This is a genomic window from Pantoea sp. X-Soil-TKNS-1279, from assembly GCF_059730565.1.
In genome coordinates this window covers 921,170-978,840 of the sequence record NZ_AP035948.1, presented here as the reverse complement: position 1 = coordinate 978,840, position 57,671 = coordinate 921,170, and the positions used below count along the sequence as shown (strand labels likewise).

At 53.8% G+C, this 57,671-nt stretch carries 53 protein-coding genes, 4 tRNA genes and 3 rRNA genes (2 of these 60 running past the window's edge); 18 read left to right on the top strand and 42 right to left on the bottom strand.

What is annotated here, in order from left to right:
- The 4 genes from AC6I8N_RS04415 to hpxU all read right to left on the bottom strand — a co-directional run.
- A protein-coding gene (locus AC6I8N_RS04415; RefSeq protein WP_021186145.1) for an amino acid ABC transporter permease crosses the window boundary here: on the bottom strand, positions 1-553 show its 5' portion. 104 nt of this gene lie to the left of the window's left edge; the window shows 553 of its 657 coding nt (coding positions 1-553); it begins with the start codon at positions 551-553; its stop codon lies beyond the left edge, outside the window.
- Positions 550-1,218 (bottom strand): amino acid ABC transporter permease, encoded by a 669-nt coding sequence (locus AC6I8N_RS04410; protein ID WP_021186144.1) that lies wholly within the window; start codon positions 1,216-1,218, stop codon positions 550-552. The genes AC6I8N_RS04415 and AC6I8N_RS04410 overlap by 4 nt, the downstream gene beginning before the upstream one ends.
- Positions 1,219-1,230: 12 nt before the next feature.
- Positions 1,231-2,016 carry a transporter substrate-binding domain-containing protein gene (locus tag AC6I8N_RS04405; RefSeq protein ID WP_021186143.1) on the bottom strand — a complete coding sequence of 262 codons (786 nt, stop codon included), beginning with the start codon at positions 2,014-2,016 and terminating at the stop codon, positions 1,231-1,233.
- 192 nt (positions 2,017-2,208) lie between these two features.
- Positions 2,209-3,048: a MurR/RpiR family transcriptional regulator HpxU gene (gene hpxU, locus AC6I8N_RS04400; RefSeq protein ID WP_021186142.1), complete on the bottom strand. Its 840-nt coding sequence runs from the start codon at positions 3,046-3,048 to the stop codon at positions 2,209-2,211.
- A gap of 120 nt (positions 3,049-3,168) precedes the next feature.
- Between hpxU and AC6I8N_RS04395 the strand changes: the two genes are divergently transcribed.
- From AC6I8N_RS04395 to hpxZ, 4 genes are read left to right on the top strand one after another with little or no spacing between them, the layout of a single operon-like run.
- Positions 3,169-4,755: a gamma-glutamyltransferase family protein gene (locus AC6I8N_RS04395; protein WP_497830120.1), complete on the top strand. Its 1,587-nt coding sequence runs from the start codon at positions 3,169-3,171 to the stop codon at positions 4,753-4,755.
- Positions 4,756-4,764: 9 nt separating this feature from the next.
- Entirely contained in the window at positions 4,765-4,950 is a 186-nt protein-coding gene (gene hpxX / locus AC6I8N_RS04390) for an oxalurate catabolism protein HpxX (RefSeq protein WP_021186140.1), read from the top strand.
- Positions 4,947-6,344 carry an AtzE family amidohydrolase gene (locus AC6I8N_RS04385; protein ID WP_497830119.1) on the top strand — a complete coding sequence of 466 codons (1,398 nt, stop codon included), beginning with the start codon at positions 4,947-4,949 and terminating at the stop codon, positions 6,342-6,344. The genes hpxX and AC6I8N_RS04385 overlap by 4 nt, the downstream gene beginning before the upstream one ends.
- 2 nt (positions 6,345-6,346) lie before the next feature.
- Positions 6,347-6,730, top strand: a complete 384-nt coding sequence (gene hpxZ / locus AC6I8N_RS04380) for an oxalurate catabolism protein HpxZ (RefSeq protein ID WP_497830118.1) — start codon at positions 6,347-6,349, stop codon at positions 6,728-6,730.
- Between the two features lie 123 nt (positions 6,731-6,853).
- On the opposite strand, the gene puuE is transcribed toward hpxZ, so the two are convergent.
- The 3 genes from puuE to AC6I8N_RS04365 are packed head-to-tail and all read right to left on the bottom strand — an operon-like array spanning position 6,854 to position 9,288.
- The gene (gene puuE, locus AC6I8N_RS04375; RefSeq protein WP_208724880.1) at positions 6,854-7,807 is read right to left on the bottom strand and encodes an allantoinase PuuE; all 954 of its coding nucleotides are present in this window, start codon (positions 7,805-7,807) and stop codon (positions 6,854-6,856) included.
- A gap of 33 nt (positions 7,808-7,840) precedes the next feature.
- Positions 7,841-8,572 carry an aspartate/glutamate racemase family protein gene (hpxA, locus tag AC6I8N_RS04370; protein ID WP_208724878.1) on the bottom strand — a complete coding sequence of 244 codons (732 nt, stop codon included), beginning with the start codon at positions 8,570-8,572 and terminating at the stop codon, positions 7,841-7,843.
- Complete coding sequence (locus AC6I8N_RS04365) at positions 8,572-9,288, bottom strand: GntR family transcriptional regulator (protein WP_208724876.1); 717 nt, start codon at positions 9,286-9,288, stop codon at positions 8,572-8,574. Before AC6I8N_RS04365 ends, hpxA begins: the two co-directional genes overlap by 1 nt.
- A gap of 145 nt (positions 9,289-9,433) precedes the next feature.
- Here AC6I8N_RS04365 and AC6I8N_RS04360 point away from each other — a divergent pair, with 145 nt between their 5' ends.
- The gene (locus AC6I8N_RS04360) at positions 9,434-10,927 is read left to right on the top strand and encodes an NCS1 family nucleobase:cation symporter-1 (RefSeq protein WP_497830117.1); all 1,494 of its coding nucleotides are present in this window, start codon (positions 9,434-9,436) and stop codon (positions 10,925-10,927) included.
- A gap of 90 nt (positions 10,928-11,017) precedes the next feature.
- Here AC6I8N_RS04360 and AC6I8N_RS04355 read toward each other — a convergent pair.
- Both AC6I8N_RS04355 and dnaQ read right to left on the bottom strand, forming a co-directional pair.
- Positions 11,018-11,094 (bottom strand) — tRNA-Asp (locus tag AC6I8N_RS04355).
- Between the two features lie 134 nt (positions 11,095-11,228).
- Complete coding sequence (gene dnaQ, locus AC6I8N_RS04350; RefSeq protein WP_021186133.1) at positions 11,229-11,960, bottom strand: DNA polymerase III subunit epsilon; 732 nt, start codon at positions 11,958-11,960, stop codon at positions 11,229-11,231.
- Between the two features lie 53 nt (positions 11,961-12,013).
- Here dnaQ and rnhA point away from each other — a divergent pair, with 53 nt between their 5' ends.
- Positions 12,014-12,481 carry a ribonuclease HI gene (rnhA, locus tag AC6I8N_RS04345; RefSeq protein ID WP_208724872.1) on the top strand — a complete coding sequence of 156 codons (468 nt, stop codon included), beginning with the start codon at positions 12,014-12,016 and terminating at the stop codon, positions 12,479-12,481.
- On the opposite strand, the gene AC6I8N_RS04340 is transcribed toward rnhA, so the two are convergent.
- A complete protein-coding gene (locus AC6I8N_RS04340; RefSeq protein ID WP_021186131.1) occupies positions 12,466-13,200 on the bottom strand; it encodes a class I SAM-dependent methyltransferase in 735 nt (244 codons plus the stop codon). The two genes, rnhA and AC6I8N_RS04340, sit on opposite strands and share 16 nt — an antisense overlap.
- A gap of 40 nt (positions 13,201-13,240) precedes the next feature.
- Here AC6I8N_RS04340 and gloB point away from each other — a divergent pair, with 40 nt between their 5' ends.
- Positions 13,241-13,996 (top strand): hydroxyacylglutathione hydrolase, encoded by a 756-nt coding sequence (gene gloB, locus AC6I8N_RS04335; protein ID WP_497830116.1) that lies wholly within the window; start codon positions 13,241-13,243, stop codon positions 13,994-13,996.
- A gap of 71 nt (positions 13,997-14,067) precedes the next feature.
- On the top strand, positions 14,068-15,450 hold the full coding sequence (mltD, locus tag AC6I8N_RS04330; RefSeq protein WP_208724869.1) for a murein transglycosylase D: 1,383 nt from the start codon (positions 14,068-14,070) through the stop codon (positions 15,448-15,450).
- Between the two features lie 74 nt (positions 15,451-15,524).
- On the opposite strand, the gene AC6I8N_RS04325 is transcribed toward mltD, so the two are convergent.
- Together AC6I8N_RS04325 and AC6I8N_RS04320 are read right to left on the bottom strand one after the other, a co-directional pair.
- Positions 15,525-16,328 carry an endonuclease/exonuclease/phosphatase family protein gene (locus tag AC6I8N_RS04325; protein WP_208724867.1) on the bottom strand — a complete coding sequence of 268 codons (804 nt, stop codon included), beginning with the start codon at positions 16,326-16,328 and terminating at the stop codon, positions 15,525-15,527.
- A gap of 146 nt (positions 16,329-16,474) precedes the next feature.
- On the bottom strand, positions 16,475-17,653 hold the full coding sequence (locus AC6I8N_RS04320) for an MFS transporter (protein WP_497830115.1): 1,179 nt from the start codon (positions 17,651-17,653) through the stop codon (positions 16,475-16,477).
- A 99-nt stretch (positions 17,654-17,752) separates the two neighbouring features.
- Here AC6I8N_RS04320 and yafC point away from each other — a divergent pair, with 99 nt between their 5' ends.
- Positions 17,753-18,661 (top strand): DNA-binding transcriptional regulator YafC, encoded by a 909-nt coding sequence (gene yafC / locus AC6I8N_RS04315; RefSeq protein WP_497830114.1) that lies wholly within the window; start codon positions 17,753-17,755, stop codon positions 18,659-18,661.
- A gap of 9 nt (positions 18,662-18,670) precedes the next feature.
- On the opposite strand, the gene dkgB is transcribed toward yafC, so the two are convergent.
- The 8 genes from dkgB to gmhB form a co-directional block, all read right to left on the bottom strand.
- Positions 18,671-19,474, bottom strand: coding sequence for a 2,5-didehydrogluconate reductase DkgB (dkgB, locus tag AC6I8N_RS04310; RefSeq protein WP_497830113.1), 804 nt, complete (start codon positions 19,472-19,474; stop codon positions 18,671-18,673).
- Positions 19,475-19,644: 170 nt separating this feature from the next.
- Positions 19,645-19,721 (bottom strand) — tRNA-Asp (locus AC6I8N_RS04305).
- A gap of 74 nt (positions 19,722-19,795) precedes the next feature.
- Positions 19,796-19,911, bottom strand: a 5S ribosomal RNA gene (rrf, locus tag AC6I8N_RS04300).
- 104 nt (positions 19,912-20,015) lie between these two features.
- Positions 20,016-22,917: ribosomal RNA gene (locus tag AC6I8N_RS04295) — 23S ribosomal RNA — on the bottom strand.
- Between the two features lie 204 nt (positions 22,918-23,121).
- Positions 23,122-23,197, bottom strand: a tRNA-Ala gene (locus AC6I8N_RS04290).
- A 108-nt stretch (positions 23,198-23,305) separates the two neighbouring features.
- A tRNA-Ile gene (locus AC6I8N_RS04285) sits at positions 23,306-23,382 on the bottom strand.
- 74 nt (positions 23,383-23,456) lie between these two features.
- Positions 23,457-24,998: ribosomal RNA gene (locus AC6I8N_RS04280) — 16S ribosomal RNA — on the bottom strand.
- Together the 16S, 23S and 5S rRNA genes with 3 tRNA genes alongside form the textbook arrangement of a ribosomal RNA operon.
- Before the next feature lie 380 nt (positions 24,999-25,378).
- Positions 25,379-25,939 carry a D-glycero-beta-D-manno-heptose 1,7-bisphosphate 7-phosphatase gene (gmhB, locus tag AC6I8N_RS04275; protein WP_208724861.1) on the bottom strand — a complete coding sequence of 187 codons (561 nt, stop codon included), beginning with the start codon at positions 25,937-25,939 and terminating at the stop codon, positions 25,379-25,381.
- A 188-nt stretch (positions 25,940-26,127) separates the two neighbouring features.
- Between gmhB and metN the strand changes: the two genes are divergently transcribed.
- The 6 genes from metN to proS all read left to right on the top strand — a co-directional run bounded on the left by metN (position 26,128) and on the right by proS (position 31,701).
- On the top strand, positions 26,128-27,159 hold the full coding sequence (gene metN, locus AC6I8N_RS04270; protein WP_021184645.1) for a methionine ABC transporter ATP-binding protein MetN: 1,032 nt from the start codon (positions 26,128-26,130) through the stop codon (positions 27,157-27,159).
- Positions 27,152-27,805, top strand: a complete 654-nt coding sequence (locus AC6I8N_RS04265; protein ID WP_013507970.1) for a methionine ABC transporter permease MetI — start codon at positions 27,152-27,154, stop codon at positions 27,803-27,805. Before metN ends, AC6I8N_RS04265 begins: the two co-directional genes overlap by 8 nt.
- Before the next feature lie 36 nt (positions 27,806-27,841).
- Positions 27,842-28,657, top strand: coding sequence for a MetQ/NlpA family lipoprotein (locus AC6I8N_RS04260; RefSeq protein WP_013507969.1), 816 nt, complete (start codon positions 27,842-27,844; stop codon positions 28,655-28,657).
- A 128-nt stretch (positions 28,658-28,785) separates the two neighbouring features.
- Positions 28,786-29,187 carry an envelope stress sensor lipoprotein RcsF gene (rcsF, locus tag AC6I8N_RS04255; protein ID WP_021184647.1) on the top strand — a complete coding sequence of 134 codons (402 nt, stop codon included), beginning with the start codon at positions 28,786-28,788 and terminating at the stop codon, positions 29,185-29,187.
- The gene (gene tsaA, locus AC6I8N_RS04250) at positions 29,184-29,891 is read left to right on the top strand and encodes a tRNA (N6-threonylcarbamoyladenosine(37)-N6)-methyltransferase TrmO (protein WP_497830112.1); all 708 of its coding nucleotides are present in this window, start codon (positions 29,184-29,186) and stop codon (positions 29,889-29,891) included. The genes rcsF and tsaA overlap by 4 nt, the downstream gene beginning before the upstream one ends.
- Positions 29,892-29,982: 91 nt before the next feature.
- Positions 29,983-31,701, top strand: a complete 1,719-nt coding sequence (proS, locus tag AC6I8N_RS04245) for a proline--tRNA ligase (RefSeq protein WP_497830111.1) — start codon at positions 29,983-29,985, stop codon at positions 31,699-31,701.
- A gap of 34 nt (positions 31,702-31,735) precedes the next feature.
- On the opposite strand, the gene arfB is transcribed toward proS, so the two are convergent.
- Positions 31,736-32,146, bottom strand: a complete 411-nt coding sequence (gene arfB, locus AC6I8N_RS04240) for an alternative ribosome rescue aminoacyl-tRNA hydrolase ArfB (protein WP_208724854.1) — start codon at positions 32,144-32,146, stop codon at positions 31,736-31,738.
- Positions 32,147-32,362: 216 nt separating this feature from the next.
- Between arfB and AC6I8N_RS04235 the strand changes: the two genes are divergently transcribed.
- Both AC6I8N_RS04235 and rof read left to right on the top strand, forming a co-directional pair.
- Positions 32,363-32,563, top strand: a complete 201-nt coding sequence (locus tag AC6I8N_RS04235; RefSeq protein WP_013507964.1) for a YaeP family protein — start codon at positions 32,363-32,365, stop codon at positions 32,561-32,563.
- A complete protein-coding gene (gene rof, locus AC6I8N_RS04230) occupies positions 32,550-32,813 on the top strand; it encodes a Rho-binding antiterminator (protein WP_013507963.1) in 264 nt (87 codons plus the stop codon). The genes AC6I8N_RS04235 and rof overlap by 14 nt, the downstream gene beginning before the upstream one ends.
- A 40-nt stretch (positions 32,814-32,853) precedes the next feature.
- Here the strand turns inward: rof and AC6I8N_RS04225 are convergent, their stop codons facing one another.
- From AC6I8N_RS04225 to rpsB, 21 genes are all read right to left on the bottom strand, one after another.
- Positions 32,854-33,162 carry a c-type cytochrome gene (locus tag AC6I8N_RS04225; protein WP_036626609.1) on the bottom strand — a complete coding sequence of 103 codons (309 nt, stop codon included), beginning with the start codon at positions 33,160-33,162 and terminating at the stop codon, positions 32,854-32,856.
- 14 nt (positions 33,163-33,176) lie between these two features.
- The gene (gene tilS, locus AC6I8N_RS04220) at positions 33,177-34,478 is read right to left on the bottom strand and encodes a tRNA lysidine(34) synthetase TilS (RefSeq protein WP_497830110.1); all 1,302 of its coding nucleotides are present in this window, start codon (positions 34,476-34,478) and stop codon (positions 33,177-33,179) included.
- Between the two features lie 53 nt (positions 34,479-34,531).
- Entirely contained in the window at positions 34,532-34,921 is a 390-nt protein-coding gene (locus AC6I8N_RS04215; RefSeq protein WP_021184654.1) for a VOC family protein, read from the bottom strand.
- 75 nt (positions 34,922-34,996) lie between these two features.
- Positions 34,997-37,147 carry a lysine decarboxylase LdcC gene (locus tag AC6I8N_RS04210; RefSeq protein ID WP_497830109.1) on the bottom strand — a complete coding sequence of 717 codons (2,151 nt, stop codon included), beginning with the start codon at positions 37,145-37,147 and terminating at the stop codon, positions 34,997-34,999.
- A 134-nt stretch (positions 37,148-37,281) separates the two neighbouring features.
- Positions 37,282-38,241, bottom strand: a complete 960-nt coding sequence (gene accA, locus AC6I8N_RS04205; RefSeq protein WP_497830108.1) for an acetyl-CoA carboxylase carboxyl transferase subunit alpha — start codon at positions 38,239-38,241, stop codon at positions 37,282-37,284.
- A gap of 12 nt (positions 38,242-38,253) precedes the next feature.
- Positions 38,254-41,736, bottom strand: coding sequence for a DNA polymerase III subunit alpha (gene dnaE, locus AC6I8N_RS04200; protein WP_497830107.1), 3,483 nt, complete (start codon positions 41,734-41,736; stop codon positions 38,254-38,256).
- A gap of 31 nt (positions 41,737-41,767) precedes the next feature.
- The gene (rnhB, locus tag AC6I8N_RS04195; protein ID WP_021184658.1) at positions 41,768-42,394 is read right to left on the bottom strand and encodes a ribonuclease HII; all 627 of its coding nucleotides are present in this window, start codon (positions 42,392-42,394) and stop codon (positions 41,768-41,770) included.
- Positions 42,387-43,535, bottom strand: a complete 1,149-nt coding sequence (lpxB, locus tag AC6I8N_RS04190; protein WP_208724842.1) for a lipid-A-disaccharide synthase — start codon at positions 43,533-43,535, stop codon at positions 42,387-42,389. Before lpxB ends, rnhB begins: the two co-directional genes overlap by 8 nt.
- 3 nt (positions 43,536-43,538) lie before the next feature.
- Complete coding sequence (lpxA, locus tag AC6I8N_RS04185) at positions 43,539-44,327, bottom strand: acyl-ACP--UDP-N-acetylglucosamine O-acyltransferase (protein WP_021184660.1); 789 nt, start codon at positions 44,325-44,327, stop codon at positions 43,539-43,541.
- 3 nt (positions 44,328-44,330) lie between these two features.
- Positions 44,331-44,786, bottom strand: coding sequence for a 3-hydroxyacyl-ACP dehydratase FabZ (gene fabZ / locus AC6I8N_RS04180; protein ID WP_013507953.1), 456 nt, complete (start codon positions 44,784-44,786; stop codon positions 44,331-44,333).
- A 195-nt stretch (positions 44,787-44,981) separates the two neighbouring features.
- Positions 44,982-46,007, bottom strand: coding sequence for a UDP-3-O-(3-hydroxymyristoyl)glucosamine N-acyltransferase (gene lpxD, locus AC6I8N_RS04175; RefSeq protein WP_208724840.1), 1,026 nt, complete (start codon positions 46,005-46,007; stop codon positions 44,982-44,984).
- Between the two features lie 3 nt (positions 46,008-46,010).
- Positions 46,011-46,511: an OmpH family outer membrane protein gene (locus AC6I8N_RS04170; RefSeq protein ID WP_013507951.1), complete on the bottom strand. Its 501-nt coding sequence runs from the start codon at positions 46,509-46,511 to the stop codon at positions 46,011-46,013.
- 105 nt (positions 46,512-46,616) lie between these two features.
- Complete coding sequence (gene bamA / locus AC6I8N_RS04165; protein ID WP_036626612.1) at positions 46,617-49,028, bottom strand: outer membrane protein assembly factor BamA; 2,412 nt, start codon at positions 49,026-49,028, stop codon at positions 46,617-46,619.
- Positions 49,029-49,079: 51 nt separating this feature from the next.
- Positions 49,080-50,429: a sigma E protease regulator RseP gene (rseP, locus tag AC6I8N_RS04160; protein ID WP_021184663.1), complete on the bottom strand. Its 1,350-nt coding sequence runs from the start codon at positions 50,427-50,429 to the stop codon at positions 49,080-49,082.
- 12 nt (positions 50,430-50,441) lie between these two features.
- Complete coding sequence (gene cdsA / locus AC6I8N_RS04155) at positions 50,442-51,299, bottom strand: phosphatidate cytidylyltransferase (RefSeq protein WP_021184664.1); 858 nt, start codon at positions 51,297-51,299, stop codon at positions 50,442-50,444.
- Positions 51,300-51,317: 18 nt separating this feature from the next.
- The gene (gene ispU, locus AC6I8N_RS04150; RefSeq protein ID WP_497830106.1) at positions 51,318-52,070 is read right to left on the bottom strand and encodes a (2E,6E)-farnesyl-diphosphate-specific ditrans,polycis-undecaprenyl-diphosphate synthase; all 753 of its coding nucleotides are present in this window, start codon (positions 52,068-52,070) and stop codon (positions 51,318-51,320) included.
- Positions 52,071-52,236: 166 nt separating this feature from the next.
- A complete protein-coding gene (ispC, locus tag AC6I8N_RS04145) occupies positions 52,237-53,439 on the bottom strand; it encodes a 1-deoxy-D-xylulose-5-phosphate reductoisomerase (RefSeq protein WP_021184666.1) in 1,203 nt (400 codons plus the stop codon).
- 258 nt (positions 53,440-53,697) lie between these two features.
- Entirely contained in the window at positions 53,698-54,255 is a 558-nt protein-coding gene (gene frr, locus AC6I8N_RS04140; RefSeq protein WP_021184667.1) for a ribosome recycling factor, read from the bottom strand.
- A gap of 188 nt (positions 54,256-54,443) precedes the next feature.
- Positions 54,444-55,169, bottom strand: a complete 726-nt coding sequence (gene pyrH, locus AC6I8N_RS04135; protein ID WP_013507944.1) for a UMP kinase — start codon at positions 55,167-55,169, stop codon at positions 54,444-54,446.
- Positions 55,170-55,327: 158 nt separating this feature from the next.
- Positions 55,328-56,179, bottom strand: coding sequence for a translation elongation factor Ts (gene tsf / locus AC6I8N_RS04130; protein WP_021184668.1), 852 nt, complete (start codon positions 56,177-56,179; stop codon positions 55,328-55,330).
- 181 nt (positions 56,180-56,360) lie between these two features.
- On the bottom strand, positions 56,361-57,086 hold the full coding sequence (gene rpsB / locus AC6I8N_RS04125; protein ID WP_013507942.1) for a 30S ribosomal protein S2: 726 nt from the start codon (positions 57,084-57,086) through the stop codon (positions 56,361-56,363).
- Between the two features lie 316 nt (positions 57,087-57,402).
- Here rpsB and map point away from each other — a divergent pair, with 316 nt between their 5' ends.
- On the top strand, positions 57,403-57,671 hold the start of the coding sequence (gene map / locus AC6I8N_RS04120) for a type I methionyl aminopeptidase (RefSeq protein WP_021184669.1). The gene runs 526 nt beyond the window's last position; 269 of the gene's 795 nt are visible here — the first part of the coding sequence; it begins with the start codon at positions 57,403-57,405; its stop codon lies beyond the right edge, outside the window.

Here is a 57,671-nt window from a genome sequence, read left to right as displayed (position 1 = left end):
TAAACGGCTGATAAGTCACGTTGTTCAGAATGGTGCCGGCTTTAGTCAGTTCGACAAAACCAATGATTGAAGCCAGCGCGGTGCCCTTGATCACCTGCACGGCAAAACCGACCGTTGGGGCGATGGCAATGCGGATTGCCTGCGGGGCAACCACGCGATACAGCGTCTGGCCGAAGGTCAGACCCAGGCAGCGCGAGGCTTCCCACTGCCCTTTCGGCAAGGCACGGATGCTGCCGTACCAGATATCCACCAGAAAGGCGCTGGTGTAGAGCGTCAACGCCAGTGAGGCGGCGGTCCAGGGGGCAACGTCGATGCCAAACAGCGCGACACCGAAGAAAGCCAGAAACAACTGCATCAGCAGCGGCGTCCCCTGGAACAGTTCGGTATAACCACGAATCACCCGCATCAGCCACGGCTTACGCAGCAGGCGCAGAAACAGCAGCGGCAGGGTCACCAGCGTGCCACCAAAGAAGGCCACCAGCGACAGCAAAATCGTCCAGCGCGCCGCCAGCAGCAGGTTGCGCACGATATCCCAATCGGTAAACGTGGTCATGATGGCTGCGCTCCAAACCATTTACGCCCTACGGCCAGCAGTAGCTGACGCATGGCAATCGACAACGCCAGGTAGATCAGCGTCGTCACCAGATAGACTTCAAAACTCAAAAAGGTGCGTGACTGAATCAGGTTGGCGGCGAAGGTCAGTTCCTCATAGGAGACTTGCGATACCACCGAAGAACCCAGCATCACGATGATGCACTGACTGACCAGCGCCGGATAAATACGTTGCAACGACGGCGGCAGCACCACACGCAAAAACGTCTGGCTGCGGGTCAGGCCGAGTACACGGCCCGCTTCCCATTGCCCCTTTGGTGTCACCTGGATACCGGCACGAATTATCTCGGTGCTGTAGGCACCGAGGTTAATCAGCATCGCCAGCAGCGCAGCTTCGCCCGCCGTCAGTTTCAGACCAAGATTGGGTAAACCAAAGACGATAAAAAACAGCTGCACCACAAAGGGCGTGTTACGAATCAGCTCGACGTAAATGCCCCAGATGCGCCCCGCCAGGCTGGGTTTACCGCTGCGTAGCGCGGCACCGAGAATACCCAGCGCGACGCCACCCACCGTTGCCAGCACCGTCAGTTGGATGGTGACCCACAGCCCTGCCAGTAACTCCGGCCAGTGTGGCCACAGCGCAGCAAAGTTAAGTTGCCCAATCATTGGCCGTCCTTCTTATGCGCCGAGGTTGGCCGGCAGTGGCGCTTTCAGCCACTCTTCGGACAGTTTGTTCAGGGTGCCATCTTTAATGCCCTGCTCGATAAGCGCATTCACTTTATCTTTCAGCGCTGGCTCGTCTTTCTTCAGACCGATAAAGCACGGGGAGTCTTTCAGCATAAACTGCGCCACCGGGGCTTTGGCCGGGTTCTGACGGGCAATCGCTGCGACGACCAGGTTACCGGTGGCGATAAACTGCACCTGACCTGAAAGATAAGCAGACAGCGTGGTGTTGTTATCTTCGTAACGTTTCACCTCGGCATCTTTCGGAGCGATACCGGTCAGAACCATATCTTCTACCGCACCACGGGTTACACCGATGGATTTGCCGCTCAGCGCCGCCGCATCTTTGATTTCTTCGCCTTTCGGACCAAATACGCCGAGGAAGAACGGTGCGTAAGCACGGCTGAAGTCGATCACTTTTTCACGCTCGGCGTTTTTCCCCATGCTGGAGATCACCAGATCGACTTTGTCGGTTTGCAGGTAAGGCACACGGTTGGCACTGGAAACGGGCACCAGCTGCAACTTCAGTTTCATCTCTTTGGCGAGGTACTTCGCCATGTCGATGTCGTAGCCCTGCGGCTGTAAATCGGTGCCGACAGAACCGAACGGCGGGAAGTCCTGCGGCACGGCAATGCGGATCACGCCGCGTTTCTGGATGTCCTGCAACTGATCGGCCATTGCGCTACCAACCTGCGCCATCATCAGAGCAGCGCCCGCTACCGCCATTAAAACTTTTTTCATTATGCACCCCGGTGAGTTTATGTGAAACAAAAGATTCTTGATGAATCGTTCTGCAACTAATGTGCCAACCGAAACAAAAAGAACACTTCCACGTAAAATCAGGGTTTCTGCATTATCAGACGAAAAAAAACGGGCGCATTGCCCGTCTGTGATTCTGATCAAAAAAGGTGCAAAGCACCAAAAAGGTGCCCTTTAACGGTGTTCCAGCTCATCCAGATGCTGATAAAGGTCGGCAATCTGGTGAATTCGCTGACGCCCCTCTGACAACATTTCATGCAGCAACGCATTGGCCAGCAGGTTAATCAGACTCATGGCAGAAGCGTAGCTATCGAAGGCGGAGACGCTGTCGAGCGGCGCACACAACTGCCAACGCGCCAGGGTGAGGATGCCCTGCGCCTGGGGTTCGCACAGCGCCAGTACCGGAATGTTGCTCTGCTGCAACTGCTGCATCAACGGACGGATAATGCGTGGACGGCGACGAAATGCCATCACCACCACCACATCATCAGGGGTGATATCCACCAGCTCCTCACCCAGCGTCTGACCCGGTTGCGGCAGCACATGGACCTGAGGACGGGCCTGCATCAGCTGTTGGCGCAGGTGCAGCGCTACCGGATAGGCGTTACGCATACCAATGATAAACAAGCGTTTTGCCTGTGCCAGCGCCTGAATCACCTCACCAAATTGCTGCGGGTCGATGCCGTTGACCCACTGCGTCAGGTTCGCCATCTCCTGCTTATAATGGCGCGACAGCAGCGTGTTGCCCTGCACAGCATCACGGTTGTCGGTCAACGGCATGCCGCTCTGGCGCAGCGTGCGCAATTCATCGCGCATGTCTTTATATTTTTCGTAACCGAGGCGCTTAAACAGCCGGCTCACCGTGGCTTTTGATACCCCGCTCAGCCGCGCCAGCTCGGCGCTGTTGTAGCTGATCAGGTCATCAAAATGGTCAAAGACAAAATCGGCAATGCGCTGCTCCTGCGGCGACAGTTGCGGATAGTGACTGCGGAGGCGTTCATCTAGCTGTTTCATCATTCGTCCTGTAACTTTCGTTTCATCACAAGCTAGCATAAATCGATCCACAATGGTGTCCGACCAAAACTGGAACAGCTCTTGCTATAACTTTGCCATGTACCCAAAAATGAGTTCACTATGATACAGAGCAATATGGCCCCGTTAGGTATGGCCGTAACCCCGCATCATCTCGCCAGTGAAAGTGCCTTAGCCGTGCTGCGCGAAGGTGGCAACGCCATCGAAGCTATGGTGGCGGCTGCCGCCACTGTCGCCGTGGTTTACCCGCATATGAATGGTTTAGGTGGCGATGGCTTCTGGCTGATCGTGCCTCCCGGTGGTGATCCGATCGCCATTGACGCCAGCGGTGCTGCCGGTTCACTGGCGCACTTTGATTTCTACCACGGCGCAACAAAAATTCCACACCGTGGCCCCAAAGCGGCCCTGACCGTGGCCGGTACCGTCAGCGGCTGGCAGGAGGCGCTGGCTTTCTCTGCTGAGTTGGGCAGCCCGGCACTGCCGCTGGCACGTCTGCTGCGCGATGCCATCCGCTACGCGGCCGACGGTATTCCCGTCACCGCTTCACAGGCGGCAGCGACAGCAGCGAAACGTGATGAATTACAGGACCAGCCCGGTTTTGCCGCCAACTTTTTACCCGATGGCGAAGTACCTGCCGCAGGCAGCCGCTTTACCCAACCGGCGCTGGCGAACACGCTGAGTTTGTTATGCGAACAGGGGTTAGACAGTTTTTATCGCGGTGAGCTGGCGCACCATCTGGCGCGTGAGATGTCCGCGCTGGGTATGCCGATCACGCTGGAAGATTTGCAACGCCAGCAGGCACGCCGCTGCACGCCGTTGCATCTGGCCCACAGCGAAGGCGACATCTGGAACATGACCCCGCCGACCCAGGGGCTGGTATCGCTGGCGATTCTCGGCATCACCGATCGCCTCAACATGGCGGAAGCGGATGACGCGCAGACCGTGCACCGCATCGTTGAAGCCACCAAGAAAGCCTTTGGCCTGCGTGACCAACATATTACCGATCCGCGTCATATCGACATTGATGTGCAGAGCCTGCTGGATGCTGATCATCTGGCTGGCCTCGCCGCGCAGATTGATGATGCGACTGCCGCTCCCTGGGGCACCGGTAAAGGCCCCGGTGATACCGTGTGGATGGGGGTGATGGACAGCAGCGGGCTGGCAGTCTCCTTTATCCAGAGCATTTACCACGAATTCGGTAGTGGCGTGGTGCTGCCGGGTACCGGCATCACCTGGCAAAACCGCGGTGCGGCTTTCAGTTTACAGCCGGGCCACCTGTTGGCACTGGCACCAGGCAAACAGCCCTTCCATACCCTTAACCCGGCGGCGGCACGGCTGAAAGATGGCCGCACTATGGTTTACGGTTCAATGGGTGGCGATGGTCAGCCACAGACCCAGGCGGCGATCTTTACCCGTCATGTGATTCAGGGGCTGCCGTTGCAACAGGCGGTGAGCGCACCACGCTGGCTGCTGGGCCGCACCTGGGGACAATCCTCTGACTCCCTCAAGCTGGAAGCGCGTTTCGCGCCGGAAACGGTGCAGCAATTACGCGAGCTGGGTCATGAAGTGGAGGTGTTGCCCGATTTTAGTGAGGTGGTGGGTCACGCAGGTGCCATCATCCGTCATAACAACGGCATGTTTGAAGGCGCATTTGACCCTCGCAGCAACGGCAGCGCCGCAGGTTTCTAAGGAGAAAAGATGACGACACAACCGGACTGGGCCGCCTATATCGCCCAGATGGAACAGATTCTGGCGCTGGAGCTGGATGAGGCGCGCCGCGCCGAGCTTTTAACCCAATTCAACCGTATTGCCGCGATGGCCGAACCCTTGATGGCCTTTCCACTCGACGATCGCATGGAAGTGGCGGGAGTGTATAAGCTATGAAACTTTCCACCCTCTCGATAAGCGCGCTGCAACAGGCACTGAGCAACGGTGAGATTAGCGCACGCGCCATTGCCGAGCAGACATTGACCGCGATTGAACAACATAACCCGGCGCTGAATGCCTGGACCGAAGTCACCGGTCAGCGCATGTTGAAAGAAGCGGGTCAGCTGGATACGCAACGCCAGCGCGGTGAAACGCTCCCCCCGCTGGCGGGAATTCCCTATGCGGTGAAGAACCTGTTTGATGTCGCCGGGCACAGTACCCTGGCCGGTGCCAGCCTGTTCAGCGAACGTCCTGCGGCACGCGACGATGCCTGGGCAGTGAGCAAACTGCGCCAGTCAGGCGCGCTGCTCTCCGGCATGTTGAATATGGATGCTTACGCATACGGCTTCACCACCGAAAACACCCATTACGGACCCACGCACAACCCGCGCGATCTCAGCCGGGTGGCGGGCGGCTCCTCGGGCGGTTCCGCCGCTGCGGTCGCTGCCGGATTGGTGCATTTCTCCCTCGGGAGTGATACCAACGGTTCGATTCGCGTACCGGCCTCGCTGTGCGGCATTTATGGTCTGAAACCGACTTTTGGTCGCTTATCGCGTAGCGGCAGCCATCCGTTTGTTGCCAGCCTTGACCATATCGGTCCGTTTGCCCGCTCAATAGAAGACCTCAGCCTGGTGTACGACACCTTACAGGGTGCGGATGCCAGCGATGCGTTTCAGGCTGCCCAACCGGTGACGGCAGCCAGCCCAACCCTGACTCAAGGACTTGAAGGGCTGCGTTGTGGTGTGCTGGGCGGTTTCTTCTCCACCTGGTGTGATGATGACGCGCGAGCCGCGCTGGCTATTGCTGCCAAAGCGCTGACAGCCAGCGATGAAGTGACAATGGCGAATGCCGAGATTGCACGCTCTGCCGCCTTTATCCTGACCGCTGCCGAAGGGGGGAATCACTATTTGCCGAAACTGCGTGAGATGCCGGAACGTTTCGAACCGAACTCGCGTGAACGCCTGTTAGCGGGTGCGATGCTGCCCTCCGCCTGGTATGTGCAGGCACAGCGCTTCCGTCGCCATTTCCAGCAGCAGGTACTGCCGCTGTTTGAACATTTTGACGTGCTGATCGCCCCGGCGACGCCATGCAGCGCGACCACCATCGGTCAGGAAACCATTCGTATTAATGGGCAGGATCTGCCAACCCGTGCCAGCATGGGGATGCTGACCCAGCCGATCTCCTTCCTCGGCCTGCCGGTCTGTACCGTGCCGCTACCTACCGCCAGCGGCTTGCCGATTGGTTTGCAGTTGATCGCAGCACCGTTTAAAGAACACCTGGCATTGCGCGCCGCCTGGGCGCTGCAACAACAAGGGCTGACGCTGCCGCAAACTACCCTGATGGACGCATAACCATGACCCCAGAGAATATCGATCGTCCGGCGATTGTCGCCGAAGTCACCGCCGCGTTTTACCGCTACGAGCAGGCACTGGTCAGCAATGACGTAGCAGTGCTGGATGAACTGTTCTGGCACGACAACCGCACCGTCCGTCTCGGCGCCGGTGAAAATCTGTATGGCATTGAGGAGATCCGGGCGTTTCGTGCGGCTCGTCCCTCTGCCGGATTGGATCGCGACTTGCGCCATACGGTGATCACCACCTTTGGTGATGATTATGCGGTGTGCAGCACCGAGTTCACCCGTGCCGGGACGGAGAAGATTGGCCGTCAGCAGCAGACCTGGGTCCGACTGCCGTGCGGCTGGCGTATTGTTGCCGCGCAGGTGAGTTTGATGATCTAGCGATATCTTGCCCGGCTACGGGCAAGATATAAACCTTCAGGGGTAGCGGCGCGATTTATCGCGCGGATTTTTCCCGCATCGCGCACGGAATTGCGCGATAAATCGCGCCGCTACGGGGGGCTTTTATTCTGCGGGATGAGTCTCCATCCAGTGGTCGGCAATCTGCTGACGCGTACACACCCATACCTGGTCGTGTTGTTGGATATGGTCAAGGAAACGCTGCAAAGCACGGAATTTGCCAGGACGGCCCAACAGACGGCAATGCATGCCGATCGACATCATCTTCGGTGCAGTTTCCCCTTCTTCGTACAACACATCAAAGGTATCGCGCAGGTAGGTGTAGAACTGCTCGGCGGTGTTGAAACCCTGCGGTGAGGCAAAGCGCATATCGTTACATTCCAGCGTATAAGGAATGATCAGATGCGGTTTTACCGTGCCATCCTGGCAGGTCACCTGCGTCCAAAACGGCAAGTCATCGCCGTAGTAATCGCTGTCGTAGCTAAAGCCGCCCTGCTCTACCACCAGGCGGCGGGTGTTCGGACTGTCGCGCCCGGTGTACCAACCCGTCGGTGCTTTGCCAAACAGATCTTTCAGCACATCGACCGCCTGCTGCATATGCTGGCGCTCAGTCTTCGCATCCATCCCCTGATAGTGGATCCAGCGCCAGCCGTGGCTGACCACGTCATAGTCGGCGGCTTTGATCGCAGCAACGATTTCCGGATGGCGTGCCAGCGCCATCGCCACGCCAAAAATGGTCAGTGGCAAACCGCGCTTTTGAAATTCGTGGTGAATGCGCCAGAAACCCGCGCGGGAGCCGTACTCGTAGAGAGAGTCCATCGACATGTGACGATCGGCATAGCTGGCAGCGCCGATGATGTCGGACAGAAACTGCTCAGAACCGGCGTCGCCGTGCAACACGTTATTTTCGGCACCCTCTTCGTAATTGAGGACAAATTGCACCGCCACGCGAGCTTTCCCCGGCCACTGGGCATGCGGTGGCTGACCAGCGTAACCAATCAGGTCACGCGGATAGTTTTTGTTGAAGCTGTACTCTTTCTTTTCAGATACATCACTCATTCTGTAAGTTCCTGTGTAAACCTCAACCAGTGCTTAGTTTAGGTGCTGGAAGGCACCCGTGAGCGGTTTTTCTAGCGGGTAATCGAGATCGCCATGTTTGCTGGTGCCAAAGCCCAGCGCCACCAGCGACTCCACCATTTTGACCGCCGCACCGACACCGTCGATCACCGGTAAACCGAGTTCGCGGGTCAGATCCTGGGCCAGCGTCGCCATGCCGCCACATCCCAACACAATCGCCCCGCTACCATCTTCCCGTTTCGCCTGGAGACAACGCTGACGCACCTTTTCCTGCGCCACACCGCTACCATCTTCCAGTGCCAGCACCGGTAAATCGATGGCATGCAGGGCGGCACAATGATGGGTAAAACCATATTGCTGCAACAGATGGCGCGCAATGACCAGGGTCCGTGGCAGCGTGGTCACGATGGAAAAACGCGTCGCCAGCAGCGTCGCGGTATGCATCGCGGCTTCGGCGATACCCACCACCGGGCCGGTCGCCAACTCGCGCGCAGCCAGTAAACCGGGATCGCCAAAACAGGCGATCACATGACCACTGACACCCTGCGCTTTACCCCGCTTCACCTGCTCCAGCACCCCAAGAGCGGCGATTGCCTCATCAAAGTGGCCCTCAATAGACGGCACTCCCTGGCTCGGGCACACCGCGATAATTTCGGTGCCCGGTGCCGCCACAGCTCGCGCAGCCTGGCCGATGGTTTCCGTCATCGCCAGGCTGGTGTTGGGGTTAATAACCTGAATCAGGCTCATCAGGTGACTCCTTTACCGGCGAACAGCCGGGCAAAATCGGGGAGGGTTTCACCGCTGCGCTCAAAGTGCAGGCTGGCAACAATATGTTCGAAGTGATGATGGAGCGCAGCCGTCAGACCGGCCAGATCTTTCTGCCGCAGCAGATCCACCAGCCGATCGTGATGATCACAACGGCAGCCGCGCTGCCAGGGGGCACCGTACGCCGCAATGACCAGCGAGGAGCGTTGCGTCAGGTGCGTCACCATTTCGGTCAGCACCTGGTTACCTGAAATCGCCTGGAGCTGAATATGAAACGCGGCCGACAACCGAATCGCCGCTGCACCATCGTGTTGTTCATGCGCATGCTGTTCTGCGGCGATCAAATCCGCCAGCGCCGCCAGATGCGGTGGTTGCACATGGGCCAGTACCGCCGACAGGTTGGCGCATTCCAGCAAACTGCGTGTGGCGAAGATATCCCGTGCCTCCTCCACCCCTGGCGTCGCCACCTGTGCACCACGTCTGGGCGATAAGGTAATCATTTGCACCGCAGCGAGGCGTTGCAGCACCTTGCGGATACCGGTACGGCTGACGCCAAATACTTCAGACAGCGCCTCTTCGGGCAATTTGCTGCCGGGGGGCAACTGGTGTTCAACAATCGCGCTTAACAGCGCCTGGTAGATGGGTTCGTCTCTATCATTCAGATCTGCGGCCGTTCGCTGGCCTGTTTCACTCTTCATTTCCCACTCCGGTAAATGTCTGCGCACAGCACATCGTATACGCGAAAAACAATTTTTGTATACAAGAAATCAATTCTGGCCTGGATCCTGCAATACCGTTTCACGCTGTGATTATTATTCATTATTAAAGAGAGGAGCAGGTTTCATGCCAAATCATTCTGAAGTGACCTCTGCGGTGGCCTCTGAAGCCAACGCCCACTATAGCCCACGGCTTTGCAATGAGGATCTGGCACCCACGCGGGACCAGAACTGGTCGTGGTACAACATTTTCTCTTTCTGGATGTCGGACGTGCACAGCATGGGCGGCTATGTGGTGGCGGCTAGTTTCTTCACACTCGGGCTGGCAAGCTGGCAGGTGCTGCTGTGTCTGCTGGTGGGGATTTGTATTGTGCAGCTGTGCGCCAACCTGGTGGCGAAGCCAAGCCAGATGGCGGGCGTGCCTTATGCGGTGATTTCGCGTCAGGCGTTTGGTGTGTTCGGTGCCAATATTCCTGCAATAATCCGTGGCCTGATCGCCTTTGCCTGGTACGGAATTCAGACTTACCTTGCAGCTAACGCGTTGATGCTGGTGCTGCTGAAGTTCTTCCCGTCACTGTCCAGCATGACGCACAGCAGCTGGCTGGGCTTATCGCAACTGGGCTGGTGCTGCTTCGGCCTGATGTGGTTCTTGCAGGCGCTGGTGTTCTGGCACGGAATGAACGCTATCAAACGTTTCATCGATGTGGCGGGTCCCGCGGTGTACGTGGTCATGGTGGCGCTGGCAGGATGGATTGTATACAAGACCGGTTTTGACGGTATCTCTTTTACCCTGGCCAGCAAGCAGTTGAGTGCGGGCGAGCAGACCTGGCAGATGATCACCGCAACGGCGCTGGTGGTGTCCTACTTCTCCGGCCCGCTGCTTAACTTTGGTGACTTTTCTCGCTACGGTAAAAATATGGGTGAGATTCGCCGTGGCAACCGCTGGGGCCTGCCGTTCAACTTCCTGCTGTTCTCGATTGTGACGGTGGTGATTGTCTCTGGCTCCAATTCACTGTTCGGACGCATGATTACCGACCCTATCGAAACCGTCAGTATGGTGGGTAACGATTTGGCGGTGGCGCTTGGTCTGTTAACGATGATCACCGCGACTATTGGTATCAATATCGTGGCAAACTTCGTGTCACCCGCCTTCGACTTTTCCAACTGCTCACCGCAGAGAATCAGCTTCCGTACCGGTGGCATGATCGCTGCCGTCGGTTCTGTCTTACTGACCCCGTGGAACCTGTTCCAGTCACCTGAATTGATTCACTACACGCTGGATGTTCTGGGTTCCTTTATCGGACCGCTGTTTGGCATTCTGATCGCCGATTTCTATCTGATCAAACGCAGCAAAGTGTATGTCGATGATCTGTTTGATGATACGCCGAAAGGCCGCTACTGGTATCAGGGTGGCTTTAACCCGAAAGCCATTGCCGCGCTGCTGCCTTCGGTGGGAATTTGCCTGATTATCAGCTTTATTCCGTCACTGCATGAAGTTGCCAACTTTAGTTGGTTTATCGGAGTAGCGCTCGGCATGGGCTGCTATCGCTGGCTGGCGCGTGCTGAACGTGAAGTACCGGCGGCCACGTATCGTGGCAAGGTGGCGGTGCAGAAGGATTAAACCGAACGGCGCGATTATCGCGCCGTTTGATTGTCGAATCCGAAAAAGCAAAAAGCCGATTCATTACTGAATCGGCTTCTTTAAATAGATTGGCGGTGCGGACGGGACTCGAACCCGCGACCCCCGGCGTGACAGGCCGGTATTCTAACCGACTGAACTACCGCACCGCGCTGTGTTCCCCGTCGGGAACGAGGCGCATATTAATGGCACAGCGATCTGCCGTCAACGCTTTTTCTGTGGGTTTGTTTCGTTTGCTGTTTTTTTCAGCTTAACGTTGCTTTTCCACGCAAAATCAGCCATTTCAGGCACGCCACAGGCAGCTACCGCCCTTCTTCATCACCAGATCTAAACGGCTTTCATGTGCCAGACACTCTTCATCGCTGGCGCTGACGACGCGCAGACCCGACGCCGGGCGAACAATGCGCTGAATATTTTCGCCATCCACCTGGCTGCTCTGCTCGCTCTCGTGGGAAAAAGCCAACGATGTCTGGCCACCCGTCATGGTCAGGAACACCTCGGCGAGAATTTCGGCATCGAGTAATGCGCCGTGCAGCGTTCGTTTGCTGTTATCAATTTCCAGACGGCTACAGAGCGCATCAAGGCTGTTACGCTTGCCGGGGAACATCTTGCGCGCCATCGCCAGGCTGTCAGTAATTTGGCAGAATGTCTCGGTTTTGCCGATGTCGCGCTGCAACATGGCAAACTCGTAATCCATAAAGCCGATATCGAACGATGCGTTATGGATCACCAACTCCGCACCGCGGATATACTCAAGAAACTCCGCGGCAATGTCGCTAAAGCTCGGCTTATCCGCCAGAAATTCATCGGCAATACCATGAACGCCAAAGGCTTCCGGGTCCACCAGACGATCTGGCTTGAGGTAAATGTGAAAGTTATTACCGGTCAGGCGGCGGTTGATCACCTCAACCGCACCGATTTCAATGATGCGATGTCCTTCATAGTGCACACCGATCATGTTCATGCCGGTGGTTTCGGTATCGAGGACGATCTGGCGGTTATTTGCAGTGCTCATAGGACTCGTTTATGTCAGACTTGGCGTTTTGTCAGTAAGGAAGTCTACCAGAGATGCGTAAACAGGTAGAAATATTCACCGATGGATCCTGTCTCGGCAATCCCGGCCCCGGTGGCTATGGTGCCATTCTGCGTTATCGCCAGCATGAGAAAACCTTCAGTGCCGGTTACCGCCTCACCACCAATAATCGTATGGAACTGATGGCGGCGATTGTCGCGCTGGAAGCGCTGACGCAGCCGTGTGAAGTGGTGATCAGCACCGACAGCCAATATGTACGCCAGGGTATTACCAGCTGGATTCATAACTGGAAGAAACGCGGCTGGAAAACCGCTGAGAAAAAACCGGTGAAGAATGTCGATCTGTGGCAACGGCTCGATCTGGCGCTGAGCTCGCATCAAATCTCGTGGGAATGGGTGAAGGGCCATGCCGGTCACCCGGAAAACGAACGCTGCGATGAGCTGGCGCGCAGCGCCGCCAGCCAGCCGACCCAGGATGATGTCGGTTATCAGCCGGAATCCTGATCCTTCATGTTGCGGAACTGGCGCGTCGCGTTAACCGTCTGCCGCAGTTGCGTTTTACTCAGGCTTTTTTTCACTTTGGTGGGCGTTAACGGGAAGGTTCGTTTACGCGCCACCACCACATTCAGACAGCCCAATGCCGGCAGATGCGCGCTGATCACTTTACCGCCCTGCCGGTGCCACGGCACCACCTGGAAGCGAGTACGATAAACCACTTCATAGTTCAGCAGATGTAACCAGTCCAGCAGACGCATCTGGCTAAACATCCGACCGCTCCACGGGGCTCGGCTATGCAGACCCGGAATGCCTTTGCTGATACCCAGCAGGCTAAATGGATTAAAGCCGCTGATAATCATCCAGCCATCGTCAATCAGCACCCGATCAACCTCACGCAGCACGCGATGCGGATCCTGGCTCCAGGACAAGGTGTGAGCTAACAGGCAGGCATCAATCGATTTGGATTCGAACGGCAGTTGGGTCGCGCGGGCAATCACCTGCAACTCGTCACCCTGCTCCCCCACATTCACCTGATGCGAAATGGGGCAGTGGCTGGTATTGATTTCTGCGCTCAGATTGCCAATTTTAAGCATATGAAAGCCATACAGCTTCCCGAGGTAAGGTTGCAGTTGCTGGGTTAAGGCGTCGCGAAAATAATCGCCCCAGGGCATGTCGCGCCAGGAGCGTGGCGCAGTCAGGATTTGGCGTGTTTTAGCCGGCTTCATGCTTTACCATCTTCCTTTTTCTACGGCCTGAGAGGTGTTTATGAATCTTACCAGTATTCCCGCGTTGCAGGATAACTACATCTGGACACTGACCGATGAACACAATCACTGCCTGATTGTCGATCCCGGCGAAGCACAGCCCGTGCTGGATAAAATCCGTGTTCATCGCTGGCAGCCGGTGGCAATTTTACTGACACATCATCATCACGATCATGTCGGTGGTGTCGCTGAACTGTTGCAGCAGTTTCCTGAACTGGAGGTTTTCGGTCCACAAGAAACTGCGGATAAAGGTGCAACCCGCATTGTTGGCGATGGGGATGAATTTACCCTGTTGGGGATAAATTTCCGTGTCATCGCTACCCCCGGCCACACTTTAGGACATATCTCATATTACAGCTCGCCTTATCTTTTCTGTGGTGACACGATGTTTTCCGGTGGTTGCGGCCGATTATTTGAAGGCACCGCACAACAAATGTTTGAGTCATTTCAAAAGCTTAACCAGCTACCTGGCGAAACTCTGATTTGCTGTGCACATGAGTACACTTTATCCAATATGAAGTTTGCTGCGGCTATTCTGCCCCATGACCCGAAAATTTTAGCAAGGTTCCAGCAAATTAAGGACTTACGAGCAGAAAATCGCATTACTTTGCCAACAAATTTGGCTTTAGAGCGTGAAATAAATTTATTTCTTCGCACGCAAGATGCTGATTTACAAAAGGCTTTAGGCGGTAATTTTACAACTGCGCCACTATGGCAAACTTTTGCAGATCTACGCGAGAAGAAAGATCGTTTTTGATATTTGTGGTTGTGTTGTGTCAGACCGTCAAGTATGATTGCTCGTCTTTTAAGCGAACTATTGACACACACATGAAGGCAAAAGCGATATTAATCGCCTCTGTCTTGCTGGTGGGAGGTTGTCAGGCATCAAGGAATGACGCCACTATCCCGCAACAGCATGCTCAGAGCCTGTCTTCAGCTGGTCAAGGTGAAAATGGAAAGTACGGAGATCGCTTGTTGTCGCCGCGCTGGCAAGATGATGGAACAAGCCTCGCAGAAGACACTGATCTCTGGAATCACATTAGTGACGAGTTGAAGATGGGGATTCCGGATAACTCCCGGATCCGCGAACAAAAAACAAAGTACTTAAAAAATAAGAGCTATCTCCACGATGTAACATTACGGGCAGAGCCGTACATGTACTGGATAGTCGAGCAGATACAGAAACGTAAGATGCCGATGGAACTGGTACTGCTACCCATAGTGGAGAGCGCTTTTGACCCACATGCAACATCTTCTGCGAATGCCGCAGGCATTTGGCAGATTGTTGCAACAACGGGCAAAAACTATGGTTTGAAACAGAACCAATGGTATGACGGTCGCCGGGATGTGGTGGCGTCTACCAAGGTTGCGCTGGATATGATGCAGCGTCTCAACACCATGTTTGACGGTGACTGGTTATTGACCGTTGCCGCTTATAACAGTGGTGAAGGACGTGTGTTGAAAGCGATAAAACAGAATAAGGCGCGCGGTAAGCCGACCGATTTCTGGAGTTTATCGCTGCCCCGCGAAACCGCGGTTTATGTTCCTAAAATGTTGGCCTTGAGCGATATTCTCAAGAACAACAAGCGCTACGGCATCAAATTGCCGACCCCGAACGAGAGCCGAGCACTGGCTCGTGTTGAAGTGGGTCAACAAATTGAGCTGACGCAAGCCGCTGATATGGCTGGCATGTCGTTAAGTAAGCTGAAAAGCTTCAATGCTGGCTATAAACACGGCAGCACAGCGCCGAATGGACCGCACTACATTATGGTGCCTAAGTCCAACGTTGCTCAGCTGCGCAATTCACTGGCATCCGGTGATATTGCCGCCGTGCAGCCTTCTCAACTGGCAAAAGCCAGTGATGTGGGAAGCAGCTACACGGTTCGCAAAGGCGACACCTTGTCTGGCATTGCCAGCAAGCTCGGCGTGAGCATTAATACACTGAAGCAGCAGAATAACCTGCGCGGTGCCTCAGTTCGCATCGGTCAGAAACTGACCATCGGCGATAAAGGTTCGCAGCTGGCCGATAACGGCAACAGCATCACCTATCGTGTTCGTAAGGGTGATTCTCTTGCCAGTATCGCGCGACGTCATGGAGTGAACATTCAGGACGTTATGCGCTGGAACAGTGTATTAAGTGATGCGAAGAGCATTCAGCCGGGTGATAACCTCACGCTGTTTGTTCATAATAGCGCAACGCCAGACACCTAATGGCGCGAAAAGGCTGACAAATGTCAGCCTTTTTCTTTTTATGCGGGTGAGTAAAATCTGCTGTACGTGGCAGTTTAGCGCGGAGTGGTTCTGGTGGAGTTAAATTCAACCAGCAACGGGTTATGGTCAGAAGCACGCGTCACCAATACCGAGGCTTCACTGACCTTCATATCACGGTAGAAGACAAAATCCAGCGGTCGACCAAAAGCTTTGCGCCGATGGTCATCGGTAAACGTCACTTCATGTAAAGCCATGTCCTGAGCGAAGCGAAACAACGCCTTCATCCTCTGACGACTCCAGGCATTAAAATCCCCGGCCATAATCACCGGCCCTCGATGGTACTGGATTTGCTCCCCAATCGGCCCCAGCTGTTTGCTGTAGACATCGATACCCAGGCTGAAATTGACGGCATGGATGTTCACCACCATCAACATTTCTCCATTGGGCAACGGATAAGCGGTCACCAGCGCGGATTTTGCCAGCCGCAATAACGGCTCACGCTCACGCAATGGGCAGCAGTACACCGGATGAGCCGACGCCAGCGTCATCACCCCAGAGGGATGCTGTGGCAGCACAAAGGCAGGTACCTGGTCAGCAGCCAGATAGTTACTGGTGGCGAACTTCACCAATTCAGGGGTGGTTTGCGCTTCCTGTAGCAACACCAGATGAGCATCTTTGCCAAAGCCTTGCAGCACTGACATCCAGTCTGCACGTTGCTGTTTAAAGATGTTCCACACCAATACCCGTAATGTCGGGTCGGCTGTGAGTGGTGCGCCGGGCGGTAACGCTTGCCCAACATGTAGCATCGCCCCTGGCGGAAAGATCCGCTCAGCAGGCTGTCCTGCTACATAACGCATTGCATAGGTTTTTTTCCGCACTTTCCCGCCTGGCTAGTTACAAACATACTTCACCTGACTGTTATAGGGATTTTAGCGCGGGGTTTCAATTGGTGTTCTTGATTGTCGGAATGGCCTTAACGGCATTTAAGTGCATCAGCCCACCTGAGCGTGGGCTGAAAAGCGAATTATTCGACGGCCATCACCGCGCGCGGCCTGTCCAGCGCACCGCTCAGACGCACCAGTAACAAAGCGATAAAGACGATGACTGCACCGACCCAGGGAGTTTGTGCTAACCCATATTGCTGCACGATATGACCGCCCACAGAAGAGCCCAGCGCAATGCCAATATTAAAAGCGGCAATATTTAAACCCGAGGCGACATCTACCGCACCAGGGGCGTAATGTTCTGCCTTCTGCACTACATAAACCTGCAACCCCGGCACGTTGGCGAAAGCAAAAATACCCATCACCACTACGGTCACTAATGCCAGATAGTGCATACTCGACGTCACCTGAAAGACGCCCAACAGTACCGTCAGTGCGGCGAAAATGAGGGTCAAAGCCGGCACAGCGCCATGACGATCCGCCAGCTTACCACCCCAGATATTGCCAATTGCCACCGCGATGCCATAGCCCAGTAAGATAACGCTCACAGCCGAAGGTGAGAAACCCGCCAGTGACTGCATCATCGGTGCCAGAAAAGTAAAAGCAGTGAACACCCCACCGTACCCGAGGGCAGTAATGGCATAGATCAACAACAAACGTGGATTGGTTAACACACGGGCCTGCTGTCGTAACGAAGTAACGGGCGGCTGAGCGATATGGCGTGGAACCAGCAGCATACTGGCGACCAGAGCAATAACCCCCAACATCGATACCGCCAGGAAGCTCTCACGCCAGCCAAAATGCTGCCCGATCAGCGTTCCCAGTGGCACGCCCGTTACCAGGGCAACTGTCAAACCGCCAAACATAATCGCAATAGCGCTGGCCGCTTTCTCTTTACTCACCAAACTGGTCGCGATGGTTGACCCTACCGAAAAGAACACACCATGTGCCAGACCGGTGAGCAGTCGCGCAATCACCAATGTTTCATAGTTCGGTGCCTGCCAGGCTACCAGATTGCCAAGGGTGAAAAGCGCCATTAACCCCATCAGCAAATGTTTACGAGGTAATTTCCCGGTCAACGCCGTTAGCACCGGAGCACCGATGGCTACCCCAAGGGCGTAGATAGATACCAGCATCCCGGCTGAAGGCAGGGTAATCGCAAGTTGTTGCGCGATGGTCGGGATCAGCCCGACGATGACAAATTCAGTGGTTCCGATAGCAAAGGCGCTGATGGTCAGCGCCCAGAGTGCAAGTGGCATGATTGACTCCCAATTAGTTTTGATGGGCGCCAGTATCCGCTTATGGTTTAATAACAAAAAGGTGCAAAGTAACAATAGACTTTTGCTTGTGGAGAGATAATGAAGGCATCATCAGACGAGCTGAAAGTGTTTATTGCGGTAGTGGAAAGTGGGAGCTTTAGCCGTGCTGCTGAACAATTACATATGGCCAATTCGGCAGTCAGCCGGACGGTGAAAAAGCTGGAGACTAAGTTGGGTGTGGCGTTATTGACACGTACCACTCGCCAGCTCGCCCTCACGCATGAAGGTGAACACTACTTTCGTCGCATACAAAAATTGATGCAGGAGATGTCAACAGCGGAGAGCGAGTTGATAGACAGACAGCAAGCTCCGCGTGGCGTGCTGCGCATTGATGCCGCAACGCCGGTGATCCTGCATTTGTTGTTGCCGATGGTTAAACCGTTTCGCGCACGCTATCCCGATGTCACTCTCTCGCTGATTTCCTCGGAGAGCTTTATCAATCTTATCGAGCGTAAAGTTGATGTGGCCATTCGCGCCGGAACCCTGACCGACTCCACCCTGCGCGCTCGTTTATTATTTATCAGCTATCGCAAACTGGTCGCCACACCTGCGTACCTGGCGAAGTATGGCACTCCACGCTCGGTGGCTGATTTAGCGCACCATGAATGTCTCGGTTTCGTTGAGCCTTTACGGTTGAATCGCTGGCCTGTGGCGCAGGAAAATGGCGAACTTTATGATATTAATCCGGGAATGTCATCGAACAGCGGGGAAACGATCAAACAACTTTGCCTGAACGACAATGGTATTGCCTGCCTTTCTGACTATATGGTTGATCAAGAAATTGCCGATGGGACCTTTGTAGAGTTGCTGGTGGATCAGCGTTTGCCGGTAGAAATGCCGTTTAACGCAGTTTATTACAGTGATCTTGGTGTCAGTCAGCGAGTACGTGCATTTATTGATTTTCTCAGCGATTGGGTGCAGAACCAGCCCTGGCGAAGCCAGGACTGATTTTTTTGCTTAATCCCAGGCCGGAGCCAAACCATCCGGACTAACCAGACGATGCCCACGATCCAGGGCGTGGATCTTATCCATATCATCAGGATCCAGCTGTAAATCCTGAGATTGCAGATTTCCGGCAAGGTTGTCGCGTTTGGTCGATGACGGAATGACGGCATAACCCAACTGCATTGCCCATGCCAGCACTACCTGCGCTGGGGTTGCCCGGTGCTTCTGTGCAATAGCCTGAATGACTCCATCTTTCAGCGCTTCACCATAGGCCAGTGTCATGTAAGAGGTGATGTGAATCCCCTGCTCCCGGGCAAACTTCACCACCTGCTCGTTCTGCAAATAGGGATGAAGCTCAATCTGGTTGGTAGCAATATTTTCCACACCGACCGCTTCAATTGCTTCTTTCATCAATGCAATCGGGAAGTTGGAGATACCGATTTGACGAGTCAGGCCTGCTTCTTTAGCGGCCAGCAGTGCCTGCATGCTCTCTTTTACCGAAACGCTGGCTCCCGGCGACGGCCAGTGGATCAGGGTAAGATCTACATAGTCGGTGCGCAGTTTCACCAGGCTCTCTTTGAGGCTGGGGATCAATTTATCAGCAGAGAGATTTTCCACCCAGATCTTGGTGGTCACGAATAACGCGTCTCGTGAAACGCCACTTTCGGCAATCGCCTGACCTACAGCAGCCTCATTTTCATAGATTTGTGCGGTATCGATTGTTCGATAACCAAGCTCAAGTGCGGTTTTAACCGAATGAATAACAACATCGTCTTGCAGACGGAAAGTACCTAAACCAAAAGCAGGGATTGTCATGATTTCCTCATCGTTGAATGAAATGTTTTCGATGGGAGCATTTTGACAGCTTCTTTATTGCTGAAAAATCTGCTTATAAGCAGAGGAATTTTGCGTTTCAGTCAACAATACGCTAAAGAAATACAGAAATGAAAAAGCCCTGACTTTTCAGTCAGGGCTAATCAAGAGAGTGGCGGTGCGGACGGGACTCGAACCCGCGACCCCCGGCGTGACAGGCCGGTATTCTAACCGACTGAACTACCGCACCACCGAATACTGCATTACCAGCGGGGTCTCGCTGATAACCGGTGTTACCTTTTCAGGTAAATACCTTAAATTGATGCCTGGCAGTTCCCTACTCTCGCATGGGGAGACCCCACACTACCATCGGCGCTACGGCGTTTCACTTCTGAGTTCGGCATGGGGTCAGGTGGGACCACCGCGCTACAGCCGCCAGGCAAATTCTGTTTATCCGTACCGCCCTCACAGGCCATACGAATCAATCCGTTTGAACAAAGCTGAAAATTCTCGCGTCTCTCAACCAAAACGCCTCTGGCGTTGTAAGGTTAAGCCTCACGGGTCATTAGTACCGGTTAGCTCAATGCATCGCTGCACTTACACATCCGGCCTATCAACGTCGTCGTCTTCAACGTCCCTTCAGGACTCTCAAAGAGTCAGGGAGAACTCATCTCGGGGCAAGTTTCGTGCTTAGATGCTTTCAGCACTTATCTTTTCCGCACTTAGCTACCGGGCAATGCCATTGGCATGACAACCCGAACACCAGTGGTGCGTTCACTCCGGTCCTCTCGTACTAGGAGCAACCCCCCTCAATTCTCCAGCGCCCACGGCAGATAGGGACCGAACTGTCTCACGACGTTCTAAACCCAGCTCGCGTACCACTTTAAACGGCGAACAGCCGTACCCTTGGGACCTACTTCAGCCCCAGGATGTGATGAGCCGACATCGAGGTGCCAAACACCGCCGTCGATATGAACTCTTGGGCGGTATCAGCCTGTTATCCCCGGAGTACCTTTTATCCGTTGAGCGATGGCCCTTCCATTCAGAACCACCGGATCACTATGACCTGCTTTCGCACCTGCTCGAGCCGTCACTCTCGCAGTCAAGCTGGCTTATGCCATTGCACTAACCTCCTGATGTCCGACCAGGATTAGCCAACCTTCGTGCTCCTCCGTTACACTTTGGGAGGAGACCGCCCCAGTCAAACTACCCACCAGACACTGTCCGCAGCCCGGATTACGGGCCTACGTTAGAACATCAAACATTAAAGGGTGGTATTTCAAGGTTGGCTCCATGCAGACTGGCGTCCACACTTCAAAGCCTCCCACCTATCCTACACATCAAGGCTCAATGTTCAGTGTCAAGCTATAGTAAAGGTTCACGGGGTCTTTCCGTCTTGCCGCGGGTACACTGCATCTTCACAGCGATTTCAATTTCACTGAGTCTCGGGTGGAGACAGCCTGGCCATCATTACGCCATTCGTGCAGGTCGGAACTTACCCGACAAGGAATTTCGCTACCTTAGGACCGTTATAGTTACGGCCGCCGTTTACCGGGGCTTCGATCAAGAGCTTCTCCTTACGGATAACCCCATCAATTAACCTTCCGGCACCGGGCAGGCGTCACACCGTATACGTCCACTTTCGTGTTTGCACAGTGCTGTGTTTTTAATAAACAGTTGCAGCCAGCTGGTATCTTCGACTGGCTTCAGCTCCGGGAGCAAGTCCCTTCACCTAATGCCAGCGTGCCTTCTCCCGAAGTTACGGCACCATTTTGCCTAGTTCCTTCACCCGAGTTCTCTCAAGCGCCTTGGTATTCTCTACCTGACCACCTGTGTCGGTTTGGGGTACGATTTCGTGTTACCTGGAGCTTAGAGGCTTTTCCTGGAAGCAGGGCATCAGTTACTTCACCACCGTAGTGGCTCGTCATCACGCCTCAGCCTTAAAGCATTCCGGATTTGCCTGGAATGCAAGCCTACACGCTTAAACCGGGACAACCGTCGCCCGGATAACCTAGCCTTCTCCGTCCCCCCTTCGCAGTAACACCAAGTACAGGAATATTAACCTGTTTCCCATCGACTACGCTTTTCAGCCTCGCCTTAGGGGTCGACTCACCCTGCCCCGATTAACGTTGGACAGGAACCCTTGGTCTTCCGGCGAGCGGGCTTTTCACCCGCTTTATCGTTACTTATGTCAGCATTCGCACTTCTGATACCTCCAGCAGACCTCACAGTCCACCTTCAGCGGCTTACAGAACGCTCCCCTACCCAACAACACATAGTGTCGCTGCCGCAGCTTCGGTGCATGGTTTAGCCCCGTTACATCTTCCGCGCAGGCCGACTCGACCAGTGAGCTATTACGCTTTCTTTAAATGATGGCTGCTTCTAAGCCAACATCCTGGCTGTCTGGGCCTTCCCACATCGTTTCCCACTTAACCATGACTTTGGGACCTTAGCTGGCGGTCTGGGTTGTTTCCCTCTTCACGACGGACGTTAGCACCCGCCGTGTGTCTCCCGTGATAACATTCTCCGGTATTCGTAGTTTGCATCGGGTTGGTAAGCCGGGATGGCCCCCTAGCCGAAACAGTGCTCTACCCCCGGAGATGAATTCACGAGGCGCTACCTAAATAGCTTTCGGGGAGAACCAGCTATCTCCCGGTTTGATTGGCCTTTCACCCCCAGCCACAAGTCATCCGCTAATTTTTCAACATTAGTCGGTTCGGTCCTCCAGTTAGTGTTACCCAACCTTCAACCTGCCCATGGCTAGATCACCGGGTTTCGGGTCTATACCCTGCAACTTAACGCCCAATTAAGACTCGGTTTCCCTGCGGCTCCCCTATACGGTTAACCTTGCTACAGAATATAAGTCGCTGACCCATTATACAAAAGGTACGCAGTCACACCCGAAGGTGCTCCCACTGCTTGTACGTACACGGTTTCAGGTTCTGTTTCACTCCCCTCGCCGGGGTTCTTTTCGCCTTTCCCTCACGGTACTGGTTCACTATCGGTCAGTCAGGAGTATTTAGCCTTGGAGGATGGTCCCCCCATATTCAGACAGGATACCACGTGTCCCGCCCTACTCATCGGACTCACAATCTGTGCATTTTCATGTACGGGGCTGTCACCCTGTATCGCGCGACTTTCCAGACGCTTCCACTAACACACAAACTGATTCAGGTCCTGGGCTGTTCCCCGTTCGCTCGCCGCTACTGGGGGAATCTCGGTTGATTTCTTTTCCTCGGGGTACTTAGATGTTTCAGTTCCCCCGGTTCGCCTCGTTAACCTATGTATTCAGTTAACGATAGTGCACAAGTGCACTGGGTTTCCCCATTCGGACATCGTCGGCTGTTGCGGTTCATATCACCTTACCGACGCTTTTCGCAGATTAGCACGTCCTTCATCGCCTCTGACTGCCAGGGCATCCACCGTGTACGCTTAGTCGCTTAACCTCACAACCCACAGGCGTTTTGCAACGCATGCAGACTGCAAGCATTTGAGAGACTCGAACACATCGCTTTCATTTCTTATTACGGAGAAATGAAACAACGTGTCGTTTCAAATTTTCAGCTTGTTCCGGATTGTTAAAGAGCAATAACTTCGCAATGCACTCGAAAATGCATTCGGAAGTTTTTTTATCAACGTGGGGTCGTTGATGGTGGAGCTAAGCGGGATCGAACCGCTGACCTCCTGCGTGCAAGGCAGGCGCTCTCCCAGCTGAGCTATAGCCCCAATGATTCGCAAAACCCTTCACCCAATTCTTTCGAGTTCAAGGCGTGACGACGCGAAGCATACATCAGGTATGCGAGTCGTTGTCACAACGCAGAAATCGGGAGAATTTGGTAGGCCTGAGTGGACTTGAACCACCGACCTCACCCTTATCAGGGGTGCGCTCTAACCACCTGAGCTACAAGCCTGCCGAGGGTTTTACTGCTTCTTTAAATTTCATCAGACAATCTGTGTGAGCACTTCGAAGGAAAGTATCTTCAGGTAAGGAGGTGATCCAACCGCAGGTTCCCCTACGGTTACCTTGTTACGACTTCACCCCAGTCATGAATCACAAAGTGGTAAGCGCCCTCCCGAAGGTTAAGCTACCTACTTCTTTTGCAACCCACTCCCATGGTGTGACGGGCGGTGTGTACAAGGCCCGGGAACGTATTCACCGTAGCATTCTGATCTACGATTACTAGCGATTCCGACTTCATGGAGTCGAGTTGCAGACTCCAATCCGGACTACGACGCACTTTATGAGGTCCGCTTGCTCTCGCGAGGTCGCTTCTCTTTGTATGCGCCATTGTAGCACGTGTGTAGCCCTGGCCGTAAGGGCCATGATGACTTGACGTCATCCCCACCTTCCTCCGGTTTATCACCGGCAGTCTCCTTTGAGTTCCCGACCGAATCGCTGGCAACAAAGGATAAGGGTTGCGCTCGTTGCGGGACTTAACCCAACATTTCACAACACGAGCTGACGACAGCCATGCAGCACCTGTCTCAGAGTTCCCGAAGGCACCAAAGCATCTCTGCTAAGTTCTCTGGATGTCAAGGCCAGGTAAGGTTCTTCGCGTTGCATCGAATTAAACCACATGCTCCACCGCTTGTGCGGGCCCCCGTCAATTCATTTGAGTTTTAACCTTGCGGCCGTACTCCCCAGGCGGTCGACTTAACGCGTTAGCTCCGGAAGCCACGCCTCAAGGGCACAACCTCCAAGTCGACATCGTTTACAGCGTGGACTACCAGGGTATCTAATCCTGTTTGCTCCCCACGCTTTCGCACCTGAGCGTCAGTCTTTGTCCAGGGGGCCGCCTTCGCCACCGGTATTCCTCCAGATCTCTACGCATTTCACCGCTACACCTGGAATTCTACCCCCCTCTACAAGACTCTAGCCTGCCAGTTTCGAATGCAGTTCCCAGGTTAAGCCCGGGGATTTCACATCCGACTTGACAGACCGCCTGCGTGCGCTTTACGCCCAGTAATTCCGATTAACGCTTGCACCCTCCGTATTACCGCGGCTGCTGGCACGGAGTTAGCCGGTGCTTCTTCTGCGGGTAACGTCAATGATGATGCGTATTAAACATCATCCCTTCCTCCCCGCTGAAAGTACTTTACAACCCGAAGGCCTTCTTCATACACGCGGCATGGCTGCATCAGGCTTGCGCCCATTGTGCAATATTCCCCACTGCTGCCTCCCGTAGGAGTCTGGACCGTGTCTCAGTTCCAGTGTGGCTGGTCATCCTCTCAGACCAGCTAGGGATCGTCGCCTAGGTGAGCCGTTACCCCACCTACTAGCTAATCCCATCTGGGTTCATCCGATGGTGTGAGGCCCGAAGGTCCCCCACTTTGGTCTTGCGACGTTATGCGGTATTAGCTACCGTTTCCAGTAGTTATCCCCCTCCATCGGGCAGATCCCCAGACATTACTCACCCGTCCGCCACTCGTCACCCAAGGAGCAAGCTCCTCTGTGCTACCGTTCGACTTGCATGTGTTAGGCCTGCCGCCAGCGTTCAATCTGAGCCATGATCAAACTCTTCAATTTAAGTTTGATGCTCAAAGAATTAAACTTCGTAATGAATTACGTGTTCACTCTTGAGACTTGATATTTTTTAAGTCCGTAGACTTTTGATATCAATCCTGCGAGTGCCCACACAGATTGTCTGATAAATTGTTAAAGAGCAGTGCGAGCAGCGGGTTAACCGTCTGTCGCGAGGTGGCGTATATTACGCTTTCCTCCTTCAGAGTCAATCACTTTTTCGAGATTTTTCTCTGGCGGGATGAATCACTTCCTCCCTCGCTGACCGTCTGCGTTGCCGCTTTGCCGTGTCAGTGGAGGCGCATTATAGGGAGACTCTGACGAAGCGCAAGCGTAAATTTCAACTTTTTTACTGTTCGGCTGAAATTTGTGCAAAAGGCCCGTTTTTAGCCCTTTTTAATACGTTCCGGCAGGTCAGCAAGGCTATCAATCACCCAATCCGCCGCCGCTTCGCCTTCCGCCGTCACCGGTTTACCGGTACGCACCAACACTTTCGTGCCTACACCAGCCGCCTGCGCCGCCTGCATATCTTCCAGTTTGTCGCCAACCATATAAGAAGCTGCCATATCTATATGGAGATGCTTCTGCGCCGACAGCAGCATACCAGGCTGCGGTTTACGGCAATCACATTGCTGGCGATACTCTTCAACCGGCGCATCCGGCAGATGCGGGCAGAAATAGATACCATCGAGATCAACATCGCGATCCGCCAGGGACCAGTCCATCCACTCCGTCAGCTGCATAAATTGGTCTTCCGTAAACATGCCGCGCGCAATGCCCGACTGATTGGTGACCAGTACCAGGGCAAAGCCCATTTTTTTCAGCGCCTGTAACGCCTCAATGGTGCCATCAATAAACTGAAAATTATCGATCTCATGGACATAGCCGTGATCGACATTCAATGTGCCATCACGATCAAGAAAAATAGCCGGGACTTTGTTCGCCACGTAGAAACTCCTGCTGCAAAAATTGCCGGTCAGTATCGCATGATTGCGCATACTGAGAGAATGGCAGATTGAATGACTTTCATTGATTTAGCCGTCTGGATGCCTTACCATCCATCCAGATTTCACACGGCGTAGCCAGATGAAACCCGAAACACCACGGACAACGCAACACGATAATAACTAACCTAATGATTAAACTCGAAAATATTAGCAAAGTGTTCCAGCAAGGTTCACGCACCATTCAGGCGTTATCTAACGTCAGCTTGCATGTGCCTGCCGGACAGATTTATGGCGTCATCGGTGCATCCGGTGCCGGTAAAAGTACACTTATTCGCTGCGTCAATCTGCTGGAGCGTCCTACATCTGGCCGGGTATTGGTCGATGGTCAGGATCTGACCGCACTTTCCGAAGGTCAGTTGACACAGGCACGCCGTCAGATTGGCATGATTTTCCAGCATTTTAATTTGATGAACTCACGCACTGTCTTCGGCAACGTCGCTCTGCCGCTTGAGCTGGGCAATCTTTCTCGCGAGCAGATCAAACAGCGCGTCAGCGAGCTGCTGGACCTGGTGGGCCTGGCGGATAAACACGATGCCTGGCCGGCGAACCTGTCCGGTGGTCAAAAACAGCGTGTGGCGATTGCCCGTGCTCTGGCCAGCAACCCTAAAGTGCTGCTGTGCGACGAAGCCACCAGCGCTCTGGATCCGGCAACAACCCGTTCCATCCTCGAGTTGCTTAAAGATATCAATCGCCGTCTCGGTCTGACCATCCTGCTGATCACCCATGAAATGGATGTGGTGAAGCGCATCTGCGATCAGGTCGCCGTAATCAGTAATGGCGAACTGATTGAGCAAGACAGCGTTAGCGAAGTATTTTCTCATCCGAAAACACCGTTGGCGCAGCAGTTTATCCAGTCAACCCTGCATCTCGATATTCCTGACGATTACCAGCAACGCATGTCGGCCCAGCCAGGAAATGACACCGTACCTTTATTACGCCTGGAATTCACGGGCAAGTCGGTGGATGCGCCTCTGCTGTCAGAAGCGGCACGTCGCTTCAACGTTAATAACAATATTATTAGCGCGCAGATGGATTACGCCGGTGGCGTGAAGTTCGGCATTATGCTGGCCGAGATGGACGGTAGCGAAAATGATACGCAAGCCGCGATTGCCTGGTTGAAAGAGAATCATGTGAAAGTTGAGGTACTGGGTTATGTCTGAAGCGATGATGTGGCTACTGGGACGTGGCATTTGGGAAACGCTGATGATGACCTTTGTCTCCGGCTTCTTTGGCTTTGTGCTTGGTCTGCCCGTTGGCGTGTTGCTGTACGTCACCCGTCCCGGCCAGATTCTGGCGAACGGTGCGTTGTATCGCGTACTCTCGGCGTTGGTGAATATCTTCCGTTCTATCCCGTTCATTATCCTGCTGGTCTGGATGATTCCATTTACCCGCGCGATCGTGGGAACGTCGATCGGTCTACAGGCCGCGATTGTGCCGCTGACCGTGGGGGCCGCGCCGTTTATCGCCCGTATGGTTGAGAACGCCTTGCTCGAACTGCCCACCGGGTTGATCGAAGCGTCACGCGCGATGGGGGCCACACCGCTGCAAATCGTACGCAAGGTGTTGCTGCCTGAAGCCCTGCCGGGGCTGGTGAATGCCGCTACAATTACTTTGATCACGCTGGTTGGCTACTCCGCGATGGGTGGTGCTGTGGGTGCTGGCGGACTCGGCCAGATCGGCTATCAGTATGGTTACATCGGCTATAACGCCACCGTGATGAATACCGTTCTGGTCCTGTTGGTGGTGTTGGTTTATTTAATCCAATTCTGTGGCGACCGCATCGTGCGTGCTGTGTCCCATAAGTAAGCAAGCAATATCAATATTCTCTATTAAGGAAAGGATATGTCTTTTACATTTAAAAAGATTGCCGCTGTGGGCGCGCTGATTGGCGTGATTGCGCTGGCCGGATGCGATCAGAAAGCCAAAGATCCAAACCACATTAAAGTGGGTGTGATTGTTGGCGCCGAGCAACAGGTTGCTGAAACGGCACAGAAAGTCGCGAAAGAGAAGTATGGCCTGGATGTTGAATTGGTCACCTTCAACGACTACGTTCTGCCGAACGAAGCCCTGAGCAAAGGCGATATCGATGTTAACGCCTTCCAGCACAAACCGTATCTGGATCAGCAGATCAAAGATCGTGGCTATAAGCTGGTACCGGTTGGTAACACCTTTGTTTACCCCATCGCAGGCTACTCCAAAAAGATCAAATCTCTGGATGAGTTGCAGAACGGCGCTCAGATCGCCATCCCGAATGACCCGACTAACCTTGGTCGTTCGCTGCTGCTGTTGCAGAAAGTGGGTCTGATTAAACTGAAAGACGGTGTTGGCCTGCTGCCGACCGCGCTGGATATCACCGAGAACCCGAAAAACCTGAAGATTGTTGAGCTGGAAGCGCCGCAGTTGCCGCGTTCACTGGACGATCAGCAGATTGCGCTGGCAGTAATCAACACCACTTACGCCAGCCAGATTGGCCTGACCCCGGCTAAAGACGGTATCTTCGTTGAAGATAAAGATTCACCGTACGTGAACCTGATCGTTAGCCGTGAAGACAACAAAGACGCTGAAAACGTGAAGAAATTTGTTCAGGCTTATCAGTCTGACGAAGTCGCGGAAGCCGCGAACAAAATCTTCAACGGTGGTGCGGTGAAGGGCTGGTAATCCCCTCTTCTCATGCCATTCAGGGCGGCTTCGGTCGCCCTTTCTTTTGCCGGTTGTGGCAGCTGACTTGTTATTTACGGTTGTCCTTGTTTCAATAACGCCACTTTTTAAAACATGAGGATGTTGCCATGCGTTTTTTACCGCTCTGCTTGTTGGCATTGATGCTGACCGGGTGTGTGCGTGAATATCACCCGATAAGCAGTGCTTCATCGCACCCGCAGCAGCAATCCAGCGAACCGGAACGCCGCCCTGCGCCCCGTCCGGCCCCGGTGAAGATTTACACGGACGCGACCGATTTGGTCAGCAAACCTTTCCGTGACCTCGGCGAAGTGTCTGGCGATGATTGCCAGAGCAGCACCCAGGATTCACCGCCAAATATCAATACCGCCCGTAAACGCCTGCAACTGCGAGCGGCGGGAATGAAGGCGAACGCCGTGCTGCTGCATAAGTGCGAAATCGTCTCCAGCACTCCGGGTTGCTATCGTCAGGCCGTCTGTCAGGGTTCTGCACTGAAAGTTGCCAATCAATGAGTGAGTTTGCCTTTGCGCAAATCGGCGTAATTCATTCGCCGTGGAAAGAGAAATTCGCCGTGCCTCGCCAGCCGGGTCTGGTGCAGGATGGCACCGGTGAGCTGCATCTGCTGCCACCTTACAACCAGGCTGAAGCGGTACGCGGTCTTGAGGCGTTCAGCCATCTGTGGGTGCTGTTTGTTTTTCATCAAACCCTGGCTGGCGGCTGGCGCCCCACCGTACGTCCACCACGCCTGGGTGGCAATGCGCGCATGGGCGTCTTTGCGACGCGTTCAACCTTCCGACCCAATCCGATTGGTATGTCGCTGGTTGAACTCAAAGGCATCCGTTGCGAAAAGCAGCAGGTCATTTTGCAGTTGGGCAGTTTAGATCTGGTGGATGGCACCCCGGTGGTCGATATCAAACCTTATCTGCCGTTTGCCGAAGCCTTACCGGATGCACGCGCCGGATTTGCCCAGCAGGCTCCCGAGGCAGCAATGCCGGTGCGTTTCTCTGCACTGGCGTTGACGCAAATTCAACAGCAACAAAAAAACCACCCCCATCTGGCACGCTTTATCAGCGATGTACTGGCTCAGGATCCGCGCCCTGCTTATCGCAAAGGTGAGGCAGAAGATCGTGAATATGCTGCCTGGCTGCTCGATTTTAATGTGCGCTGGCGCATTGATGAGGCAGGCACCGAGGTGATCGCTCTCGATCCGCGCTAAAACGCGCTTTTGAGTGGCGGATCTCGCTGGTACACTAGCCGCCAGCAAAATTTTTTGTCAGTGACCTTCCGTATAACTGGAATCGTAATCAATGCGTACTACTCAATATTTGCTCTCCACTCTGAAGGAGACGCCCTCCGATGCGGAAGTTATCAGCCACCAGCTGATGCTGCGCGCCGGGATGATCCGTAAACTGGCTTCAGGACTTTATACCTGGCTGCCGACCGGTGTTCGCGTGCTGAGAAAAGTCGAAAACATCGTGCGTGAAGAGATGAACAACGCAGGCGCGATTGAAATCTCTATGCCGGTGGTTCAGCCTGCCGATCTGTGGGAAGAGAGTGGCCGTTGGGAGCAATATGGTCCCGAACTGCTGCGTATTAAAGACCGTCACGATCGCCCGTTCGTGTTGGGTCCGACGCATGAAGAAGTGGTCACTGACCTGATCCGTAACGAGTTGAGCTCTTACAAGCAATTGCCGCTCAACCTGTATCAGATCCAGACCAAGTTCCGTGACGAAGTGCGCCCACGCTTTGGGGTGATGCGTTCACGCGAGTTCATCATGAAAGATGCCTACTCGTTCCACACCTCGCAGGAATCGTTGCAGGAAACCTATGACGCGATGTATCGCGCCTACAGCCAGAGCTTCAGCCGTATGGGGCTGGACTTCCGTGCGGTACAGGCCGATACCGGTTCCATCGGTGGTAGCGCTTCACATGAATTCCAGGTGCTGGCGCAGAGCGGTGAAGATGATGTGATCTTCTCCAGCGAATCCGATTACGCTGCTAACATCGAGAAAGCGGAGGCTCTGGCCCCGGCTGGCGAACGTCCACAGCCGACACAACAGATGGTGCAGTTCGACACACCAAATGCGAAAACCATCGCCGAGTTGGTTGAACAGCATCAGCTGCCGATTGAGAAAACGGTCAAAACGCTGTTTGTTAAAGGCACCGAAGAGAGCGGCCATACGCTGGTTGCCCTGCTGCTGCGTGGTGATCATCAGCTCAACGAAGTGAAAGCGGAGAAGCTGGATATCGTTGCCGCACCGCTGGAAATGGCGACCGAAGCCGAAATCCGTGCGGTTCTGGGCGCAGGTCCGGGTTCCCTCGGTCCGGTGGGTCTGACCATGCCGGTGATTGCCGACCGTACCGTGGCGAAAACCAGCGACTTCTGCGCCGGTGCCAACATCGATGGCAAACACTTCGCTGGAATTAACTGGGGCCGTGACTTGCCGGAACCGCGTGTCGAAGATATCCGCAACGTGGTGGAAGGCGATCCCAGCCCGGACGGTAAAGGCACGCTGCTGATCAAACGTGGTATCGAAGTGGGTCACATCTTCCAGCTCGGCACCAAATATTCAGATGCGCTGAAAGCGGCGGTGCAAGGCGAAGATGGTCGTAACCAAATCATGACCATGGGCTGCTACGGTATCGGTATCACCCGCGTGGTGGCGGCGGCAATTGAGCAGAACCATGACGAGCGTGGCATCATCTGGCCGGCAGCCCTGGCACCGTTCGAAGTGGCGATTCTGCCAATGAACATGCACAAATCTTTCCGTGTGAAAGAAGTCGCGGATGATCTGTACAACGCGCTGCGTGCCAAAGGCATTGACGTGATTCTGGATGACCGTAAAGAGCGTCCGGGCGTGATGTTTGCCGATATGGAACTGATTGGTGTACCGCATACCATCGTGATCGGCGATCGTAACCTCGATAATGAAGAGATCGAGTACAAAGCGCGTTCCGCCAGCGAGAAAGAGATGATTAAGCACAGCGAAATCGTCGAATTCCTGGCAAAAGCCCTGAACAAGTAATCTCCCAGAGCGCCTCTGACCAGAGGCGCTATTTTTAACGCACTTTTCCCCGCAGCGCCTTGGTATTACTTCGCCGCGCTTTGCCGTCCAGTCGTCGTTCTTTCGATGCCCGGGTGGGACGAGTGGCGCGCCTCACTTTTTCCACCGTTGTCAGTTCCCGAATTAAATTAATCAACCGCTGTAGCGCAGCTTCGCGATTCATCTCCTGGCTACGATATTCCTGCGCTTTGATAATCACCACGCCATCCTCGGTGATCAAATGGTGACGCGCGGCCAGCAGACGCTCTTTATAAAATGGCGGCAATGATGACGCATTGATATCAAAACGCAGGTGGATGGCGGTCGAGGTTTTATTGACATGCTGCCCACCAGCGCCCTGCGCACGGATGGCACTCAACTCGACCTCATTTTCCGGCAGTGAAACCGAACGTGACAATACAATCATGTGATACCTGCCGCAGGAAGGGTTCCTGTACTGCGTAATAACCTGTCCATTAACTTAACCTTTTGTGCGCTGTGCAGACGCTTAACAGCAGCGAATTTTGCCACTTTTCTGCTTTTCTCTGAATGCTTCGCGCTGTTCACTGGCTGATTTCAGTGAATTGCCTGTGATATAGTCTCCTATCAACCAGAGTATTAAAACTCTGCTGAGGAGGTGAATGTGCAAAAGTATTGTGAGTTAGTTCGCCAGAAGTATGCCGAAATTGGCAGCGGCGACCTGGGTTATGTGCCAGATGCCATTGGATGCGCGCTGAATGCACTCAATGATATTGCCGCTAATTCTGCGCTAAACTCTTCTGTCAGGGAACAGGCAGCCTATGCCGCTGCAAACTTATTGGTGAGCGACTATGTTGACGAATGAAGCCTACAAACCCATCAACTGCGATGACTACGACAACCTGGAACTCGCCTGCCAAAAACACTGGACGCTTGCGCTCGAATTAAAAAACGGTGATCAGCTCAAGGCGAAAGCCGTGGACATGATTTCACGCAAAAACGTCGAGTATCTTGCGGTCGACCTCTCCGGCGAAACACGCGAGCTGCGGCTCGATCACATCGCCAGCTTCAGCCACCCTGAGCTGGGCACCGTTATCGTCAGCGAAGACGAGTAACCTTCCTACGGGCGGGAAATCCCTCTCCCGCCCCCCTCGCTTATGGCTGTAGCGAGCTGTAATACGCCGACAGATCTTCCATATCCTGATCGCTTAACCCGGCTACAAACGCTTTCATTACCTCAGCCTGCCCCCCACTGCGCTCCCCTTTTTTGTAGGCTTGTAACGAGTGCAGCAGATAAGGTGCGTGCTGTCCGGCCAGATTAGGATACAAAGGCACGGCGCTTTTTCCTTCCGCACCATGACAAGCCAGACAACTGGCCGCTTTTTGCGCCCCGGCCTTAATATCACCGTCGGCCAGCGCCGGCAGTGCCACGGCGAAAAGTGCCGCCGCGATCCAGTGTTTCATCATTGCTCTCCGTTTTATTGTTGTTGTAACCAGACCGCCGTCCAGCCTTGCTCATTGCTGGTCGCACCTTCACGGGTGATAAAAAATCCCGGCGCGCAAATTAACGTCTGGTTGTAGTAAATCAGTGGGATCCGTTCACGCTGCCAGGGCGGAACACCCAGCTCCTGCCACAGCTTTTTCACTTCACGTCCCCCCGCCCGTTCGATCAGGTGGAAATAGCCCTGGGCCTTAAAACGCACGCTCACCTGCTCATCATCGGTCGGGTAACGTAGCCGCGGGCTATCATGGCTTGCCTGTAACTCCCCGAGTGGTTCGGGCAAACGCAAGGGTTGCGAGAGGTCATGCCAGGTAAGTGAGTGCTGACTGAGGGAAGGCTGAGGCGCTAGCCAGTACAGGTGCTGGCGATAACGGCGCAGTTCAAAAGCACCAAAATGCAGGCAGGGTTGGGCATCTTCCCGACTCTGCATCACTTCACGGGTGATGCGCAGCAATGCATCGCGTGAGGGCATGATTCCGCCCTGCTGCGCAATCCAGCGCCGCAGCAGCGCATGACGACGCGCTTCCTGCATGCTCAACAACGGCGTGAAGTTAAGTCGCCCCAGCTCATCCGTGAGTTGTGCCAATTGTTCCGCCAGCAACTCGTCCAGCAGTTGTTCCTGTTCACCACATAACGCGGCGCTGCGTGCAACCGCAGCGCTGAAATGCGGCCAGCGAGCTTGCAATAACGGGAGTACCTGCTGACGCAGAAAATTTCTGTCGTAGCGGCAATCCGCGTTGCTCTCGTCTTCGATCCAACGCAACTGATGCTCTGTCGCCCAACTTTCAAGTTGCTGACGACTGAAGGTCAACAATGGCCGCAGATGGGTGTTTTCCCCCACGATACGTTGTGATGGCATCGCGGCCAGGCCCGCCGGGCCACTGCCACGCTTTAGGGCCAGCAGCAGGGTTTCACACTGATCATCAAGATGCTGGGCGGTAAGTAAGTACTCACCGGGTTGCAGGTGTTGAAACAACGCCTGATAACGTGCATCGCGCGCTGCCGCTTCTATCCCCTGCTCATGCCCATCCACCTGCACTCGCAACACCTCACAGGGGACTTGCCACTGCTGGCAAAGGTGCTGGCAATGTGCTGCCCAACTATCAGCATTGGGGCTTAAACCATGATGGACATGCAATGCGCGCAGTTGAAACTGTGGATGTTGTCGTTGCCAGCAAACCAGTTGATGCAACAACACGGTGGAATCCAGCCCACCGCTGAACGCCAGCACGCAGCGGGCATCGGGTTTCAGCAGTGCAGCAAGATGGGACAAAGACATGGCGCAATCCGTAAGGGCGAACCGCCCGATTGCGGCTCGCGACGGGTGCTATTTTACGCCTGATATAGCTCCAGCGGCAAACCATCGGGGTCAGAGAAGAAGGTACAGGTTTTACCGGTCAACGCATCAATACGAATCGGTTCGCAAACCACCCCCTTCTCAGCCAGCGCCGCGACCGATTGTTCCACATCCTCAACACAAAATGCCAGATGACGTAAGCCACAGGCTTCCGGCTGACTGACGCGTGCTGGCGGTGACGGGAAGGAGAACAGTTCGATAGTGTAGACACCATTCAGCCCGAGATCCCCTTTCCACGAATCACGTTCTGCACGATAAAACTCCCCCAGCAATTCAAAGCCCAGCACATCACAATAGAATGCCTTACTGCGCGCATAATCGGTGGCGATAATGGCAATGTGGTGGATCTGTTTAATCTGTAGCATAGTGGCTCCGGTTATCGGCTTAGCCGCTTACCTTACGTGGCAGGCGGCCTGCTGAAAAGAGGCTTTTGTCCGAACTTAATGGTCGTTCTCGCCTTTAAGCACCCGTACCAGATAACGCCCATCCTCGGTCAACGTCGCGCCGTGAATGTCCGTTTCGAAACCGGGGTAGTGCCGCCCGATAGTGCAGAGCATCAACAGAAAATCGAGCACCGCGCGACTCTGCTCAGTGATCATTTCTCCCGGCATCACCAAAGGGACACCTGGCGGATAGGGCAAAATCATATTGGCGGAGATGCGTCCCACCAGCTCGCGGATATCGACTGTTTCCACCAGTCCTTTTACCTGCTGTTGAAATGCCTGATGCGGGGTCATCTTCATCTCTGGCAACACGTCAAAAGCTTTGAGCATCAGGCGCGGCAGATCGTGTTGCAGGATCAACTGATGGATGCCCTGGGCCAGCGTCTGAATACGCATGTTGCGATAGAAATCAGGATCTTCGGCGTAGAGATCCGGCAACATGTTTTTTACCCGCAGATTGAGATCATAAGCGCGCTTAAATTCGGTCAAGCCACGCAGCACGCTCATCGCTTTGGTCTTATCGATGCCAATACTGAACAGGAACAGCAGGTTATACGGACCGGTTTTTTCCACCACCACGCCACGCTGGTCGAGGAATTTTGCCACCAGCGCCGCCGGAATCCCCTCTTCCGCCATCCCCCCCAGCTCGCTCATTCCTGGCGTCAGGATGGTTACCTTAATCGGATCAAGGTACATATGATCGCGGTCGGCCTGGGTAAAACCGTGCCAGTCTTCCTCACCCGGCTGGATCGGCCAGCATTCCGCTTCATCCACTTTTTCCGGCTGCCAGATATCAAAGAACCACCCCTCTGACTCTTCACGCAAACGCTGGATCTCACGCCGGAAATGCAACGCCCGTTCTACCGAACGATTGATCAGGCGCTTACCCGGATTGCCGCGCAACATCGCCGCCGCCGTCTCAATCGACGAGACAATGGCGTAATTTGGCGAGGTGGTGGTATGCATCATGTAGGCTTCGTTAAAGGTCTGCTCATCGTAATCACCTTTGATGTGAATAAGCGACGCCTGGGAAAATGCCGCCAGCAGTTTATGCGTTGATTGCGTTTCGTAGAACACTTTACCCGGCACCCGATCGCCACTCATGCCACTTTTTCCGTCATAGATCGGGTGGAAATTGGTATAGGGCACCCACGCGGAATCGAAGTGGATCGACGGCACATCCAGCGTCTGTTTGATGTATTGCGTGTTGTACAGTAAGCCGTCGTAGGTTGAGTTAGTGATCACCGCATGCACCGGCCAACTGGCGCGCGGCGTGCTTTCCACTTTCTGCTGGATGCTGTCGCGGGTGAACTCCCGCTTGGGAATACCGCCAAGAATGCCAAGCGCGTTGCGTGTTGGCTTCAGCCAGAGCGGGATAATGTCGCTCATCATCAACAGATGGGTCAGGGATTTATGGCAGTTGCGGTCAATCAAGACCGTGCTACCCGCTGGAGCCGCATACATGCCCACGATCTTATTCGAGGTCGAGGTGCCATTGGTCACCATATAGCTTTGCTCAGCACCAAAAGTCCGCGCGACGTACTCCTCAGCTTCCAGATGCGGGCCGGTGTGATCAAGCAGGGAACCCAGTTCCGTCACTGAAATGGAGATATCTGCTTTTAACGTATTCGCGCCAAAAAAGTCGTAGAACAAACTTCCCACCGGGCTTTTCTGAAACGCAGTTCCCCCCATATGCCCTGGAGTACAGAAGGTGTACTTGCCCTCATTGACATAAGTGAACAGCGCTTTGGTCAGTGGCGGTGTGATTTTGTCGATGTATTCGTCGGTGTACTGGCGGATATGCAACGCGATATCGTCAGCCATGCTGAGCGCGTATTCGAAGAAATGCAACGCCATGCGCATCTCGTTAATGCTGACATCCATTTGTGAATGGGTGTTGATAAACGCGTACAGCGGCAGATATTCATTGAGCTGATTGATTTCACTGCACAGCGCCAGACTGTAATCGTCCCAGTCAAAAACCACGCCACAGATGCGCGGGTTATGTTCAATCAGCTTCAGCAGGTCGCTGGCATTGGTGGGATAGACGGTCTGGAAACCTTGCAGCTTCAGTGCAGCATCCAGTTCACGAATGGGTTCATCTTTGTAGAAAACCCCGTGCGGTCCCATGATCGCAAGAATATTCAATGCTCACCTCCTGTGGTGTTGTGGCACTGAATAAGGATAGCGAAAAGCGGGGGCGGATTACCGTCAGAATGCTCTGCTGTTGCGCAGGCATAAAAAAAGCGGACCGAAGTCCGCTTTTTTTGATCATCAGCTTATCAGGCGTAGCCGTAGCTCATCAGACGCTGATAACGACGGTTCAGCAACTCTTCGGTGCTGAGAACATCGAGATCGGCCAGATCAGCCAGCAGCTGCTTTTTCAGTGCTTCGGCCATATCCACAGGCTGACGGTGTGCACCACCCAGCGGTTCCGGGATGATGGAGTCGATCAATTTCAACTCTTTCAGACGATCAGCGGTGATGCCCATTGCTTCTGCCGCCAGCGGTGCTTTGTCAGCGCTTTTCCACAAAATGGAGGCACAGCCTTCCGGTGAGATCACCGAATAGGTGCTGTACTGCAACATGTTGACCTTATCGCCCACACCAATCGCCAGTGCACCACCTGAGCCGCCTTCGCCGATCACGGTACAAATTACCGGGATTTTCAGGCCAGACATCTCACGCAGGTTACGGGCAATCGCTTCCGACTGACCACGTTCCTCAGCACCAACGCCCGGGTATGCACCCGGGGTGTCGATGAAGGTGATCAACGGCATCTTAAAGCGTTCAGCCATCTCCATCAGGCGCAGCGCTTTACGGTAGCCCTCTGGTGCTGGCATACCGAAGTTGCGACGAATTTTGTCTTTGGTTTCACGGCCTTTCTGATGACCAATGATCATCACCGGACGGCCATCGAGACGGGCGATACCACCGACAATCGCTTTATCATCGGCATAGGCACGATCGCCAGCCAGCTCATCAAAATCATCAAAGGCATTGCGGACATAGTCCAGCGTATAAGGACGCAGCGGGTGACGCGCCAGTTGCGCGACCTGCCATGCACCCAAATCGGAGAAGATTTTACGTGTCAACTCTACGCTTTTTTCGCGCAGACGCTGCACTTCTTCGTCCAGATTAATATCGTGTTTCTCATCCTGACGGCCAATCGATTTCAGCGAGTCGATTTTCGCTTCCAGTTCTGCGATTGGCTGTTCAAAATCCAGGTAATTAAGACTCATAATGTTCCTGTTTTAGTCAAACTCCAGTTCCACCTGCTCCGACCCAACTAACGACCGCAAATCGTTGAGTAAACGATCGCTGGGCGAAATACGCCACGCTGCACCAAAGCGCAGCTTCGCCCGCGCATCTGCTCTCTGATAATAGAGATGCACCGGAATAGTCCCGGAGCGATGAGGCTCCAGAGACTGGCGGAGACGGTTTAAAAGCTGGTCATCAATTTGCCTGTCCGTCAGCGAGATAGCAAGACCACGCGCGTATTTTTCCCGCGCTTCGTCAATGTCCATCACTTCGCGGGCGGTCATTTTAAGGCCGCCACTGAAGTCATCAAAGCTGACCTGTCCGCTAACGATCAGGATTCGGTCCTTCTCCAGCAATTGCTGGTATTTATCCAATGCATCGGTAAATAACATCACCTCCAGACGCCCAGAGCGGTCATCCAGAGTACAGATACCAATTCGGTTGCCACGCTTGGTGACCATCGTACGGGCAGCAATCACCAGCCCCGCCGCGACGGTCACTTTACCACGATCGGTTGGATGCATGTCTTTGAGACGCATCCCGCCAACGTAACGTTCAATTTCTTTCAGATACTGATTGATCGGATGGCCGGTGAGATACAGGCCCAGCGTTTCACGTTCGCCATCCAGCTGAATCTGTTCCGGCCACGGTGTCACGCTGGCGTACGATTTCTCTACCTGCTCCGGTTCTTCTGCCAGCACGCCAAACATATCCGCCTGGCCGATGGCCTCGGCTTTCGCATGTTGATCGGCGGCTTTCAGCGCATCGCTAAGGGAGCTCATCAGCGCAGCACGATGCGGGCCGAGACGATCGAACGCACCGGACATGATCAGTTTTTCCATCACGCGACGGTTGATCTTTTTGGTGTCGGTACGGGCGCAGAGATCAAACAGTTCTTTGAAGTAACCATCCCGGTTACGCGCCTCGAGGATCGCTTCAATCGGGCCTTCACCTACGCCTTTGATCGCACCGATACCGTAAACGATCTCACCCTCATCGTTCACATGGAACGGATAAAGCCCGGAGTTGATATCTGGCGGCAGCACCTTGAGGCCCATACGCCAGCACTCATCCACCAGCCCCACCACTTTCTCGGTGTTATCCATATCCGCGGTCATTACCGCCGCCATAAATTCTGCCGGATAGTGGGCTTTCAACCATAACGTTTGATAAGAAACCAGCGCATAGGCAGCGGAGTGCGATTTGTTGAAGCCATAACCGGCGAATTTCTCCACCAGGTCGAAGATCTTCATCGCCAGCTCGCCGTTGACGCCCATCTTCTCCGCTCCATCCTGGAACACGGAACGCTGCTTCGCCATCTCTTCCGGTTTCTTTTTACCCATCGCACGACGCAGCATATCCGCGCCGCCCAGAGTATAACCGGACAGCACCTGGGCGATCTGCATCACCTGTTCCTGGTAAAGGATGATGCCGTAGGTCGGTTCCAGCACCGGTTGCAGCGACTCATGCTGCCACTCGATATCCGGGTAAGAGATCGCCTCGCGGCCATGCTTACGGTCGATAAAGTTATCTACCATGCCGGACTGCAACGGGCCCGGACGGAACAACGCCACCAATGCGATCATATCTTCGAAGCAGTCAGGCTTCAGACGTTTGATCAGATCCTTCATGCCGCGCGATTCAAGCTGGAACACGGCGGTGGTTTCCGCGCGTTGCAGCATGTCGAAGCTCTTTTTATCGTCGAGCGGAATGGCTGCGATATCAATCGGTTCCAGGCCCTGCTTCTCACGGCGCGGGTTAATCATCTTCAGCGCCCAGTCGATAATGGTGAGCGTGCGCAAGCCGAGGAAGTCGAACTTCACCAGACCAGCATATTCCACGTCATTTTTATCGAATTGCGTGACCGGGTGGTTGCCGTTTTCATCGCAGTACAGCGGTGCAAAATCGGTAATTTTGGTCGGCGCGATCACCACGCCACCGGCGTGTTTACCGGCGTTACGCGTGACACCTTCCAGTTTACGCGCCATGTCGATCAGCGCTTTAACCTCTTCATCTGCCTCGTAGATTTCCGGCAACTGCGGTTCGGCAGCAAAGGCTTTTTCCAGCGTCATACCCGGATCGGGCGGCACCAGCTTGGAGATACGATCAACAAAGCCGTAAGGATGCCCCAGCACACGGCCTACGTCGCGGATCACCGCTTTTGCTGCCATCGTACCAAAGGTAATGATCTGCGATACCGCATCGCGGCCATACATCTCAGCAACGTGGTCGATCACCTGGTCACGTTTTTCCATACAGAAGTCGACGTCGAAGTCAGGCATCGACACACGTTCCGGGTTCAGGAAACGTTCGAACAGCAGGTCAAACTCCAGCGGATCAAGATCGGTAATCTTCAGCGCATAAGCGACCAGCGAACCGGCACCGGAACCACGTCCCGGTCCTACCGGTACGCCGTTATCCTTCGACCACTGGATAAACTCCATCACGATCAGGAAGTAGCCGGGGAAGCCCATCTGGTTAATAACGTTAAGTTCAATCTCCAGACGTTCATCATATTCCGGGCGTTTCTCGGCACGCACTGCCGGATCGGGGAACAGGAATTCCAGACGTTCTTCCAAACCTTCCCGTGATTTCACCACGAGAAAATCTTCGGTGGTCATATCACCGGTCGGGAACTGCGGCAGAAAGTACTCACCCAGGCGCACGGTGACATTACAACGCTTAGCAATTTCTACGCTATTTTCCAGCGCTTCCGGGATGTCCGAGAACAACTCGCACATCTCCGCTTCGCTGCGCATATATTGCTGAGGGCTGTAGTTACGCGGACGTTTGGGATCGTCCAGCGTGTAACCATCATGAATTGCCACGCGAATTTCATGCGCGTCAAAATCATCTTCGTTGAGGAAGCACACTTCATTGGTTGCCACCACCGGCACGCCTTCGGCAATCGCCAGCTCAACCGCCGCGTGCAGGTAGCTCTCCTCATCCGGGCGGCCCGTGCGCGTCAATTCAAGATAGTAACGATCGGAGAAGTGCTGCTGATAAAACGCCAGGCACTGCGCCACCAGCGCATTGTTGCCGCGCAATAAGCTGCGCCCCACATCGCCACGACGGCCACCGGAAAGCAGAATCAAGCCTTCCTGATACTCAGCCAGCCAGTCACGATCAATGACCGGCCCGGCAATACCGTAACCCCGTTGGTAAGCGCGTGAAATCAGTAATGTCAGGTTCTGATAACCGGTGTTGTTCGCCGCCAGCACGGTGAGCTGTGTCAGCTCATCGCCCATCAGCTCGCTGGCAACGTTGAAATCGGCGCCAATAATCGGCTTTACCCCAGCACCGTGCGCGGTGCCATAGAATTTCACCAGCCCGCACAGGTTGGTGAAATCAGTAATGCCAATAGCAGGCATCCCTAATGAGGCAGCCTTTTTTACCAGCGGCCCGGTCTTCGCCAGGCCATCAACCATTGAGTAGTCGCTGTGAACGCGCAGATGTATAAAACGGGGTTCAGCCATATCAGTTTCCGGTTAAAACAGCGTCAGGCTATTAAAGCGTAGTCGGCTGGCGTGCGGCCAGCACGTCGGCATCAATCAGAGCGTTACGCACCGGCGCAAAGCTGCGGCGATGATGAGGCGTAGCACCATACTGGGTCAATTTTTCCATATGCAGTGCTGTCGGATAACCCTTGTGCTGAGCGAAGCCATACTGCGGGAAGAGAAGATCCAGTTCGGCCATTTCACGATCGCGCGTCACCTTCGCCAGGATCGACGCGGCGCTGATCTCTGCAACCAGGCTATCACCCTTAACTACCGCCTGTGATGGCATCGGCAAAGCCGGGCAACGGTTGCCATCGATCAAAACAAAATCAGGCACCACAGGTAAACCTGCCACCGCACGCTGCATCGCCAGCATGGTCGCATGCAGAATGTTGATCTGATCGATCTCTTCCGGTTCCGCACGCCCCAGACTCCAGGCCAGTGCTTTTTCTTTGATCTCGTCATACAACGCCAGACGACGTTTTTCCGACAATTTTTTGGAGTCGGCCAGACCGACAATCGGCTTTGCAGGGTCAAGGATCACCGCTGCCGTCACCACCGCGCCGACCAGCGGGCCACGCCCGACCTCATCAACACCGGCAATCAGCCGCGCATTGGGATAAATAAACTCAGCCATGAGCAATCTCCAGTACGGCATCCGCGGCCTGCTCATCAGCATTCCAGCGAATTTGTGCATGTAGTTCGTTAAACGTCGCAAGCAACGCATCACGCTCGGCACCCGCATGTAACAGCGGCTCCAGCGCAGCGGCTAAGGCTGCCGGCTGACATTCATCCTGCAACAACTCCTTCACCAACTCGCGCCCGGCAAGCAGATTCGGTAAGGAGACGTAAGGGGTTTTGACCAGCCGCTTCGCCAGCCAGAAGGTGAAAGGTTTCATGCGATAACCCACCACCATCGGACATTTCGCCAGCATACACTCCAGTGCCGCGGTTCCCGATGCCAGAATCGCTGCATCGCTGGCAATCATCGCTTCACGTCCTTTACCATCCAGCAGGTGCATCGGTAATTCCGGTGCCACTTCTGCTTTGATGTGCTCGAACTGTTCACGACGCTTCGCATTCACCAGAGGCACCACGATTTCAAGACGAGGATAGCGCTGGCGCAGCAGTTGCGCGGCACGCAGAAAATCGGCGCTCAGCATTTCCACTTCGGCACCACGACTACCCGGCAACAGGCCCAGGCAGATTGCATCATCAGCAATCCCTAAACCACGACGCGCTGCCAGTTTATCCGGCTGCATTGGCATCGCATCGGCCATAGTGTGGCCGATAAAACGGCACGGCACATTGAAACGATCATAGAACGCTTTTTCAAACGGCAGAAATGCCAATACGAGGTTAGTATTGCGGCCGATTTTGAATACGCGTTTTTGACGCCAGGCCCAGACTGAGGGACTGACATAATGAATGGTGCGAATTCCGGCGCGTTTCAGACGACCTTCGAGCGTGATATTGAAATCAGGCGCATCAATGCCGACAAACACATCCGGTTGCAGCGCAGTGAAACGCTGCGTCAGGTCACGGCGGATTTTCAGCAGCCGCGGCAGACGTTCCAGCACTTCAACAATGCCCATCACCGCCAACTCTTCCATCTCATACCAGGCTTCACAGCCTTCAGCCTGCATACGCGGACCGGCAACGCCGACAAAGCGAGCATCAGGATGGCGCGCTTTTAACGCACGAATGAGACCGGCACCAAGAATATCGCCGGAGGTTTCTCCGGCGACCAGGGCAATCGTTAAGGGACGCACTGACATGGATTAACGAATCAATCCACGGGTTGAGCGGGCAAAGAAGTCATAGAAAGGTTGAACTTCGCTATGCTGTTTTGCCAGCGCTTCAATCTCAGGCTTAACTTCATCCAGCGTTTTACTGCTGCGATACAGCAACTTGTACGCATTGCGAATCGCATGCAGGGCTTCTTTGCTGAACCCACGACGCTTCAGACCTTCGATGTTGATACCAAAAGGTGTCGCATGGTTACCCTGCGCAATGACGTACGGTGGTACGTCCTGCGCGACACCGGAACAACCGCCGACCATCACATGAGCGCCAATGGTGCACCACTGGTGTACTGCCGTCATCCCACCGATGATAGCGAAATCATCAACCGTGACGTGGCCACCCAGCGTAGCGTTATTGGCGAAAATGCAGCGATTGCCAATCACGCAATCATGCGCAATATGCGCGTTCACCATCAGCAGGTTGTCACTGCCGATTTTGGTCAGGCTACCACCCTGTATCGTACCGCGATGAATCGTGACACTTTCGCGGATACGGTTGCGATCGCCAATTTCCACACGCGTCGGCTCACCCGCATACTTCAGGTCCTGATTCACTTCGCCAATCGAAGCAAACTGGTAGATCTGGTTATCCTTACCAATACGCGTATGGCCATTCACCACCACATGCGATTTAAGCACCGTACCTTCACCAATTTCCACGTTGGCACCAATAAAGCAAAATGGGCCGATGTGAACATTGGCGCCGATCACGGCACCTTCTTCAATAACGGAACTGGGATGGATGCTGGCGGTTGAATCAATCACTAATTATGCCTCCCGGCTACGGGCACACATCATGGTCGCTTCACAGACAATCTTACCGTCTACGGTTGCTACGCCTTTGAAGCGCGTCAGGCCACGACGGGTTTTCTCGAATGTCACTTCCATGATCATCTGATCGCCCGGTACCACCGGACGCTTGAAACGGGCTTCATCGATGCCGGCGAAGTAGTAAAGTTCGCCCGGCTCCAGTTTACCGACACTTTTGAATGCCAGAATACCGGTGGCCTGCGCCATCGCTTCCAGGATCAGAACGCCTGGGAAAATCGGTTTACCAGGGAAGTGCCCCTGGAAAAACGGTTCGTTTACAGAAACGTTCTTCACCGCACGCAGATATTTATGCTCTTCAAATTCCAATACACGGTCAACCAGCAGGAATGGATAGCGGTGCGGCAGCAGTTCTAAAATCTCTTCAATTTTCAGAGTATGCGTTTCAGTAGTCAAAATACTCTTCCTGTCCTAAAAATTCTGATGGCAACAATAACACGGCCTGCAACGATCAAAATGATCATCCGCAGGCCGCAAATCAGTTCGGTGGCGTCTCGCTTCCCTGCGATACCTGCTGCACATGCTCAGACAAAGTCTGAGCGGGTAAAGAAGGTACGCTGCTTATTATGAAGCCGGTGTCGTGGGATGGCGTTACTCGTCTTTACCGACTTTACGCTCGATGGCTTTGAGGCGTTTGCTCATGTCATCGATATTCATCACCAACGCTGCCGTTTTACGCCAGGTTTTGTTGGGTTGCAGCGGAATACCCGAAGAGTATACCCCAGGCTCTGTGATTGGGCGCATAACCATGCCCATTCCCGTCACGGTGACTTTGTCACAGATTTCCATATGTCCGTTAATGACGCTGGCGCCGCCAATCATACAGTAACGGCCAATCTTCAGACTACCCGCCATGATCACACCACCGGCAACCGCGGTGTTATCACCGATCACAACGTTGTGTGCAATCTGACATTGGTTATCTATGATAACACCATTGCCGATCAGAGTGTTATCCAACGCACCGCGATCGATGGTTGTACAGGCGCCAATTTCCACCCGATCACCAATCACCACCGTGCCCAACTGCGGGATTTTCACCCAATTGCCACGATCGTTAGCATACCCGAATCCATCCGCACCGATGACGGTGCCTGACTGAATCAGACAATCCTGACCAATCTGGATTTCGTGATAAATCGTCACGTTAGCCCACAGGCGTGAACCGCGACCAATACGCGTGTGCTTACCAACAAAACACCCGGCGCCGATGACGACATCGTCGCCCAGCTCTACACCGGACTCGATCACCGCATTCGCACCCACCGAGACATTGCTTCCCAGCTTGGCCGTTGGGTCGATCACGGCGCTGGGCGCGATATTCTGCGCGGGCTGAGGCGTGGTGTCCAGCAGTTGTGCCATGCGGGCATAGGTCAGGTAAGGATTTTTCACCACCAGCGCGGCCGTATTACACCACTCCAGATCCGCTTCCGTCAGCACCACGGCCGAAGCCTGCACCTGGGCGAGTTGCTCGCGGTAACGGCTGTTTGCAAGAAAAGTGATTTGGCCAGTTGTGGCGGATTGCATAGAAGCAATGCCGGAGATGGCGATATCGCCATCTCCGTGCAATTCTGCATCCAACTGCTGGGCTAAATCAGCCAGTCGAATAGATGACATCGATTATTTAACCTGTTTTACAACGTCAGCAGTGATGTCTTTAGCATCAGAAGAAGTGTACAGCACAGCCTGAGAGTCCAGGACCAGATCGTACCCTCCGCTTTTCGCTACAGACTGAACAGCAGTCTGGATTTTAGCCAGCAGCTTGTTACGTTCCTGCATCTGACGGGTCTGGTTGTCTTTCTCAAAAGCCTGAGCTTTTGATTCGAAAGCAGCACGTTCAGAAGCGATCTGCTTCTCTTTCTTGGTACGGTCGCTGGCTTTCATGGTTGAAGCATTGCGTTGCAGATCCTGAATCTCCTGCTGAATTTTCTGCTGCTGAGACTGGAGGTCAGAGGCACGGCCCTGGAACTCACTCTCAAGTTGCTTAGCAACGACAGCACGCTGCGGAGACTGCTGGAAAACCTGGCTCAGGTTAACAACGGCGATTTTGTCTGCCGCCTGGGCGCCAGCAGAAGCAGCTAATGCAACACCCAGAGCAGCGGCACAGAACAACTTTTTCACTATAAACTCCTTACCCTCAACATGTGTGTTTGCAGCGTGTAGCCAGGCTACACGCATGCAGACTCTCTTTATACCCTTTGGGTATACACTTCCCTGCTCAGAGCTTTACCAGGTTTTACCGATGTTAAACTGGAACTGCTCTGACTTGTCTCCCTCGACTTTCTTGATCGGTTGGGCATACGAGAAGACCAACGGTCCCAACGGTGACATCCACTGTAGTGCGATACCGCTGGATACGCGAATATTGTTTGGATCGCTGTAATCCGGGATCCCTGCCGCACGCGTTTCTGCGGTGTTCTGCCATTTGGTATCCCAGACAGTACCCGCATCGAAAAATACCGACGTACGTACTGAGTTAGCATACTTCTCGCTCAGGAACGGTGTTGGGGTGATCAGCTCAAGACTTGCCACCGCCATCGCGTTACCACCGACCGCATCATCTGACTTACAGATGCCATTCGGATCGGACAGCGTACAGGTTGACGAGCCATCATTCAGGTACGCCGCTTTCGGACCAATAGTGTTGGACTGGAAGCCACGAACTGTGCTGGAGCCACCCGCATAGAAGTTCTCATAGAACGGCATCTCTTTACCGCCGAGTCCGTCACCATAACCAACACGGCCACGACCTAACAGCACCCAAGTACGATCACGGTTGATCGGAACGTATTGTTGGGTATCCAGCGTCGCTTTGTAGAAGCTGTTATCTGAACCCGGGATGGTCACTTTACCGTTCAGGTTGGTACGGTTACCAGATGTCGGGAAGAAACCGCGGTCCAGAGTGTTGTACGTCCAACCATAGTTGAAGGTGAAGTCATTCGCGGAGAAATCACCATCATCATTCAGCTCCTGATGACGTCCTACCGAATCAAGATAACGCCACATCGCCACCTGCGGCTGCATATTGGAAAGGTCGTTATGAACATAACCTAAACCAACACGTAAGGTGTTGTTTTCATTGATCGGGAAGCCCAGCGTGCCATCAACACCATAACTTTTATTGGTGTAGTCAGACAGGTCAGCATCATCCGCTTTAAAGTCGTTATAGAAAATACGACCGCCCAGGCTGACACCGTCCACCGTGAAATACGGATCGGTCAGTGAGAATTCAGCATAGGTCTGATAATCGTTTTTGGTCCCACTGATACCCACGGTGTTACCCGTGCCGAGCCAGTTGTCCTGGGTCACGCCAACCTGGAAGCTCACGCCACTTTCTGTGCCGTAGCCCACACCGAAGTTGAATGTACCGGTGTTACGTTCCTTAACCTTGTAGACCACGTCAACCTGGTCAGGTGAGCCCGGCACGCGCTGCGTATCCACGTCCACCGTTTCGAAGTAACCGGTACGGTTCAGACGTTCTTTACCCTGCTCAACCAGATCACTGCCCAACCATGCGCCTTCCATTTGACGCATTTCACGACGCAGTACCGAGTCCTTCGAGGTATCGTTACCTTCGAAACGGACTTTACGCACGTAGTAACGGTTCCCGGCATCAACGTTGATATGCAGTTTTACCGTCTTGTCGGCATCATTAATTTCCGGCTGAGTGACCACACGCGGATAAGCATAACCGTAGCGACCCAACAGTTTTTTGATGTCGTCTTCCATCTGAGTGACTTTGGTGCCGTTATACAGCTCACCCGATGGGATCTTCGTCAGATGTTCAATTTCCGCCGAGTGACCCGCCATGCTGCCGTTAACAATCACACCCGCGATCTTGTACTGATCGCCTTCGGTAATGTTGACGGTGATGTAGATCCCTTTCTTGTCCGGCGTCAGGCTCACCTGCGTTGAATCAATATTAAAACGCGCATAACCGCGATCCAGATAGAAGCTGCGCAGGGTTTCGAGGTCCCCGGCAAGTTTCTGTTTCTGGTATTTACGATCGCCCACCACGTTCCACCACGGCACTTCGTCACGCAGCTGGAAACGGGAGATCAGTTCATCAGAACTAAAGGCTTTGTTGCCCACGATGTTGATCTGCTGAATCTGAGCAGAAACACCTTCCTGGAAAACAAATTTCAGGTCAACACGGTTACGTGGCAGCGGAGTAGCAATCGCTTTAACGCTGGCGGTGTATTTACCGACGCTGTAGTAGAAATCCTCCAGGCCTTTCTCAATTGAAGAAAGCGTGGTGCGGTCAAGTGCTTCACCGACACGGATACCAGAAGCCTCAAGATTCTGTTTCAGCTGATCTTCTTTCACCGCTTTGTTGCCGGAGAAAGTGATGCTGGCAATGGTCGGACGTTCTTTCACCTGGACAATCAGCGTAGTACCGTCGCGCAGAACCTGAACATCTTCGAAGTTACCGGTGGCGAACAGTGAGCGAATGGTATTTCTGATGTCATCATCATTCACTGTATCGCCGACACGTACCGGCATACTCAGCAGAGCCGCGCCGACGGCGACTCGCTGTAGCCCTTCGAAATGAATATCCTTCACCACGAAATCGTCTGCACCGTAAACGGTGGCGCTGCTAAACAGCAGCGACGCTATGAGCAACTTTTTCATCGCCATCGTTGTTATGCGTTTTCCTAACACATCCCACGCCTGTCTGCATTCCAGCTATTACAGGCGTGAGAAATCATTGAAAAGTGCAAGCCCCATTAACAGCACCAGCAGAATTGAGCCAATGCGGTAACTGAAGTCCTGAACTCGCTCGGACACCGGTCCACCTTTGATCTTTTCGATCGCCAGAAAGAGCAGATGTCCACCATCTAAAACCGGCAGTGGGAACAGGTTAATGATGCCCAGGTTAACGCTGATCAGCGCCAGAAACATCAGGTAGTAAATCACCCCATATTCTGCTGATAACCCGGCACCCTGCGCGATCGAAATCGGCCCGCTCAGATTATTCAGCTTCACGTCCCCGGTTATCAATTTGCCCAGCATGGAAACCGTCAGCTTCATCAGTTGCCAGGTTTTAACACTGGCTTCGCCGATGGCGGCAAAAGGCCCATACTGCCTTACCGTTTTGTACTCGTCAGGCAACGGAATCACACGGGGTATAACCCCTGCAAAGCCTTCCGCCTTGTTACCCGGTTTTGCTTCCGGTGTCAGCGTCAACGCCAGTGATTCGCCGTTTCGCTCCACCTCAAGTGCCATATTTTTGCCGGGGTTATCCCGCACCTGCACCACAAAAGCCTGCCATTGTGTTAACGGCTGACCATCGACTTTAACGATCCTGTCGCCTGCTTGCAAACCGGCTTCACTCGCCGGAGAGTTAGCCTGAACTTCGGCCAGGGTTGTTTCGATTTGTGGTCCGCGAGGGCGGATGCCCAACGCAACAACCGGGTCCTGCTTATCGGGTTCGAACTGCCAGTCATGCAAATCCAACTGCTTCTGCTGCGTGGCATCCTCACCAAATTGCGAGACGGTTAGCGTGGCACTCTGATCACCGATTTTGCCGATCAGCGCCATGCGCACAGCATCCCAATCAGGCGTTTCGATACCATCTACCGCTTTAAGTTCCATCCCGGAGGTAATTTGCGCTTCTGCCGCAACGGAACCGTTCAGAATTTCACCAACCACCGGGCGCACGCCAGGGACGCCGTGAATAAACACCGCCCAATACGCGATAATGGCAAAAATGAAGTTAGCTATCGGACCTGCGGCAATGATCGATGCCCGCTGCCAGACCGCTTTGTTGTTGAAGGCTTGATGACGCAGTTCAGCCGGAACGCTTTCAACGCGTTCATCAAGCATTTTGACGTAGCCGCCAAGAGGGATCAGGGCAATGACGTATTCAGTGCCCTGACGATCGCGGCGACTGAACAGCGCTTTGCCGAAACCAATCGAAAATCGTTCGACTTTCACACCGCAGCGACGCGCAACCCAAAAATGACCAAACTCGTGCACGGTAATCAGCACGCCGAGCGCCACAATAAAGGCTGCAAAACTCCAGAGTATGCTCAACATGGTCGCCAATCCTCAGAGGGTGCGGAACACCAGCAGCAACAGGCAGGCAAAAACCGGCACCGCTGCTGTCAGGCTATCAATGCGATCGAGGATACCACCGTGGCCCGGAATTAAGTTACCACTGTCTTTGATGCCGGCTTCACGTTTGAACATACTTTCCGTCAAATCACCCAGTACCGAAGCCAGTGCGGCAATGACGGCACAAATAACCAGGGTGGACGCGGCAATCGTCAGCGGTGCAAACAGGGCGAACAACCAGGCAATCAGCGCTGAAGAGAGCAACCCTCCCAAAAAGCCTTCCCAGGTTTTACCGGGAGACACTTTTGGCGCCAGTTTGTGTTTGCCAAACAACCGCCCAAACATGTAGGCACCGGAGTCGGCACCCCATACCAGAAACATCACGAACAGTAGCCACCAGGCACCCGCGAAATGGTCGGTATCATAATGATACTGGCGCAGCGCCATCATGCCCCAGAAGAAGGGGATAACAGTGAGTACGCCAAACAGGAGACGAAGCGGGCGAGAATGACGCCAGACCGCAGCAGATGCGGGATAGAAAAGCACTAAAACCAACGCCACAATCCACCAAGCCAGCGATGCCCACAAGGAGCTTTCCATCTGAAATTGATGCAAATCGCGTTGATAAGGTTGCAGGGTGAACAGCATCACGGCCAATAATAAACCGCAAAGCACAGCCAGCCAGATGCGTTGCTGGCGAGACGCCATGCCCGCCAGTTGCCCCCATTCCCAGGCGGCAAGCATGCAGATGATGATAGTTGTTATCGCAAAACCGGACAGTGGTAACCAGAACAGCGCAGCAATCACCAGCGGAATTAAAATCAACGCGGTAATTAAACGAGACTTCAGCAAAGGTTACCCCCAGGTTGCTCAGGCGCCGCCTGGTGCAGCGCCGCCATAGCGACGCTCCCGCAGAGAGAAAGCATTCAGTGCACCTTCAAAAACGTGTTCATCAAAATCAGGCCAGAGAACATCGGTAAACCAGAACTCAGCATAGGCAATCTGCCACAGCAGGAAGTTGCTAATCCGATGCTCTCCCCCGGTCCTTATCACTAAATCCACCGGCGCCAGCTCGTTCATACAAAGATATGGAGCCAGGCTCTCTTCGGTTATCTGGTCAGGACGTAACAGACCTTCCTGAACCTGTTCGGCCAGTTTTCTGGCACCCTGGATAATATCCCAACGGCCACCGTAGTTAGCAGCAATGTTGAGAGTCAGTCCATTATTTTGCTGAGTCAGTTCCTCGGCGCGACGAATGCGTTCCTGGATACGGGAATTGAAACGACTGATATCGCCAATAACACGCAAACGTACATTGTGTTTGTGCAGGCTTTTGACCTCACTGTCGAGCGCCCAGACAAACAGTTCCATTAAGGCCGTCACTTCCTGAATCGGTCGGCTCCAGTTTTCACTGCTGAACGCATAAAGCGTGAGCGCTTCCAACTTATGGCTGACCGCAAAGCTGACGGCCCGGCGTACTGATTTTACCCCGGCTTTGTGGCCTGAAATACGCAGTTTGCCCTGATTTTTTGCCCAGCGACCATTACCATCCATAATGATGGCTACGTGACGCGGCGTACAATCAGCCCGGTCATCGAATGTGTTGTGATTGTTGGACGACATAACGCGTAATAATTCCTTTAATCAGAAATGCTGTGGTTTCTGAATACATTGCGCCTGCGGCAAGTACCAACCTCAAGGTCAGCTGGCATCAAAATAACACCAGGCCGAAAAACGCGAGCGAGCGACTATACCATTTTCACCCTGAGCTAACAAATAGCGCGGACAATCAACCTGCTATACGCAAGCGTGGCAACATTTCATTGGCACACACCCGCGCTAACCGATCGATCTCCATCACTGCTTCAACGCTGTCGGGCTCACCGCAGCTCAGCGACGCCAACACTTCGCTGTTTAACGCAGCGATATCGGTAAAGCGGATCTGATGCTGCAGGAATGCGGCCACCGCCACTTCGTTCGCTGCATTTAGCGTTGTCGTAGCGGCCTGGCCAGTGGCACAGGCGTCAATTGCCAGCTTCAGGCAGGGATAGCGCGCGTAATCCGGCTCAGAAAAGGTCAGCGCTTTCATTCGGGTGAAATCGAGCGGCGTGACGCCGGCAGGAATACGTGCTGGCCATGCCATGCTGTGGGCAATCGGGGTTCGCATATCCGGCGATCCCAGTTGCGCCAGCACGCTACCATCGCAATAACGCACCATCGAATGGATTACCGACTGCGGATGCAGGATAACCTCCATCTGCGCATCAGTGGCGTTAAATAGCCAGCGGGCTTCAATGTATTCAAGACCTTTATTCATCATGGTGGCCGAATCAACGGAGATTTTACGCCCCATTGACCAGTTCGGATGCGCACAAGCCTGATCGGGTGACATACCGGCCAAATCGGTTAATGGCGTGTCACGAAAAGGACCACCTGATCCCGTGAGAATAATCGACTCGATGCCGTTATCCCGCAGATCAGCGTACCCCAACTGATGCTGTATGGAAGCCGGTAAACTCTGAAAAATGGCGTTGTGCTCGCTATCGACCGGCAGCAACTGGGCCTGATGGCGCTGAACCGCCTCCATAAACAGACGGCCGCATGTGACAAGCGATTCTTTATTGGCCAGCAGGACAGTTTTTCCGGCACGGATAGCCGCCAGCGTCGGAAGCAAACCTGATGCGCCGACAATCGCCGCCATCACCTGATCAACTTCATCAAGCGCAGCCAGTTCACAGGCCGCCTGAACGCCGGAGAGCACTTCGGTGTTGATGTTGAGTGCTCTCAGTCGCTCACGCAGCGCTTGTGCCGAGGCTTCATCCGCCATCGCCGCATAACGAGGCTGAAACTGCTGACATTGCTCGGCCATCATGGCCACATTCTGACCGGCTACCAAGGCTGTTACCTGATATTGCTCAGGATTTTCCCGTACTACCGCCAGTGTACTGGTGCCAATCGAGCCAGTGGAACCCAGCAGAGTTAATCGCTTCATGACGCTTTCCGTGTGTACTCAGAGGAAGGGGACAGATAATTTCCCACTTCTTCAGAACCAAAATAAAACGCCGCAAGACAGCGCATTCACGAAGAATACCTCTCTTGACGGCGTTTATACCCGTCATACTTCAAATTGCAGATGCGTTGGCTGCGCTCGTTCACCCCAGTCACTTACTGATGTAAGCTCCTGGGGATTCATTCCCTTGCCGCCAACCTGCAATCCGAATTATTTCGGGTATATAAGATAATGATGGAATCAGAATTCCATCAGTTCCTTTTCTTTCTCGGCCAGTGCCGCATCAACGTTTTTGATACGCACATCGGTCATTTTCTGCACATCGTCCTGCGCGCGACGCTCGTCGTCTTCGCTGATTTCTTTGTCTTTCAGCAGCGCTTTGATCTTGTCGTTCGCGTCACGACGTACGTTACGGACGGACACACGGCCCTGCTCCGCTTCACCGCGAACAATTTTGATCAGGTCTTTACGACGCTCTTCGGTCAGCGGTGGCAGCGGAACACGAATGTCGCTACCGGCAGAGCTTGGGTTCAGACCCAAATCAGATGCCATGATCGCTTTCTCAACTGCCGGACCCATAGAACGATCGAAGACGTTGATTTTCAGCGTGCGCGAATCTTCTACTGTAACACTGGCCAGCTGACGCAGGGGCGTCGGCGTGCCGTAATATTCAACAACAATGCCGTCGAGCAGAGAGGGCGAAGCGCGACCAGTGCGCACTTTGCTGATAGTGTTTTTGAATGCTTCCACGCATTTGTCCATGCGCGTTTCAGCATCTTTTTTAATTTCGTTAATCACGTTGAAACCCTTGGATTCGGTTTGACCTGGCCATTTCCGGGCTAACCGGAAGCGGTATCGATAATCATCGATCATCCTGATACCCTAAATAATTCGAGTTCCCTATCGGGCACGGATTATTCAGGGCATAGCGCAGCGCCCAAGCGCCGCGCCAACAGAATATACCCTATTTTATCTTGCGTCGGGTATTAATGCGTAATCAGGGTGCCTTCTTTTTCACCCATCACGACACGACGCAGAGCACCAGGTTTGTTCATATTGAAGACGCGGATCGGCAGTTGATGGTCGCGTGCCAGCGTAAAGGCCGCCAGATCCATCACTTTCAGCTCTTTATCCAACACTTCGGCATACGTCAGCTGTTCATAGAGCGTGGCATCCGGGTTCTTCACCGGATCGGCGGAGTAAACGCCATCCACTTTAGTGGCTTTCAGTACCACATCAGCTTCGATTTCAATACCACGCAGACAGGCGGCAGAGTCGGTTGTAAAGAACGGGTTGCCAGTACCGGCAGAGAAGATAACTACGCGGTTATTACGCAGCAGGCTGATTGCTTCTGCCCAGCTGTAGTTATCACAAACGCCGTTCAGCGGGATCGCTGACATCAGGCGCGCATTGACATAAGCACGGTGCAACGCATCACGCATCGCCAGGCCGTTCATCACGGTAGCCAGCATCCCCATATGGTCACCGACCACACGGTTCATACCTGCCTGCGCCAGGCCTGCGCCACGGAACAGGTTACCGCCACCAATAACCACACCCACCTGGATACCCAGCTCAACCAGCTCTTTCACCTCTTGCGCCATGCGGTCAAGCACACTCGCGTCAATACCAAAACCTTCAGCACCTTGCAGTGCTTCGCCACTCAGTTTTAGCAGGATACGTTGATATACAGGTTTTGCGTTGGTCGCCATGGTCAATTCTTCCTGGAAGATATGATGAAAAGGAGAAGTTAAATCTGATCAATCATCCGCTTAGCGAGAGAGAAAAGCTATTGGGAAGTGACTGAAAATAGGCCCGCAGCAAAATGCAGGCAAAAAAGAACCGCCTTTTGGCGGTTCTTTCGGACCAGTTAAGACTGTTTGGACATCGCAGCAACTTCTGCTGCAAAGTCAGTCTCAACTTTCTCGATGCCTTCGCCCACTTCGAAGCGGATGAAGTTAATGACATCAGCGCCTTTCTCTTTCAGCGCCTGACCAACGGTTTTGCTCGGGTCAATAACGAAAGCCTGACCAGTCAGAGAAACTTCGCCGGTGAATTTCTTCATACGGCCTTCAACCATTTTCTCTGCGATTTCTTTCGGCTTACCAGACTGCATCGCGATGTCCAGCTGAACCTGGTACTCTTTCGCTACCACGTCTTCAGACACATCTTCCGGCTTCACGAATTCCGGCTTGCTTGCTGCAATGTGCATTGCAACCTGCTTGATCAGCTCTTCGTCAGCGCCTTTGGTAGAAACCAGAACGCCGATACGTGCGCCGTGCAGGTAGTTACCCAGCTCAGCGCCTTCCAGAATAGCAACACGACGGATGTTGATGTTCTCACCGATTTTCGCAACCAGTGCCACACGCTCTTCTTCGAACTGTGCTTTCAGAACTTCAACGTCGGTCACTTTGCCAGCGGCAGCAGCGTCGATCACTTTGTCAGCAAATGCCTGGAAACCAGCATCTTTTGCTACGAAGTCGGTCTGGCAGTTAACTTCCAGGATCACACCGAAACCGTCAACGATCTTGGTTTTGATCACGCCGTCAGCAGCCACGTTACCCGCTTTTTTCGCTGCTTTGATTGCGCCAGACTTACGCATGTTTTCGATGGCCAGTTCGATATCGCCATTCGCTTCAGTCAGCGCTTTTTTGCAGTCCATCATGCCAGCGGCAGTACGCTCGCGCAGTTCTTTTACCAGTGCAGCGGTAATTTCAGCCATTCCAGAATCCTCGATTCGTTTCTCAGTGCTTGCACACTGCCAGAAACTTGTTGCGGAAAATTTACTCTGCCCCGCTCGCCTTAATGGAAGCGTGACAGACTTGGATATAATAAAGGGGCCGTGCGGCCCCCTTAACAGATTACATCTGATGTCTAAGGGCTCTGTGAAAGAGCAGACCTTATCAGGCGTTCTCTAAAGACGCGTCTTCAGCTTGCTCAGCCAGATCCTGAGAACGGCCTTCGCGCACGGTAGTGGCAACGGCAGTCAGGTACAGGCTTACAGCACGGATTGCATCGTCGTTACCCGGGATAACGAAATCAACGCCGTCCGGATCAGAGTTGGTATCAACGATAGCAAATACCGGAATACCCAGGTTGTTTGCTTCTTTGATTGCAATGTGCTCGTGGTCAGCATCAACAACGAACAGTGCGTCCGGCAGACCGCCCATATCTTTGATACCGCCCAGGCTGTTTTCCAGCTTGGCCAGTTCACGAGCGCGCATCAGCGCTTCTTTTTTGGTCAGTTTGTCGAAAGTACCGTCCTGAGACTGAGTTTCCAGATCTTTCAGGCGTTTGATGGACTGACGAACGGTTTTCCAGTTGGTCAGCATGCCACCCAACCAGCGGTGGTTTACGAAGAACTGGTCGCAGCTCAGTGCAGACTCTTTTACCGCTTCGGCAGCAGCGCGCTTAGTACCGACGAACAGGATCTTACCTTTACGGGAAGAAATTTTGTTCAGCTCAGCCAGGGCTTCGTTGAACATCGGTACAGTTTTCTCAAGGTTGATGATGTGAACTTTGTTACGCGCACCGAAGATGAACGGCTTCATTTTCGGGTTCCAGTAACGGGTCTGGTGACCGAAGTGAACACCAGCCTTGAGCATGTCGCGCATGGAAACAGTTGCCATGATTACCTCTAAAGTTTGATTGGGGTTGGGCCTCCATGTATCCCATACAACCGACCTCTTACGAGGCACCCCGGCGTACGTGTCGATACATGTGTGTTTTAGTACACATAATGAGATTTATGCGTTTCCTGTTCGCCCTGGGGGCTGACAGAGAATCGTCGGCGCGCTTTATACCACAATGCGCAGGAATACGCCAATAGTCGTTAACAGAAATTGGCTTGAGACTTCCCGATTTGGCAGCCCAAATGCCTGCTGCTAACATGACTGCACAGAACTCAATTATTGTCGAAATTTTCGACAGCCGCGGATTAATTTAATGGCTATTTCAATAAAAACTCCTGAAGAAATCGAAAAAATGCGTGTTGCCGGTCGCCTGGCAGCTGAAGTGTTGGAAATGATTGCACCGCATGTGGTGCCTGGTATCTCCACCGGCGAACTGGATCGTCTTTGCCACGAGCATATCACCAACAAACAGCAGGCAATCTCCGCGTGCCTCGGCTACCACGGATTCCCGAAATCGGTGTGTATCTCCATCAATGAAGTGGTCTGCCACGGTATCCCGAGCGACGATCGTCTGCTGAAAGA

Bases quoted from the DNA above. Each gene is read 5' to 3' on its own strand.
- gloB (WP_497830116.1), top strand. From the start codon at position 13,241: ATGAATCTTACCAGTATTCCCGCGTTGCAGGATAACTACATCTGGACA.
- AC6I8N_RS04340 (WP_021186131.1), bottom strand. From the start codon at position 13,200: ATGAAGCCGGCTAAAACACGCCAAATCCTGACTGCGCCACGCTCCTGG.
- dkgB (WP_497830113.1), bottom strand. From the start codon at position 19,474: ATGACAATCCCTGCTTTTGGTTTAGGTACTTTCCGTCTGCAAGACGAT.
- rnhB (WP_021184658.1), bottom strand. From the start codon at position 42,394: ATGGCTGAGTTTATTTATCCCAATGCGCGGCTGATTGCCGGTGTTGAT.
- lpxB (WP_208724842.1), bottom strand. From the start codon at position 43,535: ATGTCAGTGCGTCCCTTAACGATTGCCCTGGTCGCCGGAGAAACCTCC.
- hpxX (WP_021186140.1), top strand. From the start codon at position 4,765: ATGACGACACAACCGGACTGGGCCGCCTATATCGCCCAGATGGAACAG.
- AC6I8N_RS04365 (WP_208724876.1), bottom strand. From the start codon at position 9,288: ATGAAGAGTGAAACAGGCCAGCGAACGGCCGCAGATCTGAATGATAGA.
- hpxU (WP_021186142.1), bottom strand. From the start codon at position 3,048: ATGAAACAGCTAGATGAACGCCTCCGCAGTCACTATCCGCAACTGTCG.
- proS (WP_497830111.1), top strand. From the start codon at position 29,983: ATGCGTACTACTCAATATTTGCTCTCCACTCTGAAGGAGACGCCCTCC.
- rseP (WP_021184663.1), bottom strand. From the start codon at position 50,429: ATGTTGAGCATACTCTGGAGTTTTGCAGCCTTTATTGTGGCGCTCGGC.
- arfB (WP_208724854.1), bottom strand. From the start codon at position 32,146: ATGATTGTATTGTCACGTTCGGTTTCACTGCCGGAAAATGAGGTCGAG.
- tsf (WP_021184668.1), bottom strand. From the start codon at position 56,179: ATGGCTGAAATTACCGCTGCACTGGTAAAAGAACTGCGCGAGCGTACT.
- rcsF (WP_021184647.1), top strand. From the start codon at position 28,786: ATGCGTTTTTTACCGCTCTGCTTGTTGGCATTGATGCTGACCGGGTGT.
- AC6I8N_RS04405 (WP_021186143.1), bottom strand. From the start codon at position 2,016: ATGAAAAAAGTTTTAATGGCGGTAGCGGGCGCTGCTCTGATGATGGCG.
- rnhA (WP_208724872.1), top strand. From the start codon at position 12,014: ATGCGTAAACAGGTAGAAATATTCACCGATGGATCCTGTCTCGGCAAT.
- AC6I8N_RS04260 (WP_013507969.1), top strand. From the start codon at position 27,842: ATGTCTTTTACATTTAAAAAGATTGCCGCTGTGGGCGCGCTGATTGGC.
- tsaA (WP_497830112.1), top strand. From the start codon at position 29,184: ATGAGTGAGTTTGCCTTTGCGCAAATCGGCGTAATTCATTCGCCGTGG.
- ispC (WP_021184666.1), bottom strand. From the start codon at position 53,439: ATGAAGCGATTAACTCTGCTGGGTTCCACTGGCTCGATTGGCACCAGT.
- ispU (WP_497830106.1), bottom strand. From the start codon at position 52,070: ATGTCGTCCAACAATCACAACACATTCGATGACCGGGCTGATTGTACG.
- hpxA (WP_208724878.1), bottom strand. From the start codon at position 8,572: ATGAGCCTGATTCAGGTTATTAACCCCAACACCAGCCTGGCGATGACG.
- AC6I8N_RS04225 (WP_036626609.1), bottom strand. From the start codon at position 33,162: ATGAAACACTGGATCGCGGCGGCACTTTTCGCCGTGGCACTGCCGGCG.
- bamA (WP_036626612.1), bottom strand. From the start codon at position 49,028: ATGGCGATGAAAAAGTTGCTCATAGCGTCGCTGCTGTTTAGCAGCGCC.
- mltD (WP_208724869.1), top strand. From the start codon at position 14,068: ATGAAGGCAAAAGCGATATTAATCGCCTCTGTCTTGCTGGTGGGAGGT.
- AC6I8N_RS04265 (WP_013507970.1), top strand. From the start codon at position 27,152: ATGTCTGAAGCGATGATGTGGCTACTGGGACGTGGCATTTGGGAAACG.
- AC6I8N_RS04215 (WP_021184654.1), bottom strand. From the start codon at position 34,921: ATGCTACAGATTAAACAGATCCACCACATTGCCATTATCGCCACCGAT.
- rpsB (WP_013507942.1), bottom strand. From the start codon at position 57,086: ATGGCAACTGTTTCCATGCGCGACATGCTCAAGGCTGGTGTTCACTTC.
- puuE (WP_208724880.1), bottom strand. From the start codon at position 7,807: ATGAGTGATGTATCTGAAAAGAAAGAGTACAGCTTCAACAAAAACTAT.
- rof (WP_013507963.1), top strand. From the start codon at position 32,550: ATGTTGACGAATGAAGCCTACAAACCCATCAACTGCGATGACTACGAC.
- dnaE (WP_497830107.1), bottom strand. From the start codon at position 41,736: ATGGCTGAACCCCGTTTTATACATCTGCGCGTTCACAGCGACTACTCA.
- pyrH (WP_013507944.1), bottom strand. From the start codon at position 55,169: ATGGCGACCAACGCAAAACCTGTATATCAACGTATCCTGCTAAAACTG.
- AC6I8N_RS04410 (WP_021186144.1), bottom strand. From the start codon at position 1,218: ATGATTGGGCAACTTAACTTTGCTGCGCTGTGGCCACACTGGCCGGAG.
- hpxZ (WP_497830118.1), top strand. From the start codon at position 6,347: ATGACCCCAGAGAATATCGATCGTCCGGCGATTGTCGCCGAAGTCACC.
- AC6I8N_RS04360 (WP_497830117.1), top strand. From the start codon at position 9,434: ATGCCAAATCATTCTGAAGTGACCTCTGCGGTGGCCTCTGAAGCCAAC.
- AC6I8N_RS04385 (WP_497830119.1), top strand. From the start codon at position 4,947: ATGAAACTTTCCACCCTCTCGATAAGCGCGCTGCAACAGGCACTGAGC.
- AC6I8N_RS04320 (WP_497830115.1), bottom strand. From the start codon at position 17,653: ATGCCACTTGCACTCTGGGCGCTGACCATCAGCGCCTTTGCTATCGGA.
- lpxD (WP_208724840.1), bottom strand. From the start codon at position 46,007: ATGTCATCTATTCGACTGGCTGATTTAGCCCAGCAGTTGGATGCAGAA.
- tilS (WP_497830110.1), bottom strand. From the start codon at position 34,478: ATGTCTTTGTCCCATCTTGCTGCACTGCTGAAACCCGATGCCCGCTGC.
- accA (WP_497830108.1), bottom strand. From the start codon at position 38,241: ATGAGTCTTAATTACCTGGATTTTGAACAGCCAATCGCAGAACTGGAA.
- AC6I8N_RS04395 (WP_497830120.1), top strand. From the start codon at position 3,169: ATGATACAGAGCAATATGGCCCCGTTAGGTATGGCCGTAACCCCGCAT.
- yafC (WP_497830114.1), top strand. From the start codon at position 17,753: ATGAAGGCATCATCAGACGAGCTGAAAGTGTTTATTGCGGTAGTGGAA.
- dnaQ (WP_021186133.1), bottom strand. From the start codon at position 11,960: ATGAGCACTGCAAATAACCGCCAGATCGTCCTCGATACCGAAACCACC.
- metN (WP_021184645.1), top strand. From the start codon at position 26,128: ATGATTAAACTCGAAAATATTAGCAAAGTGTTCCAGCAAGGTTCACGC.